This is a genomic window from Streptomyces sp. NPDC057438 (assembly GCF_042802995.1).
In the GTDB taxonomy this organism is placed as follows: domain Bacteria; phylum Actinomycetota; class Actinomycetes; order Streptomycetales; family Streptomycetaceae; genus Streptomyces.
The window spans coordinates 1-57,671 of record NZ_JBHVDD010000041.1 but is presented as its reverse complement, the minus strand read 5'-3'; the positions used below and the strand labels follow the sequence as shown (position 1 = coordinate 57,671).

Below are 57,671 nucleotides of genomic sequence, written 5' to 3'. Positions count from 1 at the left end.
CATCGGCTGGTAGCCGGCCGGCTCCCACACCAGGACACCTGAACCTCGGTTGTCGACCACGTCGTTGGCGGCCTGGAACACCCTCCGGATCGCGTCCGCCTGCCCCTGAATGGTGCGCGGGTACGGCGAGTTGGGCAACGGCGAGCCATCGCCGCCCGACGCGGGGTAGGCGGTTTCGGCGATGTCGATCTCGTAGCCGGGATAGGTGGTGGCCATGGTGTTCAGGTTGAGGTCCAGTGCCTCGGGCGTACCGTGCCATTCCGGGTAGTACGAGATGGCCAGCACATCGGGGTTCTGGCCCTTTGCCTTCACCCGGGTGAGGAACTGGTGCCAGAACTCCATGGTTTTGGCGAGCTTGTCCTTGCCGACGATCACGTGTATCTCGACCTTGGACGTCGGTGACGCGTCGCGGACGGCCTTGATCCCGGCCGCGGCCAGGGTGGTGAACCGGTCCCACGACTGGCCGTAGAGCTGCTGCTCCACGGGGTCGGTGGACCGCCAGTACTTCCACAGCAGGCCACCGCCGGGCTTGGACTGGTAGATATCGGCCTGGTCGACGAAGTACGGCGGATTCGTCGTGCCGATGTGGGCCGCCTCGCTGCCGTACATGAAGCCATTGATGATCTCGTTGCCGACGGCTACCTTCTCCGGCGTGGTGCCCTGCCGGATCAACCGCTTCAGATAGTCGGCGGTGAAGTCGTACACGGCCTGGGACAGGTCCCCGAACTCCAGCTCTGCCCAGGCGCGTGGTTTTGGCTGCTTGCTGGGGTCCGCCCATGAGTCCGCGTAGTGGAAGTCGATCCCCAGGCCCATGCCCCGCTGCTTGATCCGCTTCGCCGAGACCAGTGAGCGCTCCGGGCCCTGGCGCGGTACCGGCGTCGGTTGGCCGGTGCTCTCGCTGCGCGGCTCGTTGAATATCCGAAGCCGGGTGTGCTGCATGCCGCGGTCCTTGGCCACGTCGAGCAGGTGTGGTCCGGCACCGCGGTCTTCGGCCAGGGGGTCGACCCAGTACTGCTGGTCCTGGACGTCGTCCATCCAGGACAGATCGGCGCCGAGGGTGAGGTCCTCGCGCAGATAGTTGAAGACCTGGAGCTCGCTGACACCCGCCCGGGCACGGCCCGGCCCACCCGTGAAGGTCAGCCGGACGAAGCGCGTTGCCGGCCTGGTGAACAGGTGCACCTCTCCCCGCGACACGGCTCGGTCGTGGGATCTGTCGGCGATGGTCTTCCACCGGCGACCGTCGGATGAAGCCTCGACGACGTACCGGTGGGCCACGCCACGGTCCGGGAAGAGCACCTTGACCTTGCGCAGGTTGTCGTAGGTTCCACCGAGGTCCACGGTGAGCCACTGCCGGGCGCCGGCACGACCGGGTTGCCAGGACGTCGTCGGGTCGCCGTCGATGGCCAGACGGGCGTTCGACGAGCCGGTGGCGGCCGTCGCCGCGGCCCAGGGCTTGGCAGCGATATTGCTTTCGATCGGCTTGATGTCCGCGGTTCCGAAGGTGGCGTGGGCCGGCGCGGGCATCATGAGTAAGGTCGCGGACGCCATGGTGACCAACGTCGTGGTGCCCGCGATGACGCGGGGCAGACGCCTGCTGCTCATGTCCTTCTCCTGACGGTGTGACGTACTTGCGGCGGGTGCTGTTTCCCACGCGGTCGGCCGTCGTTCTCCATGGCCCTGGACGTGACCCTGCGTGCTCTGCCGGTCGAAGAGACCGGCAGAGCGTGGGATGTCAGCCGGTCGCGGCACCGACATCGAGGTAGTCGACGTTGGGCAGTCCGGCTGCCGTGGTCGGATCCCACCGGATGGTGTTGCTGCCGGCGTTCAGTGGGACGGTCACGGTCTTGGTCGTCCACGTCGTCCACGCACCGGTGGACTCGAACGAAACGGTCCCCACCGTGGATCCGTTGACGATCAGGTTCGCCGGCCTCGGACCGCTACTGGAGCCATTGGCGAACCGGACCGCCACCGTCGCCGGACCAGCGGTCTCCGGGGTCACCGTGAACTGCGCGAAGGCCCCCGCAGCGGCACTGCCGTTGCAGAACCCGCTACCGGAAAAGCCCGCTTGGTCCGAGTCGATCGTGCCCTGGCACACCGCCGGTGCGGTCTCCGCCTCGTATCGCTGTCCCGATGGCGCGTCGGCAGAGGTCTTGACCAGTGAGAGTTGGTCGACGGTGACGCCGCCCGAACCCGACGCCCGCACGGTGACGGTGGCGGCCCCGCTGGGCAGCGCGAGGCCGGTGAGCTCGCGCTTGGTCCAGCCGCTCGACGACGGGATGCCGAGGGTGCGTTGGCTGGCGTCGGCGCCGGTGATCACGACCTGTCCGGCGCTACCCCGAGCGTGCAGGGACAGGGTGTAGGTGCCTGCGGGCACCGACTCGATCCGCTGCTCGACGCCGCCGCTGTTGCTCACCTGGAGGGCGAAGCGAGACCCGTTCACACCACCGTTGACGTTGGTCACCGAACCGCCGAGGTTCCGCCATCCCCGCACACCGGAGACGACGATGCGGTCGGCCTGGATGTCCGGGTTGAGGATGTAGTTGTTCGCCTGCCCGACACGCCACTCGCCGGTCGTGACGTTGAACTGCCACTGACTGACCGAGTGGAACTGCGGCCTCGCGCCGGTCTTGGTTATCGGCACCCACTGGTTGTACCCGATGCCGTTCCAGGCGAAGTCGGCCCAGCGGTCGCCGGCGTAGATCACCGTGTTCTGCTTGGTGCCCTGGACCGTCACGAAGAACCCGGTCTGGGTCACGTGGCTGTAGTCCATCTCGGTGCCGGCAAGGACGTACTCGCCGCTGTACGAGCCCTGAACGTTGCTGCTGGTCGACTCATTGACGTAGTTGACCGAGGTGTTCCAGCCGTGCAGGTCCGACGCCGCGTGGTAGTACTTGCCGTCGAGCTTGAACATGGCGTTGCCCTCGCGACCGGCGCCGCGGCGGATCTCCACGCCTGCCTCGATCCGCAGCGAGTCGGACTCCCGGAACTTGGCCACGAAGCCGCGTGACCGTCCTTCGCGGTTGGAGAAGATCAGGTAGTCCTTGCCGTTGTCGTCGGTGAAGACGGTCTGATCGCCGGTGCCGGTCGTGGGCGAGTTGGTGATCTGGGTCTGGAAGTAGCCGTAGTCGAAGGTGTCGGTGGGTGAGTCGCCCTGCAGCAGCAGAACGCCGTGCCCGCCCCTGCCCGTGTGCCACATCTGCACGGCGAGCACGTACTTGCCGGTGTTCTCGTTGTACGAGACGCCGAGCCGCCCGACCCAGCCCGCACCCCCCAGGTCGGCGCCGCTGCCCACGCCGGTGGAACGCGTCGCGACCCGGTTCTCGAACTTCCAGTTCACCAGGTCCTTGGACGAGTACACGGGGATCGAGACGAAGCTGACGTTGCCGTCGTACTTTCTCGTCGGATTGGCCCGGTAGAGCTCGGCTCCGGTGTACTGCACGCCGTACCAGTAGTAGGTGTCGCCGAACTTGAAGACCCCACCGCCCTGCGAATAGATGGGGTTGCCGCTGGTGTCGTTCCAGAAGGTGTTGTTCGTGATGGTCTGGAAGGTGCCCTCGTCGGCGGCCTTCAGATCGGCGGCGGCGGTCATCAGTGCCGTCTTCGCGGCGGCGACCTCAGACGTGCCGGCCGACGTGTCGTCGGCGACATCGGCCGCGGCGGTCAACGCCTTGGCGAAGGGCTTCCAGGAGTCAGCCGTGTACTTCGACGGGGTGCGTGTGCGGTAGTCGGACACCAGGTACTCGAGGCCGCGATCCACCACCGGTGCGGCGGCGGCACCCTGGTCCTGGAGCGCCGTTGCCGATGTCTCCGTTGCAGGTGTCCCCGCCGCAGCGGTGCCCGCCGAGAGCGGTGCCGCCAACGCCACGGACAACAGTGCGGCGACGGCCACCTTCCAGTACTTCGAAACGACACGCGATCTTTGCTTCACGATGTCACCTTCCATCGTTCTCAAAGGCGCCGAGATCCGGCGCACTTCCGCTGAAGGGCAGCCCTACGGCGGTGCCCTTGTCGATCAGGGCACTGTTCGCCGCGAGACGGAGGTGGGGCAGCACGGGCAGGCTTCCATCGGTCTGGCGGGGCGCGTCCCAGCCGGACGTCGACACACTCCGGAACTGGGAGTCCGACAGGGGGACGCCGAGGTTCCAGGAGTTGTACGCGGTGTTCGTGCCGGTCATGTACGACGTCGGCGTTCCGGTGTAGGCGAGGTTGTTGCGCAGGTTGCCCCGGCCGACGGCGGCGCCGCTCGAGTCGACGCCACGCATGTTGAAGTTGGGGTGGTTTCCGTAGCCGGTGTTGTTGAAGAAGTCGTTGGCCACCGGGTGGTGGTTGGCGTAGAAGCCGGCCGCCCTGTTGAGGAACGCCACCGAGGAGCGGACGGTGTGCTTCGGCGCGTTGGCCTCGTAGTCACCGCCGTAGCCGCCCGACTTGAAGCCGGCTCCGTTGCCGGAGGGCGTCGTCGTCCCCGGCACGTACCCGTTGCGCCAGGCCCACGAGTTCTCGATGATCACGGGAGAGTAGGTGGAGATGAGGTCGAACCCGTCATCGGCGTTCCACCACGCGCGGCAACCCTGGAACACGTTCGCGGGGCGGCCGGCCGGCGTGTAATGCGAACCGAACCCGTCGGCGTTCTCGCCGGGCCCGTCATTGCTGCGCAGGTCGTAGTTGTCGTGCGAGTCCGAGTTGAGGACGAGGTTGCCGCCCCCGCCGTTGATGAACAGGCCGGTGCCCATGTGGTGGTGGGTGTTGATCTGCTCGAAGACGCTGTTGCTGCCGGAGATCCAGATGCCCCAGGACTCGGCGTTCCGGTTGTTGTTCTGCGGAACGCCCTTGACTTCCAGTCCTTTGAGGTGGATCCAGCTGCCGGTGACGTTGAAGCCCTTGATACGGCAGTTGTCCGTCATCCGTGAGAAGTCGAAGACCGGCTTCTCGCCCGGGTGGGCCCAGTACCGGATCGGGTTGCCCGAGCTTCCGCTCTTGTTCAGGGTGATCGCGTCGACTCTGGCGGACTGGCTGGAGCAGGCGCTGTTCGCTCGGGTGTAGGTGTAGGTGCCGCCCCGGAGATAGACCGTGTCACCCGCCTTGGCGACGGACTGCGCACGAGCGATCGACGCCCACGGAGCGGCTTGCGTACCTGCTGCTCCGTCGTTCCCGTTCGGGGCGACGTAGTAGATGTTTCCGGCCGCCGCGGCGCTCGCGGCCGCCGAGCCGGGGGTCATGGCGACGGAACTCGCCGTGACCATCGAAAGCAGGAGGGCAGGCGTGCCGAACTTCGCGGTTCTCACAGCATCATCTCCCGAGTCAGGTGATTTCACGTGCGGCAGTGGGGCTCGTGCCTGCCTGAAGAACTCAGCGCAGGTGCGAATGCTGCTTCTCGAAAGGTGGGACCACGTGCGTGCTTCTTCAGAACTTCATGGCGCCGGCGGCAAGGTTGGCGATGAAGTGGCGCGAGCCGATCAGGAAGACCCCGATCAGCGGGATCACGGACATGAGCGTTCCGGCGATGACCATCGACCGGCCGGTGGTGTAGACGCCGTTCAGCTGCTGCACGGCCACTTGCGGTGTCACCTTGCCCGGGTCGACCATCACGATCAGTGGCCACAGGTAGTCGTTCCCGATGTGGAAGAAGGTGAAGATCCCCAGGAACGCCAGCCCCGGGCGCAGCACCGGCAGCCCCACCGTCCACCAGTGGCGGAAGAACCCGGCCCCCACGACCCTCGAGGCATGGATCAGCTCGTCGGCGATCGCCCCCTGTGCGTACTGGCGCATCCAGAAGACTCCAGCCGTACTTGAGGCAGCCCGAGCCCGAAGCGGCGAACCGGCGGGCGTCCTGTGCGTGCCCGGACTGCGTCGGCCGTTGGGTGGGTGGTGGAGTGCGGCGCGCCCGTCGTGTCCACCGACATCGCGCAGATGCCGGAGTCCCGGTCCACGCCGTGTAGTTGGCCGCCAAGGGCTCCAACTCGCGCGCCGGTCCGGAACCACCGCGACTGTCGAGCCGACCAGCCGTGACTCACCCATGGAGAGGCCTCCTGTCACCACCGATGCGGAGATTGCCTCACCGGCCGAACCCCCGGGTCCCGGCCCCCGCCTTCGTCGCACGTCGCGGCCCGGTCGGAGCCAAGCTGCTTCCGCACGCCACCGTCAGGTAGGGACGACTGCGTCCTCCGGCTGCGGCACCGCCGTCATCGAGGCCACCCGCGAACCGACCGGCCTCGGTTCGCGCCCACCACCGCCGCGTGCTACCTGAGATACGCGGTGAGAGGGAGGTTCTGGCGGCGCACGTCACCGGCGACGAGCCCTGCCACCCGCTGGGCGCCGTAGGTGTCGAAGTGGGTGTGGTCGTTGCAGAAGAAGGTGCCCAGGGGACCACTGCCTCCGTAGTCGCCGTTGTTCGGGCAGAAGCGCAGACTGTTGTAGAGCGAGACGCTGAGCGCCTGCAGGTCGATGACGGGGGCCCTGGTGGCGGATCCGGCGGCGAAGGTCTCGCCCACGAAGCCGCGGTTCCTGGTCGCTGTACCGCCGGAGCAGGTGATGGCGGCCACCGGGGTGAGCAGCACCGGGTGTGCGCCCCGGGCCAGGGCGGCCTGCGCCATCATGGTCATCAGCTGTTGGTACCGGGCCGGGCCGACGTGCCGGGGACAGGTCGAGGAGGAGTCGTTGATGCCGAACTGGATGAACAGGTAGTCACCGGCCTTCAATCCGGTGGTCGAGTTCAGCATCGCCTGCCAGCGGGACGAGTACGTGGTGGACGTGAGGCGGCACTCGCCGTCCGAGCCCTTGGTGCTGCTCACGTTCCCCTCGTACAGCCAGGTCTGGATGCTGCGGCCTCCCACGGCCTGGTTCTTGACGGTCACGTCGCTGTTGAACAGGGCGTCGAACTGGCTGCCCCAGCCGACCGGACAACGGCCGGAACCCGGGTTGGCCATGGTGGAGTCACCGGCCAGCCACACGGTGACCGGCGCGGCGGCCGTCCGTGCGGCCGGCGCCTGGGCGCGGGAGGCACTGGTGCAGTTCGTGGCGACGCGGTCCGCCGCGGATGCGGCGCTGACACCGAGGCTCGACAAGGCGATCGCGAGCGCGGTCGTGATGAGAATCCGTAAGTTACTCAACGGGTCCCTCCTTGGGACTGGCGCCGGGCGTCGGTCAGCGCAGGTGCGCGGCCAGGGGCAGGCGCTGCTCGCGGATGCTCTGGAGCACCAGCCCGCCCATCTGGCTCGCGCCGTACTGCGAGAAGTGGGTGTTGTCCGTGACACCGTCGACCGATGAGCGCAGGAAGAGCTGTGCGGAGGCGGACGGGCCGAGGGACTCGACCAGCGTTTTGCTCTTGGTGGTCAGATCGATCACCGGCACGTTCTGCGCCGTGCCGACCGAGCGCATCTCGGCGGGCAGGTTCACTCCGACGCCGTTGACGTGCAGCGCTGTGGGCGTGAGCCGGTTGCCGTCGAACTGCCGGCGGACCGGCGGGGTCACCAGAACCGGGACGCCGCCCTTCGCACGGACCTGCGTGATCATGGAGGTGAGGTTGCTCCGGAAGGCTGACGCGCTGGTCTGCTTGTCGTTGTGGCCGAACTGGATGAAGACCGCGTCGTTTGCCCTGACCTTCGGCAGCAGCGCCGGGAAGAGCGCCGAGTTCCTCAGGAAGCTGCCCGAACTCTCCCCCGAGTCGGAGTAGTTGGCGACGGACGCTCCGGGACCCACCGCCGGCGTGATCATCTGGCCCCATCCCGTGTACGGGGCCAAGAACTGGTCGCACACGGTCGAGTCACCGGCCAGGTAGGCGACCAGCGGCTGGCTCGCCGGTTTCACGGAGACGGCCGACACCTGCGGGTTGGTCCCCGCGAACCGGATGTCCAGGCCGGGGTTTCCGGTGCCGCCCTGGCCGGTCGGCTGCCCCTCCGGCTGCCGCACGTTGACGGTGAACGAGTACGTGGCGGCGGCACCGGCCGCCGTCTTCGTCGCCGGAAGCATCAGGCGCCGGGCCTCCACCCACATGTCGGTCTCGGCGGCAGTGGCACCACCGATGGAGACCGTCACGTCGTAGTTGCCGGGTGAGACCGCGTAGTGACACTTGATCGGCGCAGTGCCGGAACAACCGGCCGGCAGTGCCCGCGTGGCGGCATCGGCATGCGCCGCACCGGTGCCGACCAGCGTCGCAAGGGTCAGCAGACCCACTGCTCCCAGCTTGACCCCGTGCCCTTCGAGACTCGATGTCATGCCCATTACAATCACTTCCCAATCTTTGACCGGAGAGTTGCCCGGGTTGAGGTCCGTGGCCCGTCTCTCAGGCCTGGGTGAAGCCGTTCATGATGACGGAGGGCCGCTTCGTGGCGGAGTCCCAGGCGCCCATGTCGTAACCGGTGAACGGGGACATGCACTCCGGCTCCCAGTAGAAGATGCCCTGCCCGCCGTTGGCCTTGAGGGCCTTGATGTAGGCGGCCAGCGCGGCCTGGGTGGAGGAGGCGCGATCCACCCGACCACCGAACTCGCTCTGCAGGAACGGTTTGCCGTAGGCGTCGGAGATCCTCTTCATGTTCCCCACGATCCCGGCCGCGACGTCGGTGCTGCCGTAGGAGGAGAACACCGACATGTCCCACTTGCCGCCGTTCGCGGCGAAGCGACTGAAGAACGTCGTCATCGCGTCGTACTTCTGCGGCTGGGCCAGGTGGATACACACGGTCGAGTTCGGTGACACCGCCTTGACCTGGTCGTATGCGGCGTTGAGCAGTCCGGTCATCTGCGCCGGGCTGGAGACGCCGCCGACTGGGCGGCAGATCCCGCTGTTGATCTCGTTGCCGATCTGCACCCAGGTGGGGAGCACGTCGTTGTTCCTCATGACCGTCATGGTCTGGTTCACGTACGTGCCCATCGCGGTGCGCATCTGGGTGTAGCTCATGTTCCGCCAGGCGGCGGGCGGGTTCTGCACGCCGACGGAGTTCCAGGTGTCGCCGAGCATGTAGTCGAGCATGATCGACATACCGGCGGCCTTGACCCGCTTGGCGAAGGCGGCCACCTCGTTGATGCCACAGTGCCCGTTGGCCGGGTCGCTGGAAGGGTTGACGAACGTGCGCAGGCGTACGGCGGTGATGCCGTATCCCTTGAGGGTGGTCAGCAGGTCTCGGGTCTGCCCGTCGGCGTTCCTCCAGGAGTAGCCACGCGCCTCCATCTGAGGTGCCCAACTGATGTCGACGCCCCTGACGAAGTTCGCCGCGGCCTCGGCAGGCGTCTCGAGTTCGGCGAACGCGACGGCGGTGGCGAGCGCTCCGGCGGTGGCGGGGGTGGCCTTGAGCAGGGTTCGCCGGCTGATGCGCCCTGCAACTGGTGTGGGGGGTTGCGGGGACATGGTCGGTCCTTTCCTTCCGTCGGCCGCGAGTGAGCCGTCGCGGTCGGCGGAGAGGGGGCGGTGAGAAAGAGATTTCGAGGAGCGAGGCGGATGGGAGGAGCAACTGACTCTCGGACTCGCCGAGCTGGTGTGGCCGCGTCGATCCAGCCGTTGGCCTCCCTCGGTGGGGCAACAACTACGGCAGGAGTGCTTGCGAGTGGCACGTGTCGAAGGGGGCGGCCTGGGCGTGCCAGGGACGCTCCTTCAGGTCGGACCTGTGAGCGATCACAGGGGGGTGTGACGGAAGTGCGCAATCGCATCACAACGAACTTGATGTGCATCACGCAGCTTCTCGATCGGGCACGAAGCTGTCAACCATTGCTCACCAATCCATGGAAGAAGCAGTGCGATCCTGTGGACGGAAGCTCGCCGCGCCTCGGCCGTGAGCTGTCTGGAACGGCGGGAGTCGGCCCAGCTCAAGTGCCCTTCTAGAAGGAATGCGGCGACAGGGGCGAGCTGCGCACGGGGCATCTCGTCGGCTCGCATCCGAACAGGCTCGAACAGAGAGAGTCAACAGACCGCTTGACGGGCCATCAGCGAATTCCTACCCTCGCGGCGAATGGGAGCGTTCCCACACCTGTGCCCAGACCGCTGTCTCCGCGATCTTCATACCACCCCCACATCGGAGGTCATAGTGACCGTCCCGCACCGGCATCCGCGCACCCCATCGCGCCCATGGCGATTCCCACGCCGGCCCAGCAATCGGCTGTTCGAGGGCCTGGCGGCCGCCACCGCACTGGCCCTCACCGCCCTCACCGCACTCACCGGACTGCCGCAGACCGCGCATGCCGCGACCGCGCGGCAGGTGGAACGCCTCGATCGGGGTCTGACCAGCGTCCACACCGGCGGCGGGAACCTGGTGTCGTGGCGGTGGCTGGCCACTGACCCGAACGACGTCGCCTTCAACGTCTATCGTGGCGGCACCAGACTCAACTCCTCGCCCCTGACCACCTCGACGAACTACTTGGACGCCGGCGCCCCGGACTCGGCGGACTACACGGTGCGCGCGGTGGTGAACGGCATCGAGCAGGCGCCGTCCGAGCACGCGCTCCAGTTCCGCACCGGATACAAGGACGTGCCGATCTCCCCGCCGCCCGGGGGCACTTCACCGGGCAACTCGCCGTACACCTACGAGGCCAACGACGCCTCCGTCGGCGACCTCGACGGCGACGGTGCCCTGGACATCGTTCTGAAGTGGCAGCCGACGAACGCCAAGGACAACTCCCAGTCCGGCTACACCGGCAACACGATCGTCGACGGGATCAAGCTCGACGGCACTCGCTTGTGGCGTATCGACCTGGGCCGCAACATCCGCTCCGGTGCCCACTACACACAGTTCCAGGTGTACGACTACGACGGCGACGGCAAGGCCGAGGTCGCCATGAAGACCGCTGATGGCACGAAGGACGGAACCGGCGCGGTCATAGGCAGTTCCTCGGCCGATCACCGCAACTCCTCGGGCTATGTGCTGTCCGGCCCCGAGTACCTGACGATGTTCAACGGGCAGACGGGCAAGGCGATGCAGTCCGTCGACTACGTCCCAGCCCGAGGCACGGTGTCGTCCTGGGGGGACTCCTACGGCAACCGCGTGGACCGGTTCCTGGCGGGCACGGCCTACCTGGACGGTTCCCGACCCTCGGTGATCATGGCTCGTGGCTACTACACCCGTGCGGTGATCGCGGCCTGGGACTGGCGGAACGGGCAGTTCACCCGCCGCTGGACCTTCGACTCCAACGCCAACAGCGGCTACGCCGGCCAGGGCAACCACCAGTTGTCGGTCGCGGACGTGGACGGGGACGGCAAGGACGAGGTCGTCTACGGCGCGATGGCCGTCGACGACAACGGCAACGGCCTGTGGACGACGCGGAACGGTCATGGGGACGCGATGCACGTGGGCGACCTCGACCCGTCCCGGCCGGGTCTGGAGGAGTTCAAGGTCGACGAGGACAGCTCCAAGCCGTCCTCCTGGATGGCGGACGCGAGGACCGGCCAGATCCTCTGGTCCACCCCGGCCGGCGGTGACAACGGCCGGGGGGTGTCCGGTGACATCTGGTCCGGCAGCGCGGGCGCCGAGTCGTGGTCGTCGCTCGTGAGTGGCGTCCGCAACCCCAAGGGCGCGGTGGTCGCCAGTCGTAAGCCCGGGTCCAGCAACTTCCTGGCGTGGTGGGACGGCGACACCACGCGCGAACTCCTCGACGGCACTCACATCGACAAGTACGGCACCTCCGGCGACACCCGCCTGCTCACCGGCTCCGCAGTCCACTCCAACAACGGCACCAAGTCGACGCCGTCCTTGTCCGGCGACGTCCTCGGCGACTGGCGCGAGGAGGTCATCTGGCCGACGTCCGACAACACGGCCCTGCGGATCTATTCCACGCCGTACCAGACCAATACGCGGATCACGACCCTTCTCCACGACACCCAGTACCGCACGGCCCTGGCCTGGCAGAACACTGCCTACAACCAGCCCCCGCACCCCAGCTTCTTCATCGGCGGCAACATGCCTACGCCTCCCCGCCCCACCGTCGCGCTGCCGCACAGCCTCTGAGCCGGACAGCCGACTTCCCTGATGCTTGAGCGAGTTCAAGCATCAGGGAAGTGCGGTCCGGTTCGGCGAACCGATCGCGCGCTTCGGGCGAGAGGAAAATCTGCCGGGCCACGTTTCGCTCCCCGGGCGGCAGTTGGGCTCAGTTCCCGAGGACGACGGTGGCGAGCCGGTTCCATCCGAGGGTGTCCCAGGCGCCGGCTGACGACGAAGGCGGGCACGCCGAGCGCGTCGAAGAGGTACTGGACGGTGGGCCGAAGTCGCTACGGCGGGGGCGCCGCCCGCGGTGTGCGGTGCCGGTCGGGCTGGGCCAGCCACATCAGATGGTCCCGTTCCTCCTCGGTCAGGCGCAGTGCCTGTGCCCCGGCGTCCAGGACCTAGGCCGACATGGTTGCGCCGTAGCCCTGTTCCAGACGTGCGTAGTACGCGTATGGCACTCCCGCCAGTTGCGCCGGCTCCCTCGCGCCGCAGGCTGGGTACCCGCCGCCCCTACGAGGGCAGGCCGATGCCCTCGAGAGTGAGCCGGGCCCTGCGAGACCGCAGAAACTCCTTGAGCTCGGCACGCCGGTCAGGTCCGGCAAACACCTCGTCGTCGGTCGCTACATGTGAAGACGTCGCTGTCCTCCGTTTGTCAAACGTGCTCCCGGATGCGGAGCAGCGTAGGCAGCTTCTCCAACTGGTCGGCGCGCAGTCGACGAGGTCGCACACCGTGTGGCATCGCCACCCGGCCCAACTGCGCGCCCACGAGGTATGTGGAGGTGTGTACCCGTCACCGGGACTCGGGGTCCTGTTATGTGCCGGACGGAAGGCCAGAGCCGGCAACACTGCCGCCAACGCCGGTCATGATGGCGTTGATGATGCCCTGCTGGGTGACCGTGAGGGAGCGCCGGTTGAACAGCCCGAACCCGTACCGATCGGTTGCACCGTTGTCCCAGTAGACGGTGGCCGCGCCGTATTTCTTGGCGGTGGCCGCGACGGCCCGTGCAAAGTCTGCGCGATACCTGTTGTTTGACGAATCGAACGATGACTTGTCGATGGCGCCGTATTCGCCGACAACTACCGGATACCCCTTCGTGACGAATGTGTCGTACATCTTTTTGAGCTGTGCATCCAGATAGTCTTCCTGTCCCCAGGTGGACTTTCTGGCAGGGTTGGTCGCCGCTCGTCCCCACTGCGTGATGGTGCCGTTTTCCTCTCCGGCGAAGTCCCACGGGCTGTAGTGATGAACGGAGATCATGATTCGTCGTTCATTGGCGGGAATGGAGGAGGAGCGGTACTGGTCGGACGGAACCGCGAAGCCGTAGTTCCCCGCTGTATAATCGATGTTTGTGTTCCAGCCGGGAACGAGCAGCCACCTTGAGCTGTTATTTCCGCCGGTTTTGCGCACGGTGTCGACGAAAATCTGGTTGTAACTGTTGATGTTTGAATAGCACGGTTGGGTCGGGTTTCCGTACTGCCCGTCGAACTCCTCGTTCATGGACTCCAGGATCAGGCGCTGGTCGTAGTTCTTGAACCTGTTTGCGATTTGCTGCCAAGCTTTCTGGTACTTGGCCCTGATCGCTGTTTGGGAGGGTGCATCACAGATCAGCCAGGAGCCGCTGATGCTCTTGTAGCCGTCGCCGTGCATGTTGATCAGCACATGCAGGCCCCTGTTGTAGGCGTAGTTGACGACCTCTTGGATTCTGTTCAGCCATGAGGGATTTATCGTGTGATCTGGGCCGGGCCCTATGTGGCCCAGGTAGGAGACCGGGATCCGGATGGTTTTGAACCCGGCCGCCCTTACTTTGTCGATGAGGGCTTGTGTTACGGTCGGCTGTCCCCATGCCGTTTCTTTGGGGTATCCGTTGGTATTGGCTTCCAGCTGGTTCCCCAGATTCCATCCCGCGCCCATGTCGGCCACGATCTGCGAAGCGCTCGACGGTGCCACGGTATCGGCCGATGCCTGATGTGCCGCGCCGTACACAGATGCGGCAACTGCCAACAGGATGGCAAGGAGAATGACCCTGATCTTCCCTGCTAGTGAAACCATGTGTTTTCCTCTCTTGCAGCCTTGAGGGTGTCGGACCCCCAAGTGGATCTCTCTGTGCGAGTGGGAGCGGCGGGAGCCGCCCGCTGTTCGGGTGGTGGTGTCCACGCCGGCCTGGAAACGAACACAGTCGATTGCGCGGCGGCTGACCTCGCGGGCATCCGTGGGCGGCCACGCACCCTGCGCGGTCCGGATGCGCGGCGATCACGGCAGACGCGCGCACCCGGGCCGCGCGTGTGGTCGCTCCTCAGCTCAGGACGGATTCCCAGGTGGTCGTGGAGGAAGTGGCGTCGGCGCGAAGGCGGTCGCGGGCCGCGGTGTCGCCGTAGAGGCTCCACCGCATCCAGCCGACGAACGTGTCGATGGTCCGGGAGTCGCCGAAATAGTTGCTGTGGCCGGCGCCGCGGAAGGTGAGGAACGCCTTGGCGGCGGGCAGTTCCCGATACGCCTGACGAGCGGAGGAGATCGGGCACGTTCCGTCCCGGTCGCCGTGCATGAAGAGAACCTTGGCGCGGACCGACGGGCTCGGGTTGCCCATGTCCACACAGGACATGGGGATCGCGGCGGTGATCCGTGCGTCCGGCCAGGACGTGAGCAGGCCGTGGGTGGTCATGCCGCCCATCGAGTGGCCGGAGACGCCGACTCCGACCGCTGTGTTGATGTGGCCGGCCAGCGGGTCGCCGGCCGTGCTGAGGGCGAGGGTCCGGGTGATGACCTCGGAGACGTCCTTGGACTGGTTGCCGTTGTAGACGTCTTGGCGACTGAGGTGGGCGAAGTGGGGGGGCGGGGACGATGAAACCGGCCTCGGCCAGGGGACGGATCACCGCCAGGGAATTCTGCGGGCTGCTGCTGAAGCCGTGCATGAACGCGCAGACCGGGAAGACGCCCTGGGCAACGGGGACGTCGGCGACCGGGGAACCACCGGGGGCGCCGGTGGCGGGGTAGTAGACGTAGTTGGTCCACCGGCGGCTGCCGCGGCTCCAGGCGTACTGGCGCACGCCGACCGCGAACCGCTGGGTCGGAGCTCCGGCCCTCGCGGCGGCACCTGCTGGTCCCGTGCCGAGCAGGGACATACCTACGCCCGCGGCTCCGGCTGCGCTCAGCGTCAGCACACTACGCCGTTGCATGGTCATGAGGACTCCTGGTGTGGGGGGTGTGCGGAGCGCTGCTCGGCCAGGTGTCGCGCAGAGGTATGGGTGAAGCCGCGGCGGTGAGGCTGACCGAGGTGGTGGGGGAGTGGCCGAGGTGGTGGGGGAGCCGTGGGGGTGGTCAGAACGGCGAATCGCGCATGAGGGAGGACGTTCCGGGCCTGCCCGTAGTGGTCATCGGCGTGGTGTGGCCTTGTCGGCAGAGGCGCGGCGAGTTGCTGAACACCGGCCGAACCGTGACTCGTTGAGGGAGAAGCCTTCGCGCTCACCTGCCCGCCTGTCTGACGGGGAGGTGTTGATTCTGCGGAAGCGGCGCAGGGGGTGCCTCTCCTTCCGCTCTTCGTGTGCTGCGCCTATGGGAGCGTTCCCACTTGTCTCGCAACAGGTAGATTCTCGATCGGGTGCCGATCTGTCAATCATTGGCGCCCAACTCTGTTGCATTCGAAACGAATTCGATGGATCGCAGGGGCCGGGAGGTGCTGCGTGGTGTCTCCGAGGACCGCCCGATCGCACGCGCGGCGGGCCGTCAGCCGCGGCCGATACCTGCGCTCATGCCGGCGATCGTATGAGCCCTGATGTCGGGGTGCGGTCCCTCCGCGAATCGGGTCACCACGGCGCGGACATGATCCTGAGCCGGCTGGAACAGGCCGTCGTACACCGCGACGCAGACTTCCCGCGCCCGTGACCGGGGCCAGCCGGGCGGCAGCAGCCCGATGGGGAGCAGCGGGTCCAGGATGGGGAAGTGCCGGTAGGCGTGCATGACCTCGGTCCGTGCGCGCACCGCGTCGGCACCGGTGACGAGGTCGGTGCTGATGTGCGGAAGCAGGCTGCTCCAACGGTCGATGAAAGCCTGGTAGTGCTCAGCGATGCCGGGCAGGTCCCACGCCTCGACCGGGTTGCGGTCGACCTCCGTGTCCAGTTCCTCCTGCCGCGCGCGGAACACCGTCACCGCTCCCCGCGCCAGGTCGGCCACCTCGATCCGCCCCTTGGGGGTCAGGGGGTGCGGCGACACCCAGAGCGCGTCGTACAGCGGCGCGAATCCGCGCCAACGCAGCGCGGTGCGCAGTGCGCGCCGCCGCGTGCTCTCCTGTTCCGGGACGGAGAAGGCGATCAGCGTCCACCGACCGTCCCATGAGTCGGGCTGGGTGGTGAAGGTGGCGATCGAGCTGGCGCCGCTCCACAGATCGACGGCGGCCCGCGACGTCAGCCGGTAGGAGCTGTACCTCCCTTGCCGGCTGCCCTCCAGCACCCCACGGCGCATCAGCCTGCTGATCGTCGTACGGGCGGCGCCCACGGTCACTTGGAACTCTCCGAGCAATGCCACGATCGCCGCAGACGGCAACCACGCCCGGCCGGGGAACGTGTAGTCGGCGATCAATGTCACTGTGAGTCCCTGCGGCGATACGTTGCTTTGCCAGCCGGGCGACCGCACGGGGCCGACGGCGCCGTCACCCTCGTCGGAGAAGATCTCCTCGAGGTTGGACAGGTTCGGCAAAGTCGGCTCCGGCGCGGTGGACAGGGTCGGCATCACTGTAACGGTTGTGGAATCGCCCGGGTGTGGCTCCGCCGCGATCGCACCGCCAGGCGGGATCTCCGCGCGCAGGCGAAGGAGCCCCGACAGTGCCCCGGTGTGTCACACCGGTGTACTTGGAGGTGACGGGAGCGAACAGCCATCCTTGGCACCGTACTTGCGGGGGACGCGGCGCGTTGGGCGATGTGGGCGTTCGTCATCGTCAATGTGGTGGTCGTCGAGGTGCTGTTCCTCAACGCCGGGTCGGGCAAGAGCGAGGTGCCGGCCGTCGCCCTTCGTGACGACTCGCCACTACGACGAATTGGAGGCGACCTGGACGGAATCGACCCGGCGCAACGTCACCGAGGTTCTGGAACTACTCGGGGCGACGCGCGTACACGCGGATGCGCTCCGCGACGCCGCATCGCTTGCCTGTCCTGACGAACCCGCCGCGCCCACGACCGTGGCGGCGGGCTCAGCCCGTCGTGTGCCGGGTCGCTCTCTCCTGGGCGGGGTTGGCCGCCGGCTCCTTGGCCGACGACAACTCCCCATGCCGGAACGCGCCTTCCCGGCACACAGGACGCTGGACCCGCTGATTGCCGTCGACGCACGGAACGAGCACCCCGGCGCCCGCCGCGACGTCGACTGAACTGTCCATGCACACGGGACCGGGACGGTCAGCTCCCCGAAAGTCGTTCTGGTGGAAGCCGTGCGGGGAGGCACCCGCCGACGGCTGAACGCCATGCCCGCGGAGGGCTGCGCGACGTCCTCGACGCCATGGGTGCCTGGGCCATGTGGGTTCCGGACGCCAAGCAGGAAAGCGCATCGTGAGGCAGAGCCTCGGGGATGGAGTGAGTCCGTCACGGGACGGTGTCACACGCGCTGTTCGGTGTACCGGACCCGGCGGACGAGGACCTCCCGAGACTCGGTCCACAGGCCGACCAAGCGCCCGGTGAACCCGCCCGCCACTTCGGTGGAGAGATAGCGTCCGTCCAGGCGGGCGAGGACATCGGTGCCGGTTCTGTCACCGATGCCCAGTTCGATGTCGTCCGGTCCGTTCCAGGTCGGCGCCGTGGAGCGGATGCGGAGGCTGACAGGGGAGTCGGGCAGCGGGCCGGAGCCGAGGGTCGTCTGGATCTGTCCGATCCGTGCGACGGCGGTGACTTCGCCGTCGGCGACGCGCAGCCCGTACCAATGAGCACCGTCGAGCCGTAGCGCGACGGTGAACGCACCCTCCCCTGGATCGACGAGGAAGTCGGCCTCCCAGTGGTCTCCGCCGACCCGGGTGAACAGGCCCGAAGGCTCGCCGGTCTCGCTCGGCGTGTGACGCACGACCACCCCTTCCGGCACGCTGCGCACGAACCGGTCGGGACGCTCCCCTGGCGAGACCCACCTGAGATGCGGTTCGGGTGCGGAGAAGTCGTCCTCGAAGTCCCGCTGCCCGGTGGGGACGCCTGCGCTCGCCGGCTCGAAGTGTGGCCAGTCCTCCACCCAGGAGACGTCGGCGAGGAACGTCTCACGCCCGTTGACGTGGAAGCGCGGACTGCGGCCGCGCGGTCGTGTCCCGAGATACACCGCCGCCCACGTCCCGTCGGGGCGCTCCACCAGATCGGCATGACCGACGTTCTGGACGGGATGAGCCGTGCTGCGGTGGCTGAAGACCGGATTGTGCGGGGCTGCCTCGAACGGCCCGCGGGGACTGCGTGAGCGTGCGACCGACACCACATGGCCCCGGTCGGTGCCGCCTTCGGCGATGACCAGGTACCACCAGTCGCCGCGCCGGTAAAGGTGCGGCCCCTCGGAATGGGCCAGGCCGGTGCCGTGCCAGATCCATCGCGGCCGCTCGAGGACCACGCCCTGCTCCAGATCGACCGCTACCTGCCTGATGCCGATCTCGGTCTCGGACCACGAGCAGTAGGTGACCAGGCACGTTCCCTCGTCGTCCCAGACCAGGTCCGGGTCGATGCCGTCGAGTTCGGTCAGGCACACCGGCGCCGACCACGGCCCGGTCGGGTCGGTCGCGTGGTGGACCTGATGACCACCGCGAGCATCGTCGATGTTCGTGGTGGTCAGCCAGAACCGTCCCCCGTGATGGCGCAGCGTCGGAGCGTAGATGCCGCGACTCGACGGCGACCGGCCTGCGGGGAACTGATCGTCCCTCGTCAGGGCGTTGCCGATCTGACGCCACGACACCAGGTCCCGGGATTGCCAGACCGGGACGCCGGGGCTGTACTCGAACGACGAATTCGCCAGGAAGTAGTCCTCGCCCACTCGGCACACCGATGGATCGGGATACATCCCTGACAAGACCGGGGCGGTGGCCGCGTCGGCGCTCCTACCGCCTTCCGGCAGCAGCGAACTCATGCGAAACACTCTCCTTGGTTCGAACCCGGGCTGATCAGCACCTGTTCGGACGTGTTCGGGCGGTGGGGCGTCACTGAGGCTCGGCCGATGTACCGGCCCGGCGAGCCGGGTCGTAGGCGCGCAGGAAGCCGCACATGCCCAGGGTCTGCCGGGGCGGTTGGGCGATACGTGAGACGGTCGCTTTGTACAGGTGGTTGAAGTCGCCGTTGCGCAGCGAATCGATCTGCCGCAGTGCCGCCTGTGCGGCGGCCAGCGCACCGTCGTCGACTGTCTTCTCCCAGGCGTCCAGGCGCGGCCGGACGAGTCGCACGGCTGCCGCGCAGAAGTCCTCGTAGGCCGAGCGGTTGCCGCGCCGCCACTGGTGCGTCAGCTCCCTGAACCCCTCGATGGCCAGGTCCCTGCGTGCCTGGGCGCGCTCGGGGTCGGGGGCCCCGTCGGCGTCGAGGAGCGAGGCCGCGTCCGGATAGGTATCGGGGGAGAGGTGCGCGGGCGGGAAGGTCATGACTGCGTCGCCCGCCTCAGGAAGGCCGCTGTTCTGCATGACGACGATCACGCGCAGGTCTTCGTCGTTGATGGCGCGGTGGATCGTGCCAGGGGTGAACCAGACCGTGTCTCCGGGGTGCAGCTCGGTCGTCGTGTGTCCCTTGTAGTCGAGGGTCTCCAGCCGGCCGTGGCCGCTGACGACGACGTAGCACTCCGAGCAGACGAGGTGCATGTGGGGCGAGCCGCCGTGTTCGTCGTCCGCCGTGGGCCAGGGGTACACCTCGAGCTGGCTCAGTCCCACGGCTCCGGGAAAGTCGGGCAGGCCGGTCACGGCGTGAACCTCTGGGCGATCGGCTCGAGTTCACGGCGGTCCACCATGCGGTCGATGAACACGAAGCGGTGGCTCAGGGACAGGGTCTCACCGGGCTCGAGCTTGATCTCGGTGTCGAAGGCGGGCGACGGGTTGAGGCAGGCGAAGGCACTGCTGCGGGCGAACCACTTCAGCGGGACGGCGGCCGTGGTGGTGCCGGCGTAGGCGAGGACCGTGGCACCGCCGTCGATCTCGTCGTGCTCGCCGGTGATGGCCGCCCAGGCGCCCTGGGTGCCCATGACGGCGTCGCCTTCATGACCCCCGTCGGCGATGACGTCCGCGCCGGTCCATGCCCGGGGCCCGCGCCAGAACAGTCCTGTGTAGCCGGCGTTGGGGCGACCGTGCGTGGTGGGGCTGCCCAGTTCCAGGGGCTCGTGGTGCACGTTGGTCAGGGCGGCGGTGAAGTCCAGCGCCCAGACACCGTCGCCGGTGTCGGCGCTGTGGAAGCGCAGGGTGCGGGTCTCGTCGATCCACACCTCGTCACCGGAGGCGAACCAGTCCAGGCCCTGGACGACCGACACCTCGCTGCCGCTGTCGTCCTGCCGGTCGAAGGCGCGGTGCACCTGCTGGCCGTGGTTCTCGTGCCAGACGTAGCCATGGCCGGGCGCGCCCTGTTCGAAGGTGGGCCCACCCCAGAAGTTGTCGCCGGACAGATGCGACCAGGTCATCTGCAGGCCCTTGTGCCAGCGATGGTCCCAGGGCCGGTAGACACCCACGGGCGCACCGGACAGGGTCTTCAACGGGTAGAGATACGGCTTGGGGGATTCCTCGAGAGGACTGTCCGGCCGGTAGACGTACGTGGCGAGGTCCGTGCCCGCGGCCGACACCACGAACTCGGTCCCGGCGTCGTCGTAGTCGATCCGGAAGTGGCTGTCAGACACCGGTCTTCTCCTTGTGGGCGTTGTCCTGGGCGGCCGCGAGGCGACCGCTCATGGAGTGGTAGAAGGGGTTGTCCGGCGTGACCATGTCCGGGGTGATGGGACGTCCGGTCGTCGCCGACTGGTACAGGGCGGCGATGAAGGCCAGGACGCGGCGGCCGTCATCACCACTGGCTTCGGGGCGTTGCCCGGCGCGCAGGGAGCGCAGCAGCAGGCGCAGTTGCGCGGCGTGCGAACTGGCCTCGTCGTCGAGCGGTGCCCCGAGCTCGGCGGGCGTTGCCTTGGCCCGGTGTGGTGCGGGGGTCCACGTCCAGTGGGAGTTGTCGTAGCCGTAGAGGTGGGACAGCTCGACGGTGGCCTCGGGGAAGTCGAAGCGCAGGTAGCTGGTCTCGCGGGGGGAGAGGAGGCTGTTGACCATGGACACCATGGCGCCACTGGCGAAGCGGACCATCGCCATGGAGACGTCCTCGGTCTCCACGTCGCGGGCCAACGTGCCCATGGCGGCGCGGACTTCGGTCCATTCGCCCATCAGGGACAGCATGAGGTCCATCTGGTGGATGCCATGGCCCATGGTGGGCCCGCCGCCCTCGGTCTCCCACTTGCCGCGCCACGGGACGTCGAAGTAGGCGTCGTCCCGGTACCACAGGGTGTGGCAGACACCGACCAGAGGAGCGCCGAGGCTGCCGGTGCGGATGTGCTCCCGCAGGGCACGGGCGGCGGTCCCGAACCGGTGCTGGAAGACGTAGGAGACGTACGGGCCGCCCTCGCGCTCGTGGGCGGCGACGGCGTCGTACTCGGCCACCGAGAGGGTGGGAGGCTTCTCGCACCACACCGACGCGCCGGCGTCCAGGCAGGCTGTGATGGCCTCGCCGTGGGCGATCGGGGGCGTGCAGACGACGACCAGGTCCGGGTGCTGCTCCTGGAGCATCCGGTCGAGGCTGTCGTAGGAGGCGGGAATGCCCCAGCGGGCGGCGAACGCCTCGGCGCGCCGCAGGTCGACGTCGACCACGGCGATGACGGTCGCCTCGCCGCTCTGGGCCTGGACGGCGGGCATGTGGCAGCCGTCGGCGATGTTGCCGGCACCGACGATCGCCACCCTCGCGGGCTGGCTGTACTCAGTCATGTGGCTCTTTCGTGGAAGCTCGGGCGGTGCCTGGGCGCGGCACCGGGGGGTTCGTCAACCGCTGACGAAGAAGGTCGGTTCGACCTGCTCAGCCCAAGGCGTGCACGCGTGACCGTGCGGTCGAGGGGAACGGCTCTGTCGGACGAACTGGGCTCTCGCCGATACGAACAGGGCGGCAGCCCGAACGTAGTGAACGGTCACCTTCGTGGTCAAGAGTTGCGTAGTGATCGTTCACATTTTGCGTGACGCACTACCGGGAACGCCGACCGGACTCAGCGGTTGACCGGGCCGCTCGACCCTCGCGGCACGAGGTGGAACAGATCCGTCACCTCGGACTTCGGCTCGGGCTCGCCGCGCAGGAGAGCGAGCAGCGACAGCATCGACTGCCGGCCGACCTCCTCCTTGTTGATGTGCACCGTCGAGATGCTCGGCGAGAAGTACCGGGTGAACTCCTCGTCGTCCCAGCCGAAGACGCTCATCTCCTCGGGCACCCGCGTTCCGCGGTCCTGGAAGCCGCGCAGCACGCCCAGTGCGACGTAGTCGTTGGCGGCCAGCACGGCCGTCACGCCGGAATCGGCGGGCAGGTCCCGCGCGGCCTCGTAGCCGGAGCGCACGGACCAGTCCCCGTCGACGACGCCGTAGGACTCCAGGCCCAGTCGCTCGACCGCCTCCACGTAGACCGCCCGCCGGTTGCGTGCCGAGGCCCAGTCCTGCGAGCCGGCGACGTGGAGGAACCGGCGGTGTCCCTGGTCCGCGAGGTGACGCAGGATCTCCTCGGCGGGCCGTCCGTCGGCCAACCGTCCCCGGGACTGGAGTTTGTCGTCGTACTCGCCCAGCACCACCACGGGCCACTGGCCGGCGCCCCGGCCGCCGGCCAGGGCCCCCAGCGGCACCAGCGACAGCACCCCGTCCGCCTGCCGGGCCTCCAGCAGGGACAGCACGCTGCGGGCGCGCCGAGACTCGCCGCCCTCCAGCCCGACGACGTCGGTCACGTACCCGGCCGCGTGCGCCGCGGACGAGGCGCCCCTCAGCAGGGGAATCGGAACGAAGCCGCTCAACTCGGGCAGCACGATGGTGATCCGGTGGGACCGCTGGGTGCGCATCGATCGCGCCATGAGGTTGGGCCGGTAGTCCAGCTCGGCGACGGCCCGCTCGATGCTCGCTCGCGTCGCCGGCTTCATGCCGCTGTCGTTCTTCAGGAACCGGGACACGGTCTGGTGCGACACGCCGGCCCGTTTGGCGACCTCCCATATGGTGGGCCGCTTCCTCTCCGGGGTGGAGGCCGCCCCCGGACCGGCGGCCTTCGCGGCGGGCCGACCGGCCTTCCGTGCCCGCAGAGGGCGCCCCGCCTGCTCGCACAAAAACTCCAGCAGCTCCGCGCCGGACGCGTCCGCGGGTAGTCCGTAGGCACCGGCGAAGCCCGCGACCCGTGGCGCGAGGTCGTCGACGCGCACGAAGCCACGGGCGGCGGCTTCGGCGACGAACGTGCCCGTACGGGCCGCGTCGGCACGGGCTTGGAGCAGGTCGACGACGGTACGCGGCACGGTGGTCACGGGCAGCCCGTCGACGACGGTGATGTCCCCGGCGTCCATGGTGGCGCGGTGCAGCACGACGGTCTCGTCACGAGTGGTACGGCGGGACGAGACCGTCAGCTCCACGAAGTCGGCGGACCGGCCGCCCAGGCCGTGCACCGCGCACGCGGAGGTGTGGGAGACGACGCCCGCCCCGGAGCCGTCCGTACGGCGGTCCCGCGCCGGGGTCCCGGGATCCAGCCGCAGCCACGCCACCTTGATCCTGAGGTGCTCCGGCTGGGGAGAGGCGGCCAGGCGGTACACCCCGTGGCCCACACTCTCCAGCTCCCCGGACCGCTCCAGCCGCAGGAGCTGGACGCCCTGCACGCCGTCCAGCTTCGCCTGCGCGGTGGTCACCAGACCCCACTGGCCGGCGGCCCTGGCGTCCAGAGCCCGCAACACGTCGGCCTGAGTCATGCAGCAATCATTACACGGGCACCCTGCGCCGTCCTCTTCCCCGCGTGGACCGCCTTTCCGGCCTCGCGGGGAAGGGACGGCGGGGGCGGCTACCTCGGCTGGAACTCCCAGACCGTGTTCGCGTCCTGCGTTCCGGTGTTCCACTTCGCCTCACCCGCGGAGTTCCCGTACAGGTAGGCCCTCCCGGTGTGGGTGTTCCTGACGCGGAGCCCGCCTGCCGCAACCCCTTCCAGGTTCCAGAGCGAGGCGTCCGCGACAGTGCCGGTGTTCCATATGACGTTGTTGTCGGTGGCGGCGGCTTCCAGGTAGAAGCGTCCCGTTCGCGCGTTCCTCATGGTCCAGGACCCTGACGAGTCCTTGGCGACGATCCAGTCCTGGTCGTCGTAGACGGTCGCGGACGAGAGGATGACCGCACCGTCCGCATCGGTGTCGAGGTACTTGCCCGAGGACGTGTTCCTCAGCTTGTACCGCGCGCCGCTGACGAGGTAGGCGACCCGCACGCACTCGCCGGCCGCCAGCGCGACGACGGTGTCCCCGGACACGGTGCTGTACGCCTTGGTGCCGGACTTCACCCAGTTGTCGTTCACGTCGTACCGGCCGGTTTCGACGGACCGTACGACGCCGATGGTTCCCGGCAGTGTGAACGTGGCCTGGGTCGTGGTGGTGAAAGCGAACTCGGCCGCACCGCGCCTGACGCCGAACGCCTGCGCACCGCTCGATGTCGTAAACGTGATGTTGACGCCGCCCACGGGCTTGGTGGCGGTGACGCTGGCGGTCGCGCTCCGGTTGAATGTCTGCAGGTCGGTTCCGCCGCGTTCCACCGGAAGCTTGCTGGCGAGGTCCCGGTGGATCTTGTTCAGCACGTGGTTGAGTCGGGCGACCTTGTCCGAGACGGCCTTGCGGGTGACCACCTTGGTGGTGGGGTTGAAGTCGTACAGGCCGTGGTTGCTGCTGCCCGTGCTGGAGTCCGGGTCCAGGGCGGCGTACAGATTGAAGGCGGTGTTGCCGGCGATGCCGTTGAACTTCTCGACGTCCGCCGCCGGGGTTCCTCCGAAGTTCTCCATGATCATGGGGAAGTTCTTCCCCTGGGCCCAGACGGCGTCCCTCCCGTAGTTGTAGAGCGTGTCGAGGCCCGTGGTGTACGGGTCCTTCCCGAAGAAGTCGATGGTCGCCGTCCCCTGGGCCCTGAGGACCTCGTTCTCGGCGACCGGCACGGTGTCCCCGCTGCCGGCGATATTGGTCCGGGTGTACACCGAGTGATCCGACTGCTTGATCACCTGTCCCAGCTGGGTCAGATAGTTCAGCAGCACATCCTTGCGGAACTTCGTCGCGTCGGTGTACCCGCCGCTGTTCCAGCGGCCGGTGCTGTAGGTGCTGTAGCTCCGGTCGATGGACTGGCCGCCTTGCTGCTTCGACACGTTCGGTTCGTTCAGCACCTGGATGCCGACGACCGTGTGAGCGGTGTCGGCGGACGCGAGGTGGGTCATGAGCCGGCCGAGTACGAACTTCTCCCTGGCGAGCAGGTTCGGGTCGGTCTTGTCCAGGAGAGGGTTGCCGTTCAGGGTCAGCTTGGTGCCGTCGGACCTCACCACGGCCTGGTAGTCGTTCATCACGTAGGCCGGCATCCGGGCCGCCAGGGACGAACCGGTCGATTCGTGGCCGAACCACAGGAGCTCCAGCTTGAGGCCGAACTCCCCGCACCAGGCCAGGTACCGGTCGATGTCGGTGAAGTCGAAAACGTCCTTCGAGGTCTCCACCTTCGACCACCAGATCGGGATGTTCACCACGGTGAACCCGTCGTCGCGGATCATCCCGAGCGCAGGCTTCAGCTGGGCGTCCGTCCAGCCGAACGTGTACTTGTGCTTCTCGTACCGGAACTGGACGCCACTGTGGAAGAAGGGCTTCCCGTCGACCATCAGGGTGATCTTGTCGTACGTGGACTTCGATGTGTCGACGTGGGACACCACGCCGCCGGCCGCGGCAGCCCGCGGGAGGCCGCCGACGAGGTTCAGCGCCATGCCCCCGAGGGCTGCCGCCCCGCTCGTGGCGAGGAATCTGCGGCGCGACCAAGGGCCGGTGTTCGACTTCATTGCACTACCTCCGTGTCAGGTGAACTTCTGCCGGATAGTGAACGATCACGATTGAGGGTTCGACGGTGCCCGTCAGGAACCTTCGAGGCAGGGGGGTCGGGCGCGGCGTGATCGAGCCGACAGGCGATGGCGAGGCCCTGGCGATCAGATGGCGGCCGAAACCAACGATGGCGCACATAAGACTGGCTGAAACGCTTGTGTGTCAATGGTGTGAACGGGGAGAGTTGCTTCGCAGTCCAGGGCCGGTCGGCTCAGGTCGTACCGGTGGGACCCCCATGTAGTGAACGATCACCCGCAGACATCTTGACCGCTCAGGTGAACGATCACTATGTTGCCCCTGCTGCTCTCGGACACCTCGTCCTTCCCGGTACTTCGTGGCTTTTCTGTGCGGCCCTCGGGCCGAGTCGCGGCCGGGCCCCCTTCCTCCCCGCCGGGCACCGGTCGGTATCACCAGAGATCAAGGGAGATCACGTGTATACGGTCATGCGCAGAACGGGCCGTCGGCCCCGAAGATGGGCCGGCTCCCTGGCCGCCGGCATCCTGCTCCTCGGCACCTTCCTCACGGCTCCGGCCGCCACCGCCGCCGAAACCCCGGGCGCGACGTTGATCGACGAGACCTTCGACGCTCAGACGACCCCCGCGAACTTCGGTTTCCCGGTCGGGGCCGCCATAGGAAACGGCGTACTGGACGTCACGAAGGGCATGGGCAACTACACGACGTCCGTGCGGCCGTTCTCGTCGTCGATCACCCAGGAGAAGACGCTCGACCTGCGGTTCGACTGGAAGACGGCCATCAGCAGCACCGGGATGAAGACCGGTCTGGAACTGCGCGACAGCGCCGGACGCCTGGTCTTCGGCATGGCCGCGACCAGCGCGGAGTTCCGCCACGCCGCGACCGGTCCGGACGCGGACTCCACCTCCGCCCCGGACTCGCTCAATCCCACCTGGACCAAGATCAGCTTCGACCGGGCCAAGTGGTACACGGTCGATCTGCACATGGACTTCACCCTCGGCAAGGTCCAGTACACGGTCACCAGCAAGGAAGCCGCGCCGAAGGTGCTGGTCTCCACCACGAAGAGCATCACGGGACAGAACCTGGCGAAGCTCGTCGCCTGCAACTACTACGGCACCGGTGTGCAGTCGATCGACAACGTCCGCCTGACCCGCCCCGCGAACCCCGCCTACGGCTCCCTCACCGGCTCGTCCGTCTACGCCTTCGGTGACAGCATCGTCTACGGGCACCAGTACGCGCGCAGCTTCGTGAACTTCGTCGCCGAACGCGAGGGCATGACGCTGACGAAGTACGCCCGCAACGGCGCGACCGTGGGACCGGCGCCCACCGCCATCGGTGGACAGATCCTGAACCAGGTGAAGTCGGCCAGCTCGCAGGCGCCCGACTTCGTCGTCTTCGACGGCGGCACGAACGACGCGATGGAGATCCACGACTCGCACACCTACGAGGTCGGCACCGTCAGCGGCTCCCAGGACCCCGCCACCCTCGACCCCGGCACCTACGCCGGGGCACTCGAAACCACCATCCACACCATGCGGCAGAAGTGGCCGACCGCCCAGCTCGTCTACGTGGCCGCCCACAAGATGGGCTCGCGCGACTGGGACACCCAGCTCGCCCTGCGCCAGGTGCAGTTGCAGACCGCCCAGAAGTGGGGCGTGGCGGTGGCCGACGTCTTCGGGGACGCGACGCTCGACACGCGCGTCGACGCCCAGAGGGTGGCGTACACCTTCGACGGACTCGTGGGCGGTTACCCGGGCAGCGGCGGCAGCGGCACGCATCCGAACATCGCCGGTATCACCGACTTCTACGTCCCCGTGCTCTCGTCGGAACTGTCCCGGCTGGCCGACACGACGACGATCGAGGCGCGGCACTCCGGCAAGTGCGCCGAGGCGGTCGGCTCCTCGACCACGGCCGGCGCCGCGATCGAACAGGCCGGCTGCTCGGGCGGTGACGATCAGCGGTGGCAGTTGCACGACGTCGGCGGGGGCTACTACCAGATCTTCTCCCGGCACTCGGGACTGTGCCTGGACGTGGCCGGCTCCTCCACGGCGAACACGGCCGCGATCGTCCAGCAGACCTGCGACGGCCGCACCAGCCAGCAGTGGCGGCTGAGCGAGACCGGCACCGGCTATGTCGAGATCATCGCCCGTCACTCCGGCAAGTGCCTCGACGTGGACCGGGCCCTCGCGACGGACGGCGCCCGGCTGCTGCAGTACACCTGCTGGAACGACGAGTCGCACACGAACCAGCACTGGACCGTGCAGGTCTGACATGAGGAACGGGAGCCGCCGGGTGACGGCGGATTCGGCGGCCGGCCGCACGGTCCGGACAGGGACCATGCGGCCGGCCGGGCCGGACGATCAGCGGGGCAGCCGGGCTCGACCGGCCGATGCGGTCGGCTCCGGCGAGACGGCCAGAGGAAAGGGCCCGGCCTGCCATGGAGAACTCGGCAGTACAGTACCGATGGGCGTGGAGATGCGGCGGGGGGCGGCACGGTGGACGTGGACACGGGACCGGAGAGAGCGGAGCGGGACGTGAAACGGCCGAAGCCGCCGTCCAGAAAGCGTCCCACCATCCTCGACGTCGCGGCGCACGCGGGGGTGTCGCATCAGACCGTCTCGCGCTTCCTGCGGGGCAACGGTGGCATGAAGCCGCAGACGGTGGCCCGCATAGAACAGGCCGTGGCCGAGCTGGACTACCGGCCCAACCTGGTGGCGCGGTCGATGCGAACCCGCAAGTCGAACCGCGTCACCGTGGTCCTGCCGGCGATGACGACCTTCGTGCCCTCGCAGATCCTTCGGGGAGCGTCCGCCGAGGCACAGGCGGCCGGTTACCTGCTGGACATCGTCGGCCTGGAAGGCGACGAACGGGTCAGGGGCGACCGCGTCCGCGCCCTGCTCGACTCCGGTCAGGCCGAAGGAGTGCTGACCTTCACCCCCATCGGCGACCTGGAGAAGCTGGGGCTGGACCACACTCCGACCGTCGTCATAGGTGAGTACGACGACCAGATGCGGTCCCACGGAATCACGGCTGACGGCGAGCCGGCCGCCATGATCATCGATCACCTCGTCTCCCTGGGCCATCGGCGTTTCGTCCATGTCGCCGGCAGCACGGACTGGATGTCGGCACGCAAGCGACGCGAGGTCTATCTGCGGACGGTCGCCGAGCGGGGCCTGGAGAACTACGCCGTCATCGACGGTGACTGGTCCGTGCGGTCCGGATACGACGCGGCCCAGGGCCTGTCGGCGGACTCCGGTGTCACCGCGGTCCTCGCTGCCAACGACGACGTCGCCATGGGCGTGATCCGTGGCTTCCAGGACCGCGGGTGGCGCGTCCCTGAGGACGTGAGTGTCTTCGGCTGGGACAACCAGGAGTTCACCGCGTACTTCAACCCGTCCATCTCCACCGTGGATCTCGACCGCGAGGCCCTGGGCCGCCGGGCCATGCGGGCCCTGCTCGCCCGCATCCGCGAGGAGGCCGAGCCGGAACTGCATCTGGACCTCGACTGCCGCCTCGTGCTGCGCGAGTCGTCCGGACCGGCGAGGACGAACCACACCATGTAGCCCGTCGGCCCCACCAACCGGCCGTCGTACAACGGGCGTCCGGGCGCACATACGCGCCCGAACCCCCGTCCGCACCGCGCGGAACACACTGCCCCGGCATGGTCGCGCGCGGTGGCGTTCCGCTTCCGTACCGGTCCGGAACCGGTGAAGTCGCACTAAGTACCCAAGTGTTATGCAGAGACCTCTTGACCGAGATGTGGCCGGTTACTACGCTCGCCACGTGAACGTTCACTATTGCTGACGCACACAGCCCTCGACTCGGCGCGATGCTCGCGGTCAACCCCGCGGATCAGCTCGGCACACCGAACCAAGGCTCCAGCGTACGTTCACAGAACCCCTGCCACAGCCGCTGCAGCCCACCTGGGTTCGCCATGAACCAGGCCAGCTGCAGGCAGCCGGATCGCAAGTAACTTTCGCGGCCCGCAAAGCAGCCGAGTTGTGCAGTTGGCCGCCACGCGGCGAAACAGCCGACGTCCCACGCCGGCTTCCTGAGACGACGTTTCCCCCGTCTGGGCGCACCGCCCAGTGATGGCAGCAGAGGAGCCCCACCATGACCCACTCGTCCCGTCCGAGCAGACGCTCTCGACTCCGTGCGGTCGGCATGACCTGTTCGGTCTTCGCCCTCGTCCTGTCCGCGGGCTGCGCCGCGGACTCCTCCGGCAGCGACGGCGGCAAGACCGTCATCCGGTTCAACTGGTGGGGGTCGGACGTCCGGCACGAGCAGACCAAGCAGATGATCGCGCTGTTCGAGAAGGAGCACCCGAACATCAGCGTCCAGGTCGAGTACTCCAACTGGGACGACTACTGGAAGAAGCTGTCGACCAGCGCCGCGGCCAGTGACATGCCCGACGTCCTGCAGATCACGGACCCGTTCATGTACTCGTACATCGACAACGGGCAGCTGATGGACCTGAAGAAGGTCAAGGACGTGCTGAACACCGACAAGCTGCCCCCGAACTCGATGTCGATGACGACCGTGAAGGGCGGCCTCTACGGCGTCCCGGCCGGCGACAGCGCGTTCGGCGTCGCCGTGGATCCGGCGGCGTTCAAGAAGGCCGGTGTGCCCATTCCGGACGACACCAAGTGGTCGTGGGACGACTACGTGAAGACCGCCACCGCCATCGCCGAGTCGAAGGCGAAACTGGTCGGCAGTGTGATGCCTCTCTACCCCAACATGGTGGGCCCGTGGCTGCGGCAGCACGGTGAGGACTACTGGACCGAGGACGGCAGCGAAATAGGTTTCACCGAGAAGACCATGACCGGCTACTGGGAGTGGGTCGTCAAGCTGCGTGACAGCGGTGGCACGACCAGCCCCGAGGCAGCGGTCGAGGCCCTGGCCTCAGGAGCAGGCATCGAGCAGAACCTGGTCGCCCAGCACAAGGCGGCCATGACCGAGATGTCCGTCACCCAGCTCGGCGCGCTGGAGGCCGCCAGTGGGCGCGAGACCAAGCTGCTGCTCTTCCCCGGCGAGGACGGTGCCGCCCAGGTCGGCGCCTACACCAAGCCCGGCGTCTTCTACGGGGCCTCGGCACGGACGGAACACCCCAAGGAGGCCGCGCAGCTGCTCGACTTCCTGGTCAACTCCCCCGAGGCCGGCAAGATCGGGAAGTTCGACCGCGGTGTTCCCGTCAACCCCGACGTGCTCAAGGCGATCACGCCCGAGTTGTCCCCCGCGGAGAAGCGGATCGCCGACTACCTGCGCCGTGCCAACGCCCTGAAGCCGACCGCGGTGCACCTCCCCAACGCGGAGGCCGGTCCTGCTGTCCCGGAGATCTTCCAGCGCCTCAACGAGGACGTGCTGTTCGACCGTCTGTCGCCGAAGGCGGCGGCCAAGAAGTTCATCTCCGAGATCAAGTCCCAGCTCTGAGCTGCCACATGTAGTAGCGCTTCCGGAAGGAATCCCCGCTGTGTCCGATCCGCGCACGAACGATCCGCGCATGAACACCTTTCGCAGTCGACTGCCTGGAGTCGTCTACGGCGGGGACTACAACCCGGAGCAGTGGCCGAGGGAGGTGTGGCAGGAGGACGTCCGGCTCATGCGAGCCGCGGGCGTGCGACTCGTGAGCCTCGGCGTCTTCTCCTGGGCCGTGCTGGAGCCGGCCGACGGTGAGTTCGACTTCTCATGGCTCGACGAGATCATGGACCTGCTGTGGGCGAACGGCATCCACGTCAACCTCGCGACGCCGAACGCCGCGCCACCTCCGTGGCTCGCCACGGATTCTCCCGAGATCCTGTCGGTGGACCGGCAGGGAGTGCGGCACGGCATCGGCAGTCGAGGACACTTCTGCCCCTCCTCCCCGGTCTACCGGGACCGCAGCCGGCGCATCGCCACCGAGCTGGCCGGGCGGTACGGGAGCCATCCGGCACTGGCCATGTGGCACATCGGCAACGAGTACCACTCCGACTGCTTCTGTGACCTGTGCGACGACCGCTTCCGCGAGTGGCTGCGGCAGCGCTACGGCACCCTCGACGAACTCAACCACCGGTGGGGCACCGAGTTCTGGAGCCAGCGCTACGGCGACTGGTCCCAGGTGCACCTGCCCCGACCCGTGCGCGGCTGGGTCAATCCCACCCGTGAGCTGGACTTCTCCCGCTTCACCTCCGACCTCCTGCTGGAACTGGTCACGCGGGAGCGTGACCTGCTCCACCAGATCACCCCCGATGTGCCGGCGACCACCAACTTCTTCGGGTGCCGACTGACCGACAGCCACCGGTGGGCGAAGGAACTCGACGTCGTCGCCTTCGACTGCTACCCCGACCCCGGCAAGCCCCACTCGTCGACCGTCGCCGCCTTCCAGTACGACCTGATGCGCACCCTGCGCGGCGGGCAGCCCTGGATGCTGATGGAACAGGCGGCCGGCGCGGTGAGCCAGTGGAAGACCAACCAGGTCAAGCAGCCTGGCCGGATGCGTCTGGGCTCCTACCAGGCCGTCGCCCACGGCTCCGACGCGGTGATGTTCTTCCAGTGGCGGGCCTCACGCCAGGGGCAGGAGAAGTTCCACTCCGCGATGCTCCCGCACGGCGGAGAGAAGACACGGACCTGGCAGGAGGTCAAGGCCCTCGGCAACGAACTGCGGGCCATCGACGAGATCGCCACAGCGCGCACCAGCGCCCAGGTCGCCATCGTCTGGGACTGGCAGAACTGGTGGGCCGTGGAAGGCTGCGCCCACCCGGACAACGCCTTCGACTACCGGGACACCGTCGCCCGGCACTACCGGGCCCTGTGGAACAGCCAGGTCGCCGTCGACGTCGTCACCCTCGACGACGACCTGTCGCCCTACCGCGTCCTGGTCGTCCCCAACCAGTACCTGATGACACGTCAGCACAGTGCGGCTGTGCACAGGTTCGTGGAGGACGGCGGCCATCTCGTCGTCTCGTACTTCTCCGGGATCGTCGACGAGGACGACCGGATCGTCGAAGGCGGATATCCGGGGGCCCTGCGCGAGGTCATCGGCGCGCACGTGCAGGAGTTCTCTCCGCTGCCCGCCGAGGCCACGGTGCCGGTCCGGGCGGCAGCCGAACAGACCGCCCTGACCGGTTTTCTCGCGACCGCTTCCCTATGGCAGGACGACCTCGAAACCGAGTCCGCCCGACCGCTCGCCGTCTACGGAAAGGGGCATCTCGCCGGCAGAGCCGCGGTGGCCGAGCACGAACTGGGCCAGGGCCGCGCCGTGTACGTCGGCACACGTCTGGACGACGACGCCCTCGAGGCCCTGGTGCGGCACGTCCTGGACCGTGCCGGGGTGCGACCGGTGCACGCCGCACCACGAGGCGTCGAGGTCACCGAGCGACGGACGGACACGGATGTGTACCTGTTCTTGCTGAACCACCGGCAGGACAAGGCGACCGTCACCCTCGACCGCCGCGGAACCGACCTGATCACCGGACGCCGCCTGGAGGCCGGGCAGACGCTCGTCCTCGACGCGGCGGACGTCGCCGTCGTGCGCAGTCCGCTGTCCGCATCGCAGCACGCCGAGCCGTCGTCGAGCGACTCCTGAACCCGCACCCGAACCAAGAACCCGAGGACGATGACTGTGCTCCGCAGCCCCCTCAGCCAGGCGGCCAGAAAAGAAGAACGGACCGCATGGGTCTTCCTGTTGCCGTGGTTCGTCGGCATGGCCGGCGTCACGCTCGGCCCGATGATCGCCTCGCTGTACTTCTCGATGACGGACTACAACCTGCTGAGCTCTCCCGAGTGGGTGGGCTTCGAGAACTACAGCAAGATGCTCGACGACCCCCGATTGCGCACATCCCTGAGCGTGACCTTCGCCTACGTCGCCCTGAGCGTGCCGTTGCTGCTGGCGGTCGCCCTCGCCCTGGCGATGATCCTCAACCGGGGCATCAGGGGACTGGCGTTCTACCGGTCCGTCTACTATCTGCCGTCGCTCCTCGGTGCCTCGGTCGCGGTGGGCATCCTGTGGCGACAGGTCTTCGGCACCGACGGCCTGGTGAACAAGTTCCTCGGACTGTTCGGCATCCACGGGCCCGGCTGGATCTCCAACCCGGACACCGCGCTGTACAGCCTCGTCGTCCTGCACGTGTGGACCTTCGGCTCTTCGATGGTGATCTTCCTGGCCGGTCTGCGGCAGATCCCCGAGCAGTACTACGAAGCCGCCGCCCTCGACGGCGCCGGCCGCTGGCACCAGTTCCGGCACGTCACCGTGCCACTGCTCACCCCGATCATCTTCTTCAACCTCGTTCTGCAGGTCATCAGCTCCTTCCAGTCCTTCACCCAGGCATTCGTCGTCAGCGGGGGGACGGGAGGTCCCTCGGACTCGACCCTCTTCTACTCGCTGTACCTGTACGAGGAGGGCTTCGGCCGGCTCCACATGGGCTACGCCTCGGCCATGGCGTGGCTGCTCGTGGTGGTCGTCGGTGCCCTGACCGCGATCAACTTCTACTTCAGCAAGAGATGGGTGTTCTACGGTGACGGTAAGTGAGATGACACTCCTGAAGGCCGAAGACACTCCTTCGCCTGCTCCGACCCCTGCGCCTGTTCCCGCCGCGCAGCGCCGTAGGAGGGCGGCTCGTGTACGCGCGCTCACCAAGCACGTCGTGCTGATCGCCTTCGGCCTCGTGATGGTCTACCCGCTGTTGTGGATGATCGCCAGCTCGATCAAACCGGACGCTCTCATCTTCCGTGAGCCCTCCCTGCTGCCTACGGAGACCGACTTCGGCCACTACTCCGACGGCTGGAACGCGCTGTCGCACCCGTTCGGGGTGTACTTGATGAACTCGGCGACCGTCGTCCTGGGGGCACTGCTCGGCAACCTGGTCAGCTGCTCCATGGCGGCCTACGCCTTCGCGCGGCTGAAGTTCCGCGGACGGGCGTTCTTCTTCGGCATGATGATGCTGACCCTGATGGTGCCGATCTACGTCCTCATCATTCCGCAGTACGTGATGTTCTCGGAGATCGGATGGGTGAACACGTTTCTCCCGCTGATCGTTCCCAAGTTCCTCGCCACGGACGCCTTCTTCATCTTCCTGATGATCCAGTTCTTCCGGAGTCTGCCCACCGAGCTGGACGAGGCGGCCAAGATCGACGGAGCCGGGTACTGGCGCATCTACTTCCAAATCCTGCTGCCCATCTCGTTGCCGGCTCTGGCCACCACCGCCATCTTCACCTTCATCTGGACGTGGAACGACTTCCTGGGCCAGTTGATCTACCTGACCAAACCGGAACTGCAGACCGCACCCGTGGCCCTGCGCAACTACGTCGACGCCACCAGCGGGGCTTCATGGGGATCGCTGTTCGCGATGTCCGTCGTCACGCTGATTCCGGTCTTCATCGTCTTCCTCGTCGGCCAGCGCTACCTCGTCAAGGGAATCGCCACCACGGGAATGAAGTAGCTCTGGTCCGGGCCAAGTAACCCCAGGCCGGGGAGCCCAGCGAATGGCGTCGTTGTCGCAGCGCGGACGCCCCACTGATGGTCGTTGGCGCACGGGGGCACGGCGGATTCGCCGGCCTGCTCCTGGGATCGGTCGGCCAGGCCGCCCTCCATCACGCCCACTGCCCGGTCACGTGGTGCCCTCCGACCTCTGACTGCCTCACCAGCGGATGCGGCGACGCACCTCGAGGAGCACCGCTGTCTCGCTCGCTTCATCCGCGTATCCATTTGCAGTCGCCAACTGCGGTGTTCGTGGCCGTGGCGGCGTCCGCGTACACGAACTCCAGTGCCCGGCAGTCCTTCGGGGACGGTGCCGCCTGGCAGACCGTGGCCGTGACGGCGTTGGTCGGGGAGACACACGCGTCGGACGGGTGAGCTTCTTACTGCCGACCTCCACCGTCGAAAAGTCGGTGACCGTCGAGTCGTCGATCGCGGAGGCCGACGAGTACAGCGTGCAGGTCACCGCCGAGATGGGTGGCCTGCCGGACGGCACAGGGCCCGGCTCCGTCGCAACACCCTCGCTGCGACCAAGGGCACGCCTGTCTGTACGCCCTTATGCGGTGAGGTTGTGGTTGAGGAGTTTGACGGCTGTGCTGATGGAGCCGGGCATGAGGTGGCGGTAGATCCTGAAGGTGATCTCGATGGTCCTGTGGCCCATCCACTCGGCGACGTCGGTGAGGGGGATGCCGTGGGTGAGGCAGTTGGAGGCGAAGAAGTGCCGCAGGCCGTAGACGACCATCCCGTCAGGGATGTCTGTCTGGCCGGCCTTCTTGATCCGCTGCCACTGGTTGGCGATGTGGTGGTGCGGGAACGTCCGCGTGGGGTTGCTGGGACGGCACAGCCACCGGTCAGAGCCTGCGGACCACACGGGTGGCGATCGTCGCGTACCCGATGCCGAGCGCCAGGGAGGCGAGGAGAGCGAGGACGGGGAAGTCGTCGCGGAGGAGCGGGTAGACCTGGAAGTGGGTCAGGTAGATGTAGAGGGAACTGCTCGCCAGGACGCCGGCGACGCGGTTGAGCGGGCCCAGACTCGGCAGCGTCGGCACCCAGACCAGCAGGGTCAGGCCCGCGATGACCAGGAGGGTGCGCTGCGGCTGGTCCTGGAACAGGCCGGGCGTGGTGAGGAGAAGGATCGCCGTCAGCAGCAGCCGTTGCCGGACGCTCGTCGCCCGCGCCGCAGCCCAGCCCAGCGCGAACAGCCAGAACACCACGGCCGGGCCCAGGTGGAAGCGGGCGGGCGCCAGCCCCAGCAGGTCGTAGCGGCCGACCAGGCCGATCGCCACCAGCGCGAGCGGCACGCCGAAGGGGTGGCGCCTCTCCAGGCGGTCCAGCAGCGGTACGGCCAGCAGCGCGCCCAGCACGACCAGGAAGTAGACCAGGGCCTCCACGAACCAGTAATGCCACTCGTGGCGCTCGGTGCCCTGGTCGAGGAAGCTGTTGAGCAGCAGCGCGTTGGCGGGGTCGTACAGGCCGGTCAGCAGGACCGCGCCGGTGATCCACACCATGCTCGGGAGCGCTATGCGGGCGACGCTGCGCCACAGGTGGCGCAGGCGGTCCTGGTGTTCGGCGGCGGTCAGGTGGAAGCGGGCGAAGTTGAAACCTGCGACGCCGATGAGGATGTGCGCGCTGCCCTGGAGGGTGAAGACGGGGATGTGTGAGCCGACGACGAGCACGATACCGATCGCCCGTAGCACGATCCCGGTCTCCAGGGAGCGTCGGGCGCCACGAGTTCGGGAACCGTGGACGGCCGAGTGCGTCGGACGGCGCCGTCCGCCCCACCGTGGTGGGCGGTCGGTGGTCTCACCACGCTCTCCGGCCGGGCTCGTCTCCAGAGCCGCCGGCCGTTGCCGCGACTCCGGTGCGAGGGATGGCAGTTCGCGGATCGGCCTCGTGTGCCAGTCCGTGGGCAGCGTGCCGAGAGCTTCCTCCAGCCGTAGCGACATTTCCACGTAGCAGAGCGAGTCGCCGCCCAGACCGACGAAGCTGCTGTCGTCCGTGACGTCGTCGCGATCGAGTATCTCGGCGTAGAGGCTCCGCAGGACGGCTCCCGGTTCCCCCTTCGGTGGGTCGACGGCCGGGTCCGCGCCCGCGACGCCCGCTCCCGGGGGCCCGGGACGTGTGAGGCGGCGTACGGTGTCGTAGTCGGGTTTTCCGCTGGCCAGGCGGGGCAGTTCCGCGACGAGGCGTACCTGGACCGCTCGTTGTGGGATCCCGCATTCATGCGCCACCAGACGGCGCACGCGTATTTCGCCGGATGCGCTCCCGAGGCCGTCGATCCTTGCGGCCACGGCCAACGCGTCCCCGTCGCCCGTGCAGAACGCGGTGATTCCGTGCCGGTCCAGCAGGGTCTCCACGCGCTGAGGATCGATCCGCAGGCCGCAGATTTTCGCGAACCGGCTGCGGCGCCCGACGATCTCGTACAGCCCGTCGGGTGCGCGCCGCGCCAGGTCGCCCGTGTACAACTCCCGGACCGTACGGCCGAGTGCGAGGTCTGCCGGGCCCTGCGCGTAGCCGAGCATGACGTTGGGGCCGGAGTAGACGAGTTCGCCGACGTCGTCCGTCGCGGCGCCGCTCCCGCCGGTGCCCGGCTCGGCCGGGGTGTCGACGGGTGCCAGGCGGAAGGAGCCGCCGGGGATCGGCACGCCCACGGCTTCCGGGCGGGCGGCGGCGAGGTGCGGCGGCAGATAGGCCATGCGGGCCGTCGCCTCGGTCTGCCCGTACATCACGAAGAGTTCCCAGCCGGCGCGCCGTCCTTGTTCCGCGTAGCGGGCGACCCGGTCGGGTGCCAGCCGGCCGCCCGCCTGGGTGACGCGCCGCAGGTGCGGCAGATCCATGTCGGCGAAGCCGACGCGGTCGAGGAGGTCGAAGGTGTACGGCACTCCGGCCAGCGATGTGCCGCGGGCTGAGCGGAACTCCTCCCAGAACTCGGCGTCCGCCACGGAGCGGTCGGTGAGGATCAGCGCGGCACCGCACACCAGGTGGCTGTGGATGACGGACAGGCCGTAGCAGTAGTGCGGCGGCAGACTCGTGACCGCTCGGTCGGTGTCGGTGATGCCGAGGTACACGGCGATGGACGCGGCGTTCGACTGCACGTTGTCGTGCGAGAGCCGTACGAGCTTCGGCGAGCCGGTCGATCCGGACGTGCTCAGCAGCAGCGCGAGGTCGGGGTGGAGGGTGTGGGCACTGCCGGTCCTGCGTTCGTCGAGGGACCAGTGTCCGCGCTCGTCCTGACGGACCACCACGTCCGGGTCGTACGCCGTCGTCAGCGTGTCCACGGTGCTGTCGCTGTCGCCGGGGACGAGCAGGACGGGGTGTCCGGCGGAAAGGGCGGCGAGATGGACGACCAGGGCGTCGACGTGGTTGGCGCCGGTTAGCAGGACGAGGCGGCGGATCGGGCCGAGGCGCTCCGCCATGGCGGTGACCCGGCGGGCGAGCTCCCGATAGCTGAGTGCACCCGAAGAGGCGATGAGTGCGACGCGGTCGCCATGCGCGGCAAGCCGGCGCGCAAAGGGCACTCCGCGCGGCCGGGAGGACGGTGCCGGCAGAGGGCCCGGAGCCGTGAGAGGGCTCCAAGCGGGCAGGACGGCGGGAGTCACGAGGGGGCCGGCGATCGGCGGGGGGCTCGGAACCGAGGTCCGGGAGGGAGCGCGAAGCGGTTCGGGCGGGGAGATCACGGGCGCGCAACCTTTCTGCGGCAGCGTCCGCAAATAGCACAGATCCCTTGACGGTTAGGCAAGCTTTACCTTATTCATAGCATGTTCACAGTTGGCTTGAAAGCATCAGTTCGCCGCCCGCCGACCGACCCCGCGCCCAGCGGTTCGCCGGTGGCCCCGCAGGAAGGCACATCACCATGCGACGCCCCCTGGCTCGCCGGATCACCGCGCTCGTCGCGGCCGGCCTGCTGCTCCCCGCCCTCGCCGCCTGCGGCTCCGACGACGACAAGAGCACGGCCGGGGAAGGGGGCGACTCCACCCTCGTCATCTACTCCGGACGCAACGAGAAGCTGGTCGAGCCGCTCCTCGACAAGCTGGAGAAGGCGGTGGGCAGCAAGGTCGAGGTGCGCTACGGCGACAGCGCGGAACTCGCCGCCCAGATCCTGGAGGAGGGCGAACGCACCAAGGCGGGACTGTTCTTCTCCCAGGACGCCGGCGCCTTGGGCGCCCTCTCCAAGGAGGGCATGCTGAAGAAGCTCCCCCAGTCCTCCCTCGACGAGGTGGACGCGGCGTACCGTGGCGGCGCCGGCGACTGGGTGGGTCTGTCCGGACGCGTCCGGGTGATCGCCTACAACCCGGACGACCTCACCGAGGGTCAGGTTCCGGACAGCGTCCACGACGTGGTGAAGCCCGAGTGGAAGGGCAAGGTCGGCTTCGCGCCCACCAACGCCTCTTTCCAGGCCTTCGTCACCGGCATGCGCGTCCTGGAGGGCGACGACGCCACGCGCGAGTGGCTGACGGACCTGAAGGCCAACGGCGCGAAGACCTACGCGCACAACCTCGCCACCCTCGACGCCATCGAGGCCGGTGAGGTCTCCCTCGGCCTGGTCAACCACTACTACTGGTACGAGCGGGTCGCCGAGAAGGGCGAGGACAAGGTCAACGCCAAGCTCCACTTCCTGCCCGGCAAGGACCCCGGCGCCCTGATCAACGTGGCGGGCGCGGGCATCCTGAAGGACAGCGGGCAGACCGGGGCCGCGCAGAAGGCCGTCGACTACCTGCTCTCCAAGGACGCGCAGACCTACTTCGCCGACACGACTAAGGAGTACCCGCTGGCCGCGGGCGTCACCAGCACCGTCGAGGGGCTGCCGCCGTTCGAGTCCCTGCAGTCCCCCGACATCGACCTCGGCAAGCTGGACTCCCTCCAGGAGACCCTGGCGATGCTCCAGGACGTCGGGCTCGTCTGACGGTCGTGCACACCACCGCATCCACGGCACCCCCGGCCGGCGCGGACGCCCCGGCCGGGCGCCGGCGTGTCCGTACCGGCCGCGGCGCTCCCGCCGACTCCGGACGCCGACCGCCGCTCGTCCTGCTCGTCCCCGCCTGCGTCGCCGCCCTGTTCGCGCTGCTGCCGCTCGGCTACCTCGCCGTGCGCGCCCTCGAACGAGGGCCCGCCTTCGCCTGGGACGTCGTCGCCGACGAACGCACCCTCGCCCTCCTGGGCCGCAGCCTCGGCCTCACCGTCGTGGTCGTGGCGGCCTGCCTGGTGCTGGGCGTCTCCCTCGCCTGGCTGACCGTGCGCACCGCGCTGCCCGGTGCCCGCGCCTGGTCGGTGCTGGCCACGCTGCCGCTCGCCGTGCCCAGTTACGTGGCCGCGTTCACCTGGCTGGCCGCCGAGCCCGGCCTCGCCGGGTTCGGCGGCGCCGCGCTGGCCCTGACCCTCGTCAGCTTCCCGTACGTCCTCCTGCCGGTCGCCGCCGCGCTGCGCGGCATGGACCCGGCTCAGGAGGAAGCCGCCCGCTCCCTCGGACACGGCCCGCTGCGCACGTTCCTGCGCGTCACCCTGCCCCAGCTGCGTCCCTCGGCGGCGGGCGGCGCCCTGCTCGTCGCGCTCTACGTGCTCTCCGACTTCGGCGCGGTCTCCCTCATGCGCTACGACACGTTCACCCGTGCCATCCACACCTCCTACCGCGCCTCCTTCGACCGCACCCCGGCCGCCGCGCTCAGCGTCGTGCTGGTCGTGATGACGGTGGCCCTGGTCGCCGCCGAGGCCCGTACACGCGGACGGGCCGGACACGCGCGGACCGGCACCGGCACCGCCCGGCCGGCGGTCCCGCTCCCTCTCGGCCGGTGGCGGCCGGTCGCCCTGCTGTGGTGCGCCGCCGTGGTCGCCATGGCGGTCGTCTTCCCGCTCGCCACCCTCGGCTACTGGCTGACCGCCGGCACCTCCGCCACCTGGGACCTGCCCCTCCTCGCCGACACCGCGGGCGCCACCCTCGGCGTCGCCGCCGCAGGCGCCGCCCTCACCACGGTCCTCGCCCTGCCGGTCGGGGTGATCGCGGCCCGGCACAAAGGGCGTGGGGCACGGCTGCTGGAGCAGTCGGCGTACGCGGGCCACGCGCTCCCCGGCATCACGGTCGCGCTGGCCCTGGTCTTCTTCGCGGTCCGCTACGCCTACCCCCTCTACCAGCGACTGCCGTTGCTGGTCGGCGCGTACGCCGTCCTCTTCCTGCCCGTCGCGGTCGCCGCGACCCGGGCCGCGGTCCTCCAGGCGCCGCCCGTGCTGGAGGACGTGGCCCGCTCGCTCGGCCGGCGTCCCTGGCAGGTGCTGCGCGAGGTCACCGTGCCACTGGCCGCGCCCGGGGTGGCGGCGGGGGCGGCCCTCACCTTCGTGGTCTGCATGAAGGAGTTGCCGGCCACCCTGCTGCTGCGCCCGACGGGCATGGACACCTTGGCCACCCGGCTGTGGACCGAGACGGGCGCCGGCTCGTTCGCGGCGGCGGCCCCCTACGCGGCCGCGCTGATCCTGCTGGCGGCCGTTCCCTCCTACCTCCTTGGCAGGCACCGCCCATGAACGCTCTCCGGATCGAGGGCCTGACGAAGTCCTACGGCCCCGACGCCCCCGTCCTGCGCGGCCTCGACCTCACCGTGCCGTCCGGTTCCCTGGTCGCGGTCCTGGGCCCCTCCGGCTGCGGCAAGACCACCATGCTCCGTGTCGTCGCCGGCTTCCTGCGCGCCGACGCCGGCACGGTACGGCTCGGCGACCGGGTGCTCGGCGGTCCCGGGGTCCACCTGCCGCCCGAGCGCCGCCGGATCGGCATCGTGCCGCAGGAGGGCGCGCTGTTCCCGCACCTCGACGTGGCCCGCAACGTGGCCTTCGGCCTCAAGGGCGCCGACCGAACCGCACGCCGGGACCGCACGGAGGAGATGCTGGACCTCGTCGGCCTCGCCGGCTACGGCGACCGCATGCCCCATGAACTCTCCGGCGGCCAGCAACAACGCGTCTCCCTGGCCCGAGCCCTGGCCCCGCGCCCCCAACTGGTCCTCCTGGACGAGCCGTTCAACGCCCTGGACAGCGCCCTGCGGGCAGGCGTACGGGCGGACGTGCGCGCGGCGCTGCGGGCGACGGGCGCGACGGCGGTCCTGGTCACCCACGACCAGCAGGAGGCCCTGTCCACGGCGGACCTGGTCGCGGTCGTCCACGCGGGCCGGGTCGTCCAGTGCGCCACGCCCCAGGACCTCTACCGCCGGCCCGCGGACCCCTGGGTGGCGGCGTTCGTCGGCGAGGCGGTGCTGCTCCCCGGCACCACCAGCGGCGACGGGACGGCCGACACGGCACTGGGCCGCGTCCCCCTCACCGGCCCGCCCTCCGGCATCCGGGAGGGCACGGTCCTCCTGCGCCCCGAACAACTCCGGCTCACCGTCCCCGACACCGAGGGTGCCGTCCCGGGCCGGGTGACCGACATCCGGTACTACGGCCACGACGCCATGGTCACCGTGACCGTCCCACACCACGCCTCGCCCATCGACATCCGCGTCCCGGGCCAACCACCAGTGGGGCCCGGCGAGGAGACGGGGGTACGGGTCGTGGGCGAGGCGACGCTGCACGACACCATCACGGCATCTCCGTCGGCGACCGCAGAGGGGCCACGGTCGTCGCCGAGCGCCTGAAGCGGTGAACATACGCGCTGCACCCTGCCCGCCGAGGTGACCGCCCTGCCGTGCCCGGACGGAACCGCCGCGCCCGAGCATCTTCGATGTTGACCGGCGAACCTCCCCGGGGTGGCTCGGCCCGCACCACGGCCGCTGACGCGGCTCGGATCGCGAACGGGAGAGGCTCCTGCCGGTGGCAGGAGCCGTCACCCCGACCCGACAGGACCACAGGGAGCCCCCGACCCGGCCTACATGTTCTGGAACCGATCGGACGGTCGCAGGAGGAGATCTCTCGTCCGGTGACGGACACTCCGCACGCATGCCTGGGCGGAGACCGGTCGCCCTGCGCGTCAGGTCCGGTACCGCGGCCGCTCGCCGCGGTACCGGACCTGGCCGGACGCTACGCGACCCCCCTCGCGCTTCGGCAGTTGTCCTCGCGGCTGCCCCAGTACTCGCAGACAGTGACGTAGACGTAGAACCCGTCGGCGAAGAAGTTTCCGAAGTCCGCGGTGCAGCTGCCGTTGTTGGACGGGTCGCGCAGGATGACCGCCATGGTGCCGCCACGGGGGTCGGTGCCGGTCACGGTGGCGACGACACCTCGGTCATTGGAGTCGTTGTCGCACACCGTGATCTTCTCCATCGACGGATAGCCGGCCAGGTCGGCGTCGAAGAACACCGCGCCGCTGCCGCCCTCCGTGTAGAGCCAGCCGACGTTCTGGGGCGGCACCGCGGCATTCGCCTGCGTCCCGACCCCGAACACCACGGCCGACACCGTGCAGACCACCAGACTGAATCGTTGCACCCACTTCATCGACTTTTCCCCCTTACCGGTCCGGGACAAGATCGCCACACCCTAGGGAAAGTTCCCGGCTCACGTCACCGTCCGCGGGGAAACTGGCTGGATCTGACGTCCGCATGTCCGCGGCGCGTCCACGGTTCCGCCGCCGCCCGGCTCCGCGGCGCCCGCGCCCGTTCGCGTCTGCCGGAGCGGGCGAGCGGGCGAGCGGGCGGGCCGGGGCGGGTCACGTCACCGGGTCCAGCCGCAGGAGGACCGCGGTGTTCGCCCGCGGCAGCGAGACGGTGAGCAGCCCTCTGTACGCGTCCCATCGCGCGGCGGCATCGGCCGTCTCGGGATACAGCACCGTGGGCCTGACCTGAGTACCGCGCAGGTGGGGGACGGGGAGGGCACGGTCGGTGTCGGCGGGGCCGCTCCGCGCGGGTGCGGCGCTCCTTCTGCAGACGGAGAGATAGGTGCCCCCGTGGGTCCGAAGACCGTGGGCGATCCACTCGTCCTCCCAACCGGGCAGCCCCAGCGGCCAGATCGGCCGCGCGCCGCCGAGGTCGGCACGGAGCTCCTTGTACACGGAGATCGCCGCGCGGACGAGGCCGGACTGCTCGGGGCTCATGCGGTCGAGGAAGCCGGAGAGGTGGACGCGGCCGAGGAGCGCGCCGGTGAGGGTGAACGCGACCGCGTCGAGGGAGTGGTCCGGCTGGGGGTAGGCCCAGACCGCGGCCTGTTCCGGTGTCACGGCGGTGGCCGCCGCGGCGGCGATGGGCGGGTAGCGCAGCAGGTCCTGCTGGTCGCTGGTGGACTGCAGCTGGGCCACGGCCAGTTGCGCGTAGTCCATGCGCAGGCCGCCCGAGCCGCAGTTCTCCAGGACGAGACGGGGGTGCCGGTCGAGGAGCGAGGCCATCCAGTCGAGGTGGGCGCGGTGGTGTCCGAGCAGACCGGCGCCCGGGCTCTCGGAGCCGTTCTCCGTGCCGGGGCCGATGTTGATGTTGTAGTCGAGCTTCAGATAGCCGACGCCCCACTCGCCGACCAGCCGGTCCACGACCGCGTCGAGATGGGCGCGGGCGGCCGGGTGCCGCAGGTCCAGGTGGTGCCGCCCGTGCTCGGTGACACGGACACCGCCGCGCCGGAAGAACGCCTCGTCGGGCAGTGTGCGGGCCAGCGGGCTGCGTACGCCGACGACTTCGGGTTCGAGCCAGAGTCCCGGGGTCATCCCGTGCGCCCGGACGGCGTCCAGGACCTCGGGGAGTCCGCCCGGGAAGCGGCGGGGAGCGGGCTCCCAGGCGCCGACGGCGTCCCACCAGCCCTGGGCGTCGTCGTCGTACCAGCCCGCGTCGATCACGAACACCTCGGCGCCGGCCGCGCCGGCCGCCTCGACCAGCGGCAGGAGCCGTTCGGTGGTGGGGTCGCCCATCAGGGTGTTCATGTAGTCGTTGTAGATCACCGGCAGGGCGCGCAGGTCGGGGTGGTCGCGGCGGATGCCCCGGCGGTAGTCCGTGAGCTCACCGAAGGCCGCGTCCAGTCCACCGCTCCCGGCGTGGACGAGCACGGCGGGCACGGTGTGGAACTCCGCGCCGGGGGTGAGCACGTGCTGCCACTGGTGGTGCGCGTCGTCGGGTCCGAACAGGGCCACGTACGCGGCGCCCTCGCGCTCCCCGGTCTCGAAGCGCCAGCCCGCGCTGGACTCGATCTGCCACAGCCAGGCGCGGCCTTCGCTGTCGGTGAGCCCGGCCACGGGCAGATGGCGGCCGGTGGACCAACTGCCCTGCGAGTACCGCTCGAAGCAGCCTCGGCCCTCGTGGCCGTGCGCGGACCGGCTCAGCGGCACCACCTGCGCGCGGAACGCGTCCTGCCGCCAACGGCATTCGGCGAGCCAGTCGTTGTCGGCCCAGTGCAGGGTCAGGCCGTCGAGGCCGCCGTCCGGGTCCGTGATGCCGCCGAGCGTCAGAGTGGAGACGCTCTCCAGCCGTAGCGCGGTGGCCCCCTCGTTGGCGAGGCGTACCCGGGCGCGCAGGAAGCCGCTGCCCTGGCGGGTCTCCAGGGTGACGTCGGCGGCCAGACCGGTCCCGGCGTCCGCGAGCCGGATCGTCGTACGCCGCCCGGCGCCGTCCTGGACGGTCTCGTGTCCCCGGTAGGCCAGGCGGTCGCCGATGGCCGTCTCGATGAATCGTTCCCCCGACCACATGCGTCCGTGGCCGGTGGCGGTCACCTCGACGAGGGGGACCAGAGCGGCCCAGTCCTGACCGGGTCCTCCCAGTCTCACCGCTCCGGTGGCGTCCCTGACGGCGTGCAGGCCGGAATCCGGATGCGACCAGACCCTGGTTCCCTCGGCTGTTTCGACGGCAGCGGTCAACGCGATTCCCTTCTGGGCTGGTTCGGTCCTGCGGTGGTCCTCGTGCAGCTGACCTGAGGATTCATCCAGGGCGGTGAAAGCGGGCCCGCGGTGGCGCAGATGCCGGTGGGTGAACTCCAGCGCACGCTCTCTTGACGCCCGCGTTGTGACCGCTCACAATCCTCGCATGTTTGTGACCGGTCACACAAGGTCGGGCAGCCCGGCCGGACCCCCTCAGGGACAGAAGGCGGCGAGCATCCGCGATGTCGCCGAGGCGGCCGGCGTCTCCTACCAGACCGTCTCGCGGGTCATCAACGGCCACCCGAACGTCCGCGAGGAGACCCGCGGGCGGGTGCGAGACGCCATCGCCGCTCTGGGCTTCAGACGCAACGCCACCGCGTTCGCGCTGGCCAGCGGTGTGACGCGGTCGATCACCGTGCTCACGTCCCACACGCGGCTCCACGGCTACGCGGCCACGCTGCAGGGCCTGGAAGAGGCGTCCCGCGCCGCGGGCTACACACTGGGCGTGCGGGTCCTCACCCCCGAGGACGACCTGGACCGCGCGATCGCCTCGGCCTGCGACGGCGGTGGCGGCCTCGTGGTCATCGGGTTCGACCGCCTCGGTGCCGCCGCCCTGGACCGCGTACCGGCTCACGTCCCGTGCGTGGCGGTCGTGGAAGCGCCGCCACCGGGACGATCCCCCGGGCTGCCCGCGGTGTGGGCCGACGACCGTGCGGCGGCCCGTGCCGCCACCGAACACCTCCTGTCACTGGGACACCACACCGTCCACTATGTGGCGATCCCCGCCTCGACCGGCACCCGGCGCTCGGTGGGGCCCCGCGCCGAGGGCTGGCGAACGGCCCTGGAGGCGGCCGGGGTCGACGCTCCCGAGCCGTGCGGCAGAGGCTGGGACGCCCAGGCCGGATACGAGGCCGGGGCCAGGCTCGCCCGCGACCGGGACGTCACCGCGATCCTGTGCGGCAACGACGACCTGGCGCTGGGTGTCCTGCGGGCCCTGCATCACGCGGGCCGGCGGGTTCCGGAGGACGTCAGCGTCATCGGATTCGACGACGCCCCGCACTCCGCGTACGTCACTCCGTCGCTCACCACGGTCCGGATGGACTTCCAAGGGCTCGGCCGCGCCGCCTTCGGGCTGTTGTGCGCCCGGCTCGACACCGATCGGCCGGCACCCGAGGGGGTGCCCGCCGAACCCGCCCTGATCGTCCGGGAGAGTTCGGCACCGCCCGGCGGTTGAGCGAGGCCTGACACCCCCGTTCGTGGTCCGCGCCGACCCCCCTCGCCTGTGAGCGGAGCCTGACACCCTCGCCCGCCCTCCGCACCGACCGTCACCCGCCCTCGCTCGATTCGCACCGACCGTCACTCGTCCGCGCTCACCCGCACCGACCGTCACTCGTCCGCGCTCACCCGCACCGACCGTCACCCGTCCTCCCTCACCCGCACCGTCTTCCCCTCCTCACCAGCAAGGAACTCGCCATGAGAAGAGCCGTCTCCGCCCTCGTCACCGCCTGTCTCCTCGGGCTGACCGCCACCGCCTGCAGCGACAGCACCGCAGGCGGCGCCGACGCGGCGCCCTCGGGACCGGTCGACGCGACCGCGAACCTCAAGGGCGTCGAACTCACCATGTGGACGGCCCAGAACAGCGTCAACCAGCCCAAGCAGGCCATCGAGGCGTTCGAGAAGGCCACCGGTGCCAAGGTCAGGACCGAGGTGATCCCCGACCCGTACGAGTCGAACGTCCCGACCAAGCTCGCCTCGGGCGTCAAGCCGGACCTGATGTTCTGGCAGCCCACCGGCAGCACCCTGCCGTTCATCCAGCCGCAGCAGAACCTGCTCCAGCTCGACAACGAGGACTGGGTCTCCAAGCTCGGCGAGACGGAGAAGGGCCTCGGCCAGGTCGACGGCCACCGTTACGCGGCCATCGTCACCAGCCCCGCGGTCCTCGGCGTCTACTACAACAAGGACGTCTTCGAGAAGGCCGGCATCACCACGATGCCCCAGGACTACGACGACCTCCTCGCCACCGCCGCGAAGATCAAGTCCAAGACGGGCGTCGCCCCGTTCTTCGAGGTCGGCGGCGACAAGTGGCCCCTGCAGTGGCAGGTCCAGGTGCAGCTGACCGACCTGCCCCAGTCGTTCTGGGACAAGCTGAACGAGAACAAGGCCACCTGGACCGACAAGGTCGTCGTGGACGCCATCACCAAGTACAGGACGAAGGTCCTGGACGGCGGCCTCGCGCAGAAGAACTACAAGACGGCCACGTTCGTCGACCAGGGCAAGGCGATCATGGACGGCAGCGCCGCCATGGCCCTGAACGTCACCTCGCTGCAGTCCCAGATACAGTCCACCTCCAGCACCGCGGAGATGGACAAGAAGCTCGGCTGGTTCCCCATCGCCAACAGCAGCGCCAAGGCCGAGTACTCGCCCGACCAGACCAACGGCGTCGTCGCGTTCAAGACCGGGGACACCGAGCGCCAGAACGCCGCCCGGCAGTTCCTGTCCTTCTGGCTCGGCAAGGACTACCCGGACTACATCAAGGCCAACAAGCTCGTGTCGGTGCAGCCCTCGGTGCCCAACCCCGACGGTCTGCCGCAGACCGCACTCGCCCAGGCCGAGGCACTCTCCTCCGCCACCGGGGTCTTCCAGGTCAAGGCGCTGACCGCGCCCGACATGCACCTCGCCCTCGCCGACATGATCTACGGCAAGAAGACCCCCAAGCAGGTCGCCCAGGCCGCTCAGGACCAGTTCCAGCAGGTCCTCAAGGCGCGCGGCGTCTCCGGCTTCTGACCGGGCGTCCCCTCGTCAGCCCGCACCCCGGGCCGCCCGTCGGCGGCGCGCCCGGGACCCGTCACCGGAGGTAAGAACGTGGTGGACACCGCCACCAGGGGCGTCATCGAGCCCACACGTGCGAAGGACCGGAGCACATCGCCCCACAGCGGCCGGCGCGGGCGCACCCGGAGGAAGCCCAACCAGCCGTGGTGGTTCGCGCTTCCCGCGCTCGCCGTGTTCGGCGTGTTCTTCCTGCTGCCCAACCTGCTGAACTTCGTGTACCCGTTCACGGACTGGTCCGCGTTCCACCCGCAGATCGGCTTCGCGGGCCTGTCGAACTTCGAGTCGATCCTCCACGACGGCTCGATGGTCCGCGACATCCGCATCACCTTGGAGTACGCGGTCCTGGTGGCCCTCTTCCAGAACGGCTTCGGTCTGGGCCTGGCACTGCTGCTGGAGCGGGACAGCCGCTTCAACCGCTTCTTCCGCGCGGTGTTCTTCCTGCCCGTGCTGATCTCCGCCCTGGCCGTCGGCTACATCTTCCGGGCCCTGCTCTCCCAGGACGGGGCGCTCAACAGCGTGCTGTCCTCGCTCGCCGGCCACCCGGTCGACACCCCCTGGCTGGGGTCGACGACCTGGACGCTGGTGGTGGTGACCCTCATCCACGGCTGGAAGTGGATGGGCCTGGCCATGCTGATCTACCTGGCCGGTCTCAAGAGCATGCCGGGCGATGTCCTGGAGGCCGCGCGCATCGACGGGGCGGGCGCCTGGCGCACGTTCTGGTCGATCCGGTTCCCGCTGCTGGCACCGGCGGTGACGTTCAACGTGACCACCGCGCTGATCGGCTCCATGAACACCTTCGACATCGTCCAGGCCACCACCGCGGGCGGGCCGGGCAGCGAGACCGAGGTCTTCAACATCTACATGTTCCGCATCTTCGGCCAGGGCCTCTACGCCCAGGCGTCCGCGATGAGCCTGGTGCTCTTCCTCGTGGTCGTCGTCCTCGCCGTGCCCGTGATCGTCGGCCTGCGCCGCAGGGAGAACAACCAGTGACCGCCGTTGCCGCAACACCTCCCGTGCGCCGCCGCGCCCCGCGTCGGCTGCAGCAGGCCGCCGTCCTGCTGCTCGCGGCGATCACCATCGGCATCCCGCTGTGGCTCGTCGCGGTGACCTCCGCCAAGCCCCAGGCCGAGGCGATCAGGCCCAACCTCGCGCCGCCGCACCAGGTCCAGGTCGCGGAGAACTACCAGCAGACCTTCGACCAGGGCAAGATGGTCCAGGGTTTCGTCAACAGCCTGCTGGTCGTGGCCCCTTCCGTCGTCCTCGTGCTGCTCCTCGGCGCCGGCGCGGCGTGGGTCTTCGCCCGCCGCAAGGGACGCCTGGCGGGCACGCTGTACGCGCTGAGCATCAGCGGTCTGCTCCTGCCTCCCGCCGTGATCACCATCGTCATGGAGCTGCGCCAACTCGGCCTGGCGGGCACCCAGCTGGGCATGATCGCCGTCTACACCGGGATGTACCTGTCCACGTCGATCTTCTTCATGACCGGCTTCATCCGCCATCTCCCCGAGGAGCTGGAGGAGGCCGCGCGCATGGACGGCGCGGGCCCGGCCCGGGTCTTCTTCCAGGTGGTCCTGCCCCTGCTGCGACCGGTCATCGCCACAGCGACGATCATGGTGATGCTGTTCGCCTGGAGCGACATCTTCTACGCGTTCTTCGTCCTCGGCGGCGGTGACAAGGCCACCCTGCCGCTCAACCTCTACCAGGTCGCCAGCGCCCAGCTGTACCTGAACAACTGGCATCTCATCTTCGCCTACGTCGTGATGATGAGCCTGCCGATGGTGGCGGTCTTCGTCATCGCCCAGCGCCGCATCGTCGCCGGCATCACCAGCGGCGCCGTCAAGTAGTCCGCGCCCATGATCCCCCGGGGCGCGTCTCCCCGCGCGCCCCGGCTCCCACGACCTCCGGTCCACCCGACCCGTCGGGGTGGTCCGGGCCACTCACCATCCTCCCGCAGCGTCGCGGGAGGCGGAGGACGCACATGCCCCGAACCGAGTACAGCTCCCGCACGACCGCACGCCTGATGGGAGCGGTCGCCTTCACCGCCGCGCTGATCGGCACGGCCGTGACCGTCCCGCCCGCCCGGGCGGCCACCACCCAGGTCGTCACCGTCGACCTGGGCAGAACCACCGGCGCGGTGATGCACGGCGCCAACGGAACCCTGTACGGCCTCAGCGACGACGGTGTCCCGGGCGACGAACTGGTCGCCCCCCTGCACATGACGACGGTCGTCCAGAAGGCCCCCGACGGCGCGCAGCACCCCAACGGGGACGCTCTGGAGATCAAGAAGGGCTACGACCGCAACGGCGGCGGCGAGGTCCACATCTACATGCAGGACATCTACGCCCAGTGGCCCTACGAGAACCGCGGCCTGAGCGACTACCTGGCCAAGGTCGACACCATGGTCCGAAAGGTCGCCGCACGCGCCGACCGGGACGACTTCGTGTGGGTCCCCTTCAACGAGCCCAACGGCAACTGGTATCCGGATCTGGGCAGTTCGGACAGCGCCACGTACGCGAGCGCGCTCGGCAGGTTCCAGAGCGACTGGACCACCGTCTACGAGAAGATCCGCTCGATCATCCCGGACGCCCGGATCGCGGGGCCCAACGAGACCCACTACGACGGCAGGCTCATGGGCGACTTCTATCCCTGGGCCAAGGCCCACGACGTGCTCCCGGACATCACGACCTGGCACGAGCTGGGCCCGGACTCCCTCAAGGACTTCGAGTCCCACCTCGCCCACTACCGGGCCGTCGAGAGGAAGGCCGGCATCTCCGAACGGCCGGTCGGCATCAACGAGTACGGCAACCGGCGCGACCAGTCCGTGCCCGGACAGATGGTCCAGTGGATGTCGATGTTCGAACGCAACAAGGTCTACGCCGACCAGGCGTACTGGAACATCGCCGGAAACCTCAACGACAACGCCGCCCGGACCAACATCCCCAACGGCACCTGGTGGCTGCTGCGCTGGTACGCGGGCCTGACCGGCGAGACCACCGAACTGGACCCGCCGCGGCCCAACACCGTCGACACCGTCCAGGGCATCGCCGCACTGGACACGAGCCGCAAGCAGGCCCAGATCCTGCTCGGCGGCACCTCCGGCGACGTCGACACCGTGATCCGCAACGTTCCCTCGCGCTTCGGCAAGAGGATCAACGTCACCGTCGAACGCATCGGCTGGAGCGGCTACGAGGGCGCCGCCGCGCCGAGCGTGGTGTCCCGCACCACCGCCACGGTCGCCAAGAACGGCAGCGTCACCGTGCCGACGACGAACCTGGACGCCATGTCGGCCTACCGCGTCACCGTCAACCCGGCCGGCAGCGGGTCGCCCACGGCGGAGAGTCTGCCCTGGTCCGCGTCGTACGAGGCGGAGAACGCGGCGATCACCAGCGGCACCGTCTACTCCCAGGGCTCCCTGACCAACCCCTACGGCTTCGCCACCTCGGGGACGAAGGACGTCGGCAGCCTCAACAGGTCCGACAGCAAGGTCGCCTTCACCGTCGACGTCCCGAAGACCGGTACCTACGACCTGGACGTCTTCTACGGCAACCAGTCCGGCGGGCCCGCCACCCACACCCTCACGGTCGACGGCGGCTCGCCCCGGACCCTCACCTACGGGTCCACCCTGAACTGGACCTACCGCGCCACGGCGAGCACACCCGTGTCCCTGACCGCCGGCACGCACACCCTGACCCTGTCCAAGGGCACGAACGAGGTCACCCTCGACAAGATCGACCTCACCGCGTCCAGGACCCCGGACTCCGTGTACCCCGCGACCTATGCCGACATCAGCGGGTCCCCGACGTTCGACTACACCGCCTCGGGCACCGCCGGCGCGGGCGCCCTGGTGCTGAACCGCCGCGACAAGGCCGCCTTCGACGTCTACGCACCGGCCGACGGCTACTACACCGTGCACGCCGACTACGCCTCCACCGGCGACGGCGTCCTGAGCCTCGACGGAGCCACGGCCGCCACCCTCGCTCCCACCGGGGGCGGCATCACCGACAAGACCCTGCGGCTGTATCTGTCCGCCGGCAACAACCGCATCACCGCCACCATCCCCGGCAAGGGCAAACTCACCCTGCGCGACCTGCGCGTCACCGGGGAGGTCAGTACCTCGGGCGCCACGGCCTACGAAGCCGAGGACGCGCTCCGAGACGGTACCGCGTCGGTCTCCGGCAACTCCTGGGCCTCCGGCGGCAAGTTCGTGGGACACATCGGCCTGGGCGCCGCCAACACCCTCACCTTCAAGGTGAACGCCCCCTCGGCGGGGCGGTACGTGATGAACGTGCGCTACGCCAACAACGAGGTCGCCGGGTCCGGGAACTACAACACCAACGTCATCTCCCGGGCGGCCGACATCAGCGTCAACGGCAGCGCCCAGAGGTCCATGTTCCGCAACTCCTACAGCTGGTCCAACTTCTGGGACCTGCCGGTCCCGGTCGACCTGAAGGCCGGTGTCAACACCGTCTCCTTCGCCAACCCCTCGGCCTACGCGCCGGACATCGACAAGATCACCGTCGCGCCCCTGAAGGGCTGACGGAACGACATCCGACGCATCGGTGAACTCCGGAGACGGCCCGTTCCCCGTACACCCGAGGTGGCCGCGAAGCGCTCGCGGCCACCTCGCGGTCTCCTCCCGACACGTACGTACATGGAATACGTACTCCTACCGACGCGCCCCCGACAGCCGTGCCGTTTCCTTGCGTCCATGACGACAACGGGCGGGGAAGCGGAGGCCCGGGAATGCCGGCCTCGCCCCCGTCCGTCCGATCTCGTCTTGGGGGGAAACACATGCGCGTCCACAGCACCGCGGCCACCGTCCTTTCCGGTGCGGCCGTCCTCTCGACGCTCGTTCTTCCGGGCACCGCCCAGGCGGCGGGCCACTCCGGTGCGGCGAGGGACCTCAGAGCCCTCACCTCGGAGCGCGCCCGGCCGCAGGACGCGGTCGGCGGCACCCTCTTCACGAAGGGGGTCGTCAACCAGGGCAAGGACGTCGTGCTCGGCGTCACGGGCAAGAAGGCCGTTCCCGTCACCTTCACGGCCTTCGACGAGGAGGGGCTGGCCTTCACCCAGGCCTTCCTGTGGCAGGGCACCGACAGTTCGGACACGGACACCATCACCGGAGCCCTGGGGGCGGACGACTACCCCGCGTGCACCGAGACACCGGTCCACAACGGCTACCGCTACAGCTGCCGGGCGGTCTTCACCATCGACCCGGCCGTCGCCTTCAAGGACGGCAACGGCACCGCGGGGACCTGGAAACTCTTCCTGGGCGCCTACGACCTCTACGCGAACGTCAGTGTCGACGACGACGTCGCCCGCGGCAAGATCAAGCGTGCGGCCCAGCTGACCACCGACGCCTCCCCGGAGCCGGTCACGGCAGGCAGGAACATCAAGGTCACCGGCAAGCTGAGCCGCGCCAACTGGACCACCGGCAAGAACGCCGGATACACGGACCAGCCGGTGCAGTTGCAGTTCCGCAAGCGGGGCACCAGCACCTACACCACCCTCAAGACGGTCAGGACCAGCGGCAGCGGCACCCTGAGCACCACCACCCGGGCCCGCTCCGACGGCTACTTCCGCTTCCTCTTCGCCGGCACCACCACGACCGGCTCCGCGACCGCGTCCGGCGACTACGTCGACGTCAGGTAGCCGGGGCGTTCCCGAAACGGCCCCCGGCGCGGTGGCGGGCCATCAGCGCGGCCAGGGCGGTCCGGGAGGAGACCCCGGTCTTGCGGAAGGTCCGGGAGACATGGGTCTCGACCGTACGCCGGCTGACGAACAGCCGGTCCGCGATGGCCTGGCTGGTGAGCCCCTGGGCCACCAGCTCGGCTATCTCCAGCTCCCGGGCGGTCAGGGCGGCCAGCCGTTCGGCGAGTTCGGAGCGGTCCGGGGACACGTGCGGCGCCTGCGGGCCGCTTCCGGGCGGGCGGGTGGCGTCGGCGAGGCCGACCAGCATGCCGCTGCCGCCCGCCTCGGCGAGCCGGCGCCCCCTGAGCCAGGCGTGCGTGCCGGCCCGGCCGCGGCCCGCCGCCGCTTCCAGCGGGGCGCCGAGCAGCAGGGAGTGGGCCTCCCAGAAGACCGCGCCGCAGCGGGCGCTCTCCGCCGCGGCCTCCGCGAACAGGCCCGCCGCCGCCGCGGTGTCCCCCTGCGCCAGCGGGAGATGGGCGGCGCTGCGCAGCGCGGACGCCCGCTGCATCGGCAGCCCCAGCTGTTCCGCCTCCTTCCGGGCCCGCTCGGCCCAGCCACGGGCCTCCTCCGGCATCCCCGTCAACAGGGCGGACGTGACCAGGATCTCCAGGTAGAGCGGCCGCATCGAGGGCTGGATCCGCTGCAGTTCGGGTCCGCCCGCCTGGAGCATCGCCTCCCGGGCACGCACCGGATCCCCGGCCATGAGCGCGGCCCAGCCGAAGATGCACCAGGCCGTGGAGGCCCACCAGTCGACCCCGCCGCCTGCCGCGGCCACCGCCTCCTCGGCCACGGCGAGGGGGCGCGGATCGCCCGGCGGGCAGCCGGCGACCAGTGCCGCGGCCCTGCTCGCCAGGACGAACGCGAGCAACTGGTCGCTGCCGATCCCGCGCGCGATGTCCTCGGCCCGGTCGGCCAGTTCCAGCGCGGAGGGGATCCGGCAGGTCTGCACCCGGACGTGGGACAGACACAGCAGCAGATGGGGCACGACGTAGAGCTGACCGCTGCGGCGGGCGATGGCGAGGCCGCGCTCGGCGTGCCGCTCCGCGTCCGGGTAGTGCTCCAGGAACGCCTCCGCCCAGCCGAGCCGGGCCAGCGGTTCGCACAGCGCGGTGAGGTCGTTGTCCGGCAGGGAGTCGACCAGGGCGGCGGCCTGCCGGGCGAGCCGGTGCGCCGCGCTCATGTTGCCCTCGTACGCCTCTCCCAGGGCGGCGACGGCCAGGACTCCCGCCTCCCCGGCCTCGTCCCCCGTGGACCGGGCCGCGGTGAGCGCCGCCTCGACCTCGGTGCGCACCCGGGCGTAGGAGGTGCCGCTGTCCAGGGGCGCGGCCGAGCCGAGCTCCAGGCCGAGCCGGACGACATGGGCCGGTGCCGGGTCGCGGGCCAGTTCCCGGCGCAGCACCGCGACGGCCTCGGTGGAGCGCCCCAGATGACGCTCCACCACCGCGCACAGGACGACCGCGCGCACTCTGAGGTTCTGGTCCTCGTCGGCCGCCGGCCCCCCGGACGGCCGCCGCGGGGTGGCGATCAGCTCCTGGAGCAGGTCGCGGCTCTCGCGCAGGCCACCGCACGCCGCCAGCGCACGGGCCTGCCGCAGGAGCAACTCCCGGCGTCGGGCGGCGTGTTCGGGAGTGTGCGGGAGGTGGCGCAGGGCCACGTCGAGCCAGTGGGCCGAGCTCGCCGGAGCCGTCCGGGCCGTCTGCGCGGCGGCCTCGTCGAGCACGGCCACCGCCGCCGGGTCCCAGGCGGTCAGCGACCGTTCCACATGATGGGCCCGCTCGGCGGCCGAGGCGCCGACGCGGGCCAGCTCCCGTGCGGCGAGCCGGTGGATCTCGGCGCGCCGCAGGAAGGGCGTGCCCTCATGGACGAGGGTGCGCACGACCGGATGACGCAGGGTCAGCAGCCCCTGCGGCGTGGAACGCAGCAGGTCGCGGCGGGTGAGGGCGTGGACGTCGTCGGCGAACGCGCTGGCGGGCCGGCCCGTCACCTGGCTGACCATCGCGGGGGTGGCGTGCTCGCCCAGGACCGCCACGGCCTCGACGATGCCGCGCCGGGCCGGCGTCAGCAAGGTCAGCTCGTCCAGCAGCAGGGTGCCGAGCCCGGGCGGCGTCGAGGACTCGGGCGTCGTACCGTCCCGGCGGGCCTGGAGGAGGGTCAGGAAGTAGAACGGATTGCCCTCGCTCGCGGCGTGCAGCGCGGCGGCCTCGGCGGGCGGCAGACCGGGACCGGCCAGTGCGGCGCAGTCGCCCGCGCTCAGCGGTCGCAGGGCGAGCCTGACGACCGTGCCGGTGTCGACTCCCCGGGTGAGCCCGGCGGCGAGGGACTCGGGCCCCTGCCGGTCGCGGCGGGTCACGGCCAGGACGACGGGGGCGTGCGGGGGATGGCGTACGAGATGGTCCAGCAGCTCCAGTGACGCCGGGTCCGCCCAGTGCAGGTCGTCCAGGGCCAGCAGCAGCCCGGAGGGGGCGGCGAGCCGGGCGAGCAGGGTCGCCGTGGACCGGTGCAGTCCGAAACGGTCGATCGTGCCGCTGCCCCGCAGGAGGGGCGCCACCGCCTCGGCCTCCGGGAAGCCGTCAGGGGCGTGCGGGCCGAGGTGGGCGAGCGCGTCGGCGAACACCTGGAAGGGCACCCGCCGCTCGTACTCCGTGGCCCTGCCGCGCAGGACCGTCATCCCGCGCCGGCCCGCCCGTGCGCAGACCTCACCCAGCAGCCGGCTCTTGCCGATGCCGGCCTCACCGGTGATGTCGACGAGTCGGGAGCGTCCGTCGTCGCGGAACTCCTCGCCCGCCGCCGGGCCGTGCACGGCGGCGGCCGCACGGTCGAGCAGCGTGTCGAAGCGGGCGAGCTCGACGGCACGGCCCAGTAAAGGCGTTCCGTTCCCGTCCGCCCCAACTGCCGTCTCGGCTGCCACAGTTGCCCCCCTCTTCTTCACATCCCCCTCACACGTCATTCTCTCCTGTTGATCGCCTCAACCGCCGCGCGGGGGAACCGGAACGGAGGGATCTCACAGAGTGGGGTCCTGATTCGGGTTCCGGACAGAGGTGCTGCACGAGCACACGCGGG

Annotated in this window: 38 protein-coding genes and 1 pseudogene (1 of these 39 running past the window's edge); 17 read left to right on the top strand and 22 right to left on the bottom strand. The window is 69.2% G+C overall.

Features of this window, described 5'->3' with window-relative positions; all coding sequences use genetic code 11:
- From ACFU5F_RS22615 to ACFU5F_RS22585, 7 genes are all read right to left on the bottom strand, one after another.
- Nucleotides 1-1,602 carry the 5' portion of a glycosyl hydrolase 53 family protein gene (locus tag ACFU5F_RS22615; RefSeq protein ID WP_383890105.1) on the bottom strand. The gene continues 318 nt to the left of window position 1, outside the view, so 1,602 of the gene's 1,920 nt are visible here — the first part of the coding sequence; it begins with the start codon at nucleotides 1,600-1,602; its stop codon lies off the left edge, out of view.
- Between the two features lie 130 nt (nucleotides 1,603-1,732).
- Nucleotides 1,733-3,943, bottom strand: coding sequence for a family 43 glycosylhydrolase (locus tag ACFU5F_RS22610; RefSeq protein WP_383890102.1), 2,211 nt, complete (start codon nucleotides 3,941-3,943; stop codon nucleotides 1,733-1,735).
- Nucleotides 3,933-5,282 (bottom strand): right-handed parallel beta-helix repeat-containing protein, encoded by a 1,350-nt coding sequence (locus tag ACFU5F_RS22605; RefSeq protein WP_383890101.1) that lies wholly within the window; start codon nucleotides 5,280-5,282, stop codon nucleotides 3,933-3,935. The genes ACFU5F_RS22610 and ACFU5F_RS22605 overlap by 11 nt, the downstream gene beginning before the upstream one ends.
- A gap of 118 nt (nucleotides 5,283-5,400) precedes the next feature.
- A complete protein-coding gene (locus ACFU5F_RS22600; RefSeq protein WP_383890098.1) occupies nucleotides 5,401-5,766 on the bottom strand; it encodes a hypothetical protein in 366 nt (121 codons plus the stop codon).
- A 470-nt stretch (nucleotides 5,767-6,236) separates the two neighbouring features.
- Nucleotides 6,237-7,106 (bottom strand): SGNH/GDSL hydrolase family protein, encoded by an 870-nt coding sequence (locus ACFU5F_RS22595; RefSeq protein ID WP_383890095.1) that lies wholly within the window; start codon nucleotides 7,104-7,106, stop codon nucleotides 6,237-6,239.
- Nucleotides 7,107-7,140: 34 nt separating this feature from the next.
- On the bottom strand, nucleotides 7,141-8,211 hold the full coding sequence (locus tag ACFU5F_RS22590) for a rhamnogalacturonan acetylesterase (RefSeq protein ID WP_383890093.1): 1,071 nt from the start codon (nucleotides 8,209-8,211) through the stop codon (nucleotides 7,141-7,143).
- Between the two features lie 67 nt (nucleotides 8,212-8,278).
- The gene (locus tag ACFU5F_RS22585) at nucleotides 8,279-9,337 is read right to left on the bottom strand and encodes a glycosyl hydrolase 53 family protein (protein WP_383890090.1); all 1,059 of its coding nucleotides are present in this window, start codon (nucleotides 9,335-9,337) and stop codon (nucleotides 8,279-8,281) included.
- 673 nt (nucleotides 9,338-10,010) lie between these two features.
- Between ACFU5F_RS22585 and ACFU5F_RS22580 the strand changes: the two genes are divergently transcribed.
- Entirely contained in the window at nucleotides 10,011-11,924 is a 1,914-nt protein-coding gene (locus ACFU5F_RS22580) for a rhamnogalacturonan lyase (RefSeq protein WP_383890087.1), read from the top strand.
- A 787-nt stretch (nucleotides 11,925-12,711) separates the two neighbouring features.
- Here ACFU5F_RS22580 and ACFU5F_RS22575 read toward each other — a convergent pair.
- The 10 genes from ACFU5F_RS22575 to ACFU5F_RS22530 form a co-directional block, all read right to left on the bottom strand.
- The gene (locus ACFU5F_RS22575; RefSeq protein WP_383890085.1) at nucleotides 12,712-13,950 is read right to left on the bottom strand and encodes a glycoside hydrolase family 5 protein; all 1,239 of its coding nucleotides are present in this window, start codon (nucleotides 13,948-13,950) and stop codon (nucleotides 12,712-12,714) included.
- Between the two features lie 244 nt (nucleotides 13,951-14,194).
- Nucleotides 14,195-14,560, bottom strand: a complete 366-nt coding sequence (locus tag ACFU5F_RS22570) for an alpha/beta hydrolase (RefSeq protein WP_383890083.1) — start codon at nucleotides 14,558-14,560, stop codon at nucleotides 14,195-14,197.
- A gap of 1,061 nt (nucleotides 14,561-15,621) precedes the next feature.
- Nucleotides 15,622-16,623, bottom strand: a complete 1,002-nt coding sequence (locus tag ACFU5F_RS22565) for a PaaX family transcriptional regulator C-terminal domain-containing protein (RefSeq protein WP_383890080.1) — start codon at nucleotides 16,621-16,623, stop codon at nucleotides 15,622-15,624.
- A 457-nt stretch (nucleotides 16,624-17,080) separates the two neighbouring features.
- Nucleotides 17,081-17,263, bottom strand: a complete 183-nt coding sequence (locus ACFU5F_RS22560; RefSeq protein WP_383890077.1) for a hypothetical protein — start codon at nucleotides 17,261-17,263, stop codon at nucleotides 17,081-17,083.
- Nucleotides 17,264-17,478: 215 nt separating this feature from the next.
- On the bottom strand, nucleotides 17,479-18,969 hold the full coding sequence (locus ACFU5F_RS22555; RefSeq protein ID WP_383890074.1) for a family 43 glycosylhydrolase: 1,491 nt from the start codon (nucleotides 18,967-18,969) through the stop codon (nucleotides 17,479-17,481).
- 70 nt (nucleotides 18,970-19,039) lie between these two features.
- The gene (locus ACFU5F_RS22550; RefSeq protein WP_383890071.1) at nucleotides 19,040-19,783 is read right to left on the bottom strand and encodes a cupin domain-containing protein; all 744 of its coding nucleotides are present in this window, start codon (nucleotides 19,781-19,783) and stop codon (nucleotides 19,040-19,042) included.
- Nucleotides 19,780-20,703 carry a PmoA family protein gene (locus ACFU5F_RS22545; protein ID WP_383890069.1) on the bottom strand — a complete coding sequence of 308 codons (924 nt, stop codon included), beginning with the start codon at nucleotides 20,701-20,703 and terminating at the stop codon, nucleotides 19,780-19,782. Before ACFU5F_RS22545 ends, ACFU5F_RS22550 begins: the two co-directional genes overlap by 4 nt.
- On the bottom strand, nucleotides 20,696-21,823 hold the full coding sequence (locus tag ACFU5F_RS22540) for a Gfo/Idh/MocA family protein (RefSeq protein WP_383890066.1): 1,128 nt from the start codon (nucleotides 21,821-21,823) through the stop codon (nucleotides 20,696-20,698). The genes ACFU5F_RS22545 and ACFU5F_RS22540 overlap by 8 nt, the downstream gene beginning before the upstream one ends.
- A gap of 272 nt (nucleotides 21,824-22,095) precedes the next feature.
- Entirely contained in the window at nucleotides 22,096-23,811 is a 1,716-nt protein-coding gene (locus ACFU5F_RS22535) for a substrate-binding domain-containing protein (RefSeq protein WP_383890064.1), read from the bottom strand.
- 89 nt (nucleotides 23,812-23,900) lie between these two features.
- The gene (locus ACFU5F_RS22530; RefSeq protein WP_383890061.1) at nucleotides 23,901-25,901 is read right to left on the bottom strand and encodes a DUF4978 domain-containing protein; all 2,001 of its coding nucleotides are present in this window, start codon (nucleotides 25,899-25,901) and stop codon (nucleotides 23,901-23,903) included.
- 471 nt (nucleotides 25,902-26,372) lie between these two features.
- Here ACFU5F_RS22530 and ACFU5F_RS22525 point away from each other — a divergent pair, with 471 nt between their 5' ends.
- The 7 genes and pseudogenes from ACFU5F_RS22525 to ACFU5F_RS22495 all read left to right on the top strand — a co-directional run.
- Nucleotides 26,373-28,184 carry an RICIN domain-containing protein gene (locus tag ACFU5F_RS22525; RefSeq protein ID WP_383890059.1) on the top strand — a complete coding sequence of 604 codons (1,812 nt, stop codon included), beginning with the start codon at nucleotides 26,373-26,375 and terminating at the stop codon, nucleotides 28,182-28,184.
- A gap of 264 nt (nucleotides 28,185-28,448) precedes the next feature.
- Nucleotides 28,449-29,477 carry a LacI family DNA-binding transcriptional regulator gene (locus ACFU5F_RS22520; protein WP_383890056.1) on the top strand — a complete coding sequence of 343 codons (1,029 nt, stop codon included), beginning with the start codon at nucleotides 28,449-28,451 and terminating at the stop codon, nucleotides 29,475-29,477.
- A gap of 550 nt (nucleotides 29,478-30,027) precedes the next feature.
- Nucleotides 30,028-31,344 carry an ABC transporter substrate-binding protein gene (locus ACFU5F_RS22515; RefSeq protein WP_383890053.1) on the top strand — a complete coding sequence of 439 codons (1,317 nt, stop codon included), beginning with the start codon at nucleotides 30,028-30,030 and terminating at the stop codon, nucleotides 31,342-31,344.
- Nucleotides 31,345-31,414: 70 nt separating this feature from the next.
- Complete coding sequence (locus ACFU5F_RS22510; RefSeq protein WP_383890050.1) at nucleotides 31,415-33,475, top strand: beta-galactosidase; 2,061 nt, start codon at nucleotides 31,415-31,417, stop codon at nucleotides 33,473-33,475.
- Between the two features lie 30 nt (nucleotides 33,476-33,505).
- The gene (locus tag ACFU5F_RS22505; protein WP_149830988.1) at nucleotides 33,506-34,417 is read left to right on the top strand and encodes a carbohydrate ABC transporter permease; all 912 of its coding nucleotides are present in this window, start codon (nucleotides 33,506-33,508) and stop codon (nucleotides 34,415-34,417) included.
- Nucleotides 34,418-34,532: 115 nt separating this feature from the next.
- A complete protein-coding gene (locus ACFU5F_RS22500; RefSeq protein ID WP_383890047.1) occupies nucleotides 34,533-35,327 on the top strand; it encodes a carbohydrate ABC transporter permease in 795 nt (264 codons plus the stop codon).
- A gap of 68 nt (nucleotides 35,328-35,395) precedes the next feature.
- Nucleotides 35,396-35,740: pseudogene (locus ACFU5F_RS22495) on the top strand (universal stress protein); the annotation flags it as partial.
- Nucleotides 35,741-35,918: 178 nt separating this feature from the next.
- On the opposite strand, the gene ACFU5F_RS22490 reads toward ACFU5F_RS22495, so the two are convergent.
- Nucleotides 35,919-36,233, bottom strand: coding sequence for a tyrosine-type recombinase/integrase (locus ACFU5F_RS22490; RefSeq protein WP_383890044.1), 315 nt, complete (start codon nucleotides 36,231-36,233; stop codon nucleotides 35,919-35,921).
- Nucleotides 36,214-38,880 carry an AMP-binding protein gene (locus ACFU5F_RS22485; RefSeq protein WP_383890042.1) on the bottom strand — a complete coding sequence of 889 codons (2,667 nt, stop codon included), beginning with the start codon at nucleotides 38,878-38,880 and terminating at the stop codon, nucleotides 36,214-36,216. Before ACFU5F_RS22485 ends, ACFU5F_RS22490 begins: the two co-directional genes overlap by 20 nt.
- A gap of 335 nt (nucleotides 38,881-39,215) precedes the next feature.
- Here ACFU5F_RS22485 and ACFU5F_RS22480 point away from each other — a divergent pair, with 335 nt between their 5' ends.
- The 3 genes from ACFU5F_RS22480 to ACFU5F_RS22470 are packed head-to-tail and all read left to right on the top strand — an operon-like array spanning nucleotide 39,216 to nucleotide 42,969.
- A complete protein-coding gene (locus tag ACFU5F_RS22480) occupies nucleotides 39,216-40,265 on the top strand; it encodes an iron ABC transporter substrate-binding protein (protein ID WP_383890039.1) in 1,050 nt (349 codons plus the stop codon).
- Between the two features lie 5 nt (nucleotides 40,266-40,270).
- Entirely contained in the window at nucleotides 40,271-41,872 is a 1,602-nt protein-coding gene (locus ACFU5F_RS22475; RefSeq protein WP_383890036.1) for an ABC transporter permease, read from the top strand.
- On the top strand, nucleotides 41,869-42,969 hold the full coding sequence (locus ACFU5F_RS22470; RefSeq protein ID WP_383890033.1) for an ABC transporter ATP-binding protein: 1,101 nt from the start codon (nucleotides 41,869-41,871) through the stop codon (nucleotides 42,967-42,969). The genes ACFU5F_RS22475 and ACFU5F_RS22470 overlap by 4 nt, the downstream gene beginning before the upstream one ends.
- Before the next feature lie 382 nt (nucleotides 42,970-43,351).
- Here ACFU5F_RS22470 and ACFU5F_RS22465 read toward each other — a convergent pair whose 3' ends face one another.
- Nucleotides 43,352-43,762, bottom strand: a complete 411-nt coding sequence (locus ACFU5F_RS22465; RefSeq protein ID WP_383890031.1) for a hypothetical protein — start codon at nucleotides 43,760-43,762, stop codon at nucleotides 43,352-43,354.
- A 211-nt stretch (nucleotides 43,763-43,973) separates the two neighbouring features.
- Nucleotides 43,974-46,094 carry an alpha-galactosidase gene (locus tag ACFU5F_RS22460; RefSeq protein ID WP_383890028.1) on the bottom strand — a complete coding sequence of 707 codons (2,121 nt, stop codon included), beginning with the start codon at nucleotides 46,092-46,094 and terminating at the stop codon, nucleotides 43,974-43,976.
- A 166-nt stretch (nucleotides 46,095-46,260) separates the two neighbouring features.
- On the opposite strand from ACFU5F_RS22460, the gene ACFU5F_RS22455 reads away from it, so the two are divergent.
- The 6 genes from ACFU5F_RS22455 to ACFU5F_RS22430 all read left to right on the top strand — a co-directional run bounded on the left by ACFU5F_RS22455 (nucleotide 46,261) and on the right by ACFU5F_RS22430 (nucleotide 54,572).
- A complete protein-coding gene (locus ACFU5F_RS22455) occupies nucleotides 46,261-47,328 on the top strand; it encodes a LacI family DNA-binding transcriptional regulator (protein WP_383890025.1) in 1,068 nt (355 codons plus the stop codon).
- A 239-nt stretch (nucleotides 47,329-47,567) separates the two neighbouring features.
- The gene (locus ACFU5F_RS22450) at nucleotides 47,568-48,878 is read left to right on the top strand and encodes an ABC transporter substrate-binding protein (protein ID WP_383890022.1); all 1,311 of its coding nucleotides are present in this window, start codon (nucleotides 47,568-47,570) and stop codon (nucleotides 48,876-48,878) included.
- A gap of 78 nt (nucleotides 48,879-48,956) precedes the next feature.
- Nucleotides 48,957-49,913, top strand: a complete 957-nt coding sequence (locus ACFU5F_RS22445) for a carbohydrate ABC transporter permease (protein ID WP_383890019.1) — start codon at nucleotides 48,957-48,959, stop codon at nucleotides 49,911-49,913.
- Entirely contained in the window at nucleotides 49,910-50,764 is an 855-nt protein-coding gene (locus ACFU5F_RS22440; protein WP_383890016.1) for a carbohydrate ABC transporter permease, read from the top strand. Before ACFU5F_RS22445 ends, ACFU5F_RS22440 begins: the two co-directional genes overlap by 4 nt.
- Nucleotides 50,765-50,898: 134 nt before the next feature.
- Nucleotides 50,899-53,457 (top strand): CBM35 domain-containing protein, encoded by a 2,559-nt coding sequence (locus ACFU5F_RS22435; protein WP_383890013.1) that lies wholly within the window; start codon nucleotides 50,899-50,901, stop codon nucleotides 53,455-53,457.
- Between the two features lie 254 nt (nucleotides 53,458-53,711).
- Nucleotides 53,712-54,572 (top strand): hypothetical protein, encoded by an 861-nt coding sequence (locus tag ACFU5F_RS22430; protein ID WP_383890011.1) that lies wholly within the window; start codon nucleotides 53,712-53,714, stop codon nucleotides 54,570-54,572.
- Here ACFU5F_RS22430 and ACFU5F_RS22425 read toward each other — a convergent pair.
- Entirely contained in the window at nucleotides 54,565-57,519 is a 2,955-nt protein-coding gene (locus tag ACFU5F_RS22425; protein ID WP_383890008.1) for an AAA family ATPase, read from the bottom strand. The two genes, ACFU5F_RS22430 and ACFU5F_RS22425, sit on opposite strands and share 8 nt — an antisense overlap.
- Between the last annotated feature and the right edge of the window lie 152 nt (nucleotides 57,520-57,671).

Excerpts from the sequence above, each read along its gene's own strand:
- ACFU5F_RS22610 (WP_383890102.1), bottom strand. The coding sequence starts at position 3,943 with ATGGAAGGTGACATCGTGAAGCAAAGATCGCGTGTCGTTTCGAAGTAC.
- ACFU5F_RS22600 (WP_383890098.1), bottom strand. The coding sequence starts at position 5,766 with ATGCGCCAGTACGCACAGGGGGCGATCGCCGACGAGCTGATCCATGCC.
- ACFU5F_RS22590 (WP_383890093.1), bottom strand. The coding sequence starts at position 8,211 with ATGACATCGAGTCTCGAAGGGCACGGGGTCAAGCTGGGAGCAGTGGGT.
- ACFU5F_RS22585 (WP_383890090.1), bottom strand. The coding sequence starts at position 9,337 with ATGTCCCCGCAACCCCCCACACCAGTTGCAGGGCGCATCAGCCGGCGA.
- ACFU5F_RS22575 (WP_383890085.1), bottom strand. The coding sequence starts at position 13,950 with ATGGTTTCACTAGCAGGGAAGATCAGGGTCATTCTCCTTGCCATCCTG.
- ACFU5F_RS22570 (WP_383890083.1), bottom strand. The coding sequence starts at position 14,560 with ATGACCACCCACGGCCTGCTCACGTCCTGGCCGGACGCACGGATCACC.
- ACFU5F_RS22565 (WP_383890080.1), bottom strand. The coding sequence starts at position 16,623 with ATGCCGACCCTGTCCACCGCGCCGGAGCCGACTTTGCCGAACCTGTCC.
- ACFU5F_RS22560 (WP_383890077.1), bottom strand. The coding sequence starts at position 17,263 with ATGGACAGTTCAGTCGACGTCGCGGCGGGCGCCGGGGTGCTCGTTCCG.
- ACFU5F_RS22555 (WP_383890074.1), bottom strand. The coding sequence starts at position 18,969 with ATGAGTTCGCTGCTGCCGGAAGGCGGTAGGAGCGCCGACGCGGCCACC.
- ACFU5F_RS22540 (WP_383890066.1), bottom strand. The coding sequence starts at position 21,823 with ATGACTGAGTACAGCCAGCCCGCGAGGGTGGCGATCGTCGGTGCCGGC.
- ACFU5F_RS22535 (WP_383890064.1), bottom strand. The coding sequence starts at position 23,811 with ATGACTCAGGCCGACGTGTTGCGGGCTCTGGACGCCAGGGCCGCCGGC.
- ACFU5F_RS22530 (WP_383890061.1), bottom strand. The coding sequence starts at position 25,901 with ATGAAGTCGAACACCGGCCCTTGGTCGCGCCGCAGATTCCTCGCCACG.
- ACFU5F_RS22515 (WP_383890053.1), top strand. The coding sequence starts at position 30,028 with ATGACCCACTCGTCCCGTCCGAGCAGACGCTCTCGACTCCGTGCGGTC.
- ACFU5F_RS22510 (WP_383890050.1), top strand. The coding sequence starts at position 31,415 with ATGAACACCTTTCGCAGTCGACTGCCTGGAGTCGTCTACGGCGGGGAC.
- ACFU5F_RS22505 (WP_149830988.1), top strand. The coding sequence starts at position 33,506 with ATGACTGTGCTCCGCAGCCCCCTCAGCCAGGCGGCCAGAAAAGAAGAA.
- ACFU5F_RS22480 (WP_383890039.1), top strand. The coding sequence starts at position 39,216 with ATGCGACGCCCCCTGGCTCGCCGGATCACCGCGCTCGTCGCGGCCGGC.
- ACFU5F_RS22470 (WP_383890033.1), top strand. The coding sequence starts at position 41,869 with ATGAACGCTCTCCGGATCGAGGGCCTGACGAAGTCCTACGGCCCCGAC.
- ACFU5F_RS22465 (WP_383890031.1), bottom strand. The coding sequence starts at position 43,762 with ATGAAGTGGGTGCAACGATTCAGTCTGGTGGTCTGCACGGTGTCGGCC.
- ACFU5F_RS22455 (WP_383890025.1), top strand. The coding sequence starts at position 46,261 with ATGTTTGTGACCGGTCACACAAGGTCGGGCAGCCCGGCCGGACCCCCT.
- ACFU5F_RS22450 (WP_383890022.1), top strand. The coding sequence starts at position 47,568 with ATGAGAAGAGCCGTCTCCGCCCTCGTCACCGCCTGTCTCCTCGGGCTG.
- ACFU5F_RS22435 (WP_383890013.1), top strand. The coding sequence starts at position 50,899 with ATGCCCCGAACCGAGTACAGCTCCCGCACGACCGCACGCCTGATGGGA.
- ACFU5F_RS22430 (WP_383890011.1), top strand. The coding sequence starts at position 53,712 with ATGCGCGTCCACAGCACCGCGGCCACCGTCCTTTCCGGTGCGGCCGTC.